Source organism: Paracidovorax cattleyae, assembly GCF_900104515.1.
GTDB lineage: Bacteria > Pseudomonadota > Gammaproteobacteria > Burkholderiales > Burkholderiaceae_C > Paracidovorax > Paracidovorax cattleyae.
This window is the reverse complement of the sequence record NZ_FNJL01000036.1, coordinates 1-50566: the sequence shown is the minus strand read 5'-3', so window position 1 is coordinate 50566 and position 50566 is coordinate 1. Positions and strand designations below refer to the sequence as shown.

Below are 50566 nucleotides of genomic sequence, written 5' to 3'. Positions count from 1 at the left end.
GGCGCAGTGGGTCAGTTTTACTTCGGCGCTAACACCCATGCCGTGATCCACGGCGATGTCCACGCACTCGCGGCTAAAGTCATCCACCAACCTCGCATTGGCCAACCACGCATCCATCGCCGCCCCAAAGGTCTTGATGGCGGTAACCCGCCGCTTGGCCCGCTGCTTCTCGATCGCGGGAGAGATGCCTGCCTGGACCGATTTGCGCGCCTCCAGTAGCAGTTCACGCGCCATCGCCAGCGAGATACCGCCAGCGCCGTAGCGCCCCAGGGTCAAGGTCTCGCGACGGCCATTGAGCCGGTAGTCGTAGCGGAAGGTGACGGTACCACTCGGCAATACCGTCACGTAAAGCCCATCGCGGTCAGAAGCCTTGTAGGGCTTGGCCTTGGGCTTCAAATTTCGTAGCGCAGCATCGGTCAGCATCGACGTTTTCTCCGGTTTTTCCGACGGCTTTTACCGTCAGGGACCTGGAGGCCTGCTGATGCCCGGAAAGCCGTATGAAATAAGCTTTTCCGAGAAAACTTTTACCGTCAAAGACGGTATAAGTCTGGATAGTGAATGAGAACGACTGAGTCCGGCCGCGTTTTTTACCGCCACCTATACCGTCAAATTTTTCTGCTAGCCGGCGATAGTCACCGATAGCATCCGCAACCTTTTTCCTTTCACATCAACAGGTTGCGGAAATTTTTCGATAGCTGGCGATAGTCCGTGAAGGACGTCAAATCACTCCCACTCAATTGTAAACAAACCAAAAAATGTCTTCATTGCCAATGACTTACGGATGACTCCGGCATCCGATGCCATGAATAATGCCATGTTCATGATGTGGAACCACTTTCACTCCTACCGAGACTGTCGCCGCCCGCTTGATCGTCAACTTGAGTCTGCGCCACGGCGGGCGTAGGCACCTCCGCGTGCTGTCGGCTATGCCTGAACTGCTCCAGGGCTCTCTGCACTGCCTCTTCTGGTACTTGAGGAATGATGTTGACGGGTATGACGACCTCGCAATCAATCGGCTCCACACCTTTGATACGCAATTCCACCATGCCGTTGCCGATGACACTATGGAAGTACCGGGTGAAGTCCTCAATGTCCTGCTCGTTTATCTCCACACCCTGTCGGAAACCACATTCATTGAGCAGCGTATGCAGCTTTCCGTTCGCCACGTCCATAGCAAACGCAAGCACGATGGTGCCGCGTGAGCTTATCGTGACGAACCGCAGGACACCATCGCCGTTGTCGATAGGCAGCAGCGTCATCTCCCGAAACTGGTCGGCTGGTGGATGAGGCCAAAGGTTCACTGAAACGGTAGCCCCTTCAAGCCGCCCGAGCCGCGCGACATCCTCGACGCAGCCACCAGCTTTGAGCGTCTCCACAGCTTCTGGTGTCATGAGCGGATACCACGGAGTGAGCCGGTCGCGGTTCGAGTACACATCCATCTCGTCGGGCACCCCGGCGTCAACCTTGATGTAGCGGTTGGCCAATGCCTCGATGATGCACAAGTCCGCTGCGATGCGCTGGCGATCAGCCGGAATATCGGGGTCCACAATGATCTTGCCGAGACTCGCATGAGCCACCGCGCAACGGCCCGAATCGAACAGATGCTTGTTGACATCGATGCCCTGGTCGCGCAGTTCCTTGATGCGCTTGACGGCTCGCTCCTCCGTCAACTGGTCCAGGTTGTTCCCAACCCATTCGACGCGCTTCTCGCTGGGCATTTGACTTTCGATGACCTTGAAGAAGCTCAGAAAGCTGTAGGCGTCATGAACGCGGCTCAAACGGCGGCCCTCGCGTAGGAACGCTAGCGCCTTGCGTACCTGGTCGTTCTCGATGATGGGCATGTGGTTGCAATCGAAGCCGTGCGCGCCTCCCTGCATGACCTCGGTATAGACGTCCCGGACGGCACCATAGCGAATGATGAAGGTCCCCCAGGTCCGGTTCGTGATGTCGACATAACCGCGCTTGTAAAAGCCAAGGATGGACGTAAAGCGGTATAGCCGCGCCATCACCTCGTCATTGTTGTCTTGCTCAGCAGGCGTGCTGATGCCCGGCGCGCTGCGCACCTCCCCTTCCTGTTCGCGCTTCACACCTTGCAGGAAGTACTCATGTCCGTCGTACTCGATCCAGACATCCTCCTGCGACCAGGCAATCGACGAAACCACACCCACAGACAGCCAGCCCCGACGGCCGTTCATACGGTCTAGGGCAGCAGCGCCGAATAAATGCGGGACGTAGGGGGTCTTCATAGCTGCACAGGCTCGGCCGGCGGCTTGGCAGCTCGCTTCAGGATTTCGGTCACAAGTTCCGGTTCGGCGCCCGCGATGAGCAGCTTGCGAGTCGGTGCGATATGAGTGAATACCTCGGCCAGTACGGTCATGTCGTGGCCCAGGCCGTTTGATAGCGAGGTCGCTTTCAGCAGGCCAAAGCGAGCGCCAGCCGTCACCTCGTCCATGCCTTGCCGAGTGACAGCCAGATTCGATCGCAAGGTCGCAATCGCGTCGATCGCTCCCTTTTCAAAGACAAGTAGCTTCGTGCCAAGGCTGTCGGTGAAAGGCATCTGACGGGGCCGATAAGGGCTCATGTCCAATGCCTCCGACACTTGGCCGCCAGCTCGCGCGCTGATGATGGCTGCATCGACAAGCTGCTTGGCGCTCATCAGGCCACACGCCACATCGACCAACTCGGCTGCGATCATGGTCTTGAGCTTTTCGATTTGGCCGGCTTGCTCCTGTGCGGCTTTGAAGCGGTCGTTGGCGCGATTGATCCAGTTGCCCAACAGGAGCGCAGCACCACCGAACAGCGCACCGGCAAGGCCGGCCGCCGCTGCTTGGTCGTGACCGATCCCCCAGGGCCTGCATGCCAGGACGTACCAGCCAAACGCGACCAGTGCTGCGAACAGCACTAGGTCGATATGGTTCATGATCCTGGTCATGAGCTTCAAATCAAGCGATCGCGAGCGTCAGATGACCGATCGGCTCGGCGGCCGGCCGCACCTTGATTTCGATGTCGTAGCCGAGACGATTCAGGCACTCCATGAGCTTGCGTTCGGAGAGGTTGGCGAAGTCGCCACGCATCATTCCCGACACCTTCGGTTGCGGGATTCCCATGCGCCGGCCAGCCTCTTCTTGGGTCAAGCCGAGACGACGCACGGCGCGGGTGATCTCGATCACTAGGCCGGACTTGATCTTGAGCTTCTCTGCGTCGGCTAGGCCGAGGTCGGCGAAGACGTTACCCGAGCCGGTTTCGATCTCGATGCCTTCAATCATGCGCTTTGCCATGTCGTAGCTCCTTTGCCAGCGCCTCGGCTACCTTCAGCCTGGCGCGAATGATGTCCATGTCCTCTTTCGGAGTGGCGATCCCGCTCTTGCTCTTCTTCTGGAAGCAGTGCAGGACGAACACCGCTTCCGCGAACTTCACCGTATAGACGGCCCGGTACGTACCGCCGACATCGTCCTCGACGATCTCAAGGACGCCGGCACCGCCGAAGCCCTTGAGCGGCTTTGCCGCACCGTGCTGATCGCCCCGCTGAGCGAAGTCGAGGGCGTGACCAAAGAACTTCCGCACATCGAGAGGAAGCGCCATCAGGTCTCGTTTACTTCCTCCGACCCAGATCAGCAGCCTGTCTTGTTCTGTCATGCCGCAAATCTATACCATTTCAGATATAGAGTCAAACGGGACACGGACCGAGTGACATATGCCGTCCATCAACGCAACGCCTGCTCTACAGGCCATTAAATATACGTCTTGCACCATCCATTCATTATGATATCATTTTGAACAATCAACGCACGGAGCCATCATGTTCAGCAAGATCGCGATTCGAAACATACCCAGCCAGATCTTTCGTGCACTGGAAACACTGGCGGACCTCCACGACCGCTCAACCGAGGCCGAAGCTCGACAGGCCCTGCGAGCATGGGTTGACCCGTTGTTGGTTCAAGACGGTCGGAACACGCGCCGCAAGGAAGTCGCAGAGCGTCTCAATCGGATGCTGACGCAGGTCAACGCCGGCCGACGCGGCCCGAAGCTCACTCCATCACACATCGCTGAGGCCATTCAGGAGGAGCGAGCGGAGGATGTCGAGGACTGGTTTCTTGGGGAAAAGGAGCCGAGCTTTTCCCAACTGTCAGCCATCGCGATCTTCCTGGGTGTCGATTCAGACTGGCTCAAACATGGCGACAAGGCGCTCTATCCCCCCGAATACGAGCGCTTGTCTGAGAACCCTTTCGAAGCCGTTGACTGGCTTCTGCGTTGGGACCTGGCCAACGGCCAGTCTGATGGCACGCTCAAGACCTTGCACCTGATCCGAGCCGCCAATCCCACTGGCGGTCTGTACATCGTGAAGGAATCCGACAAGGGGTACTTTCGGACGTTCTACACGCCGATTCATGTATCAGAGGAGATTGGTGCTGGTGGTGAAGCATCTCTGGCCGCGCTAATCGTGACGCTCGAACTTCTGTACAAGCGCTACACCGCGATGGGTAGCGGCATCATGGTCCTGGGTTACCAACTGCGGCCTGACGACATCGAGCAATTGACCAAGGGGAATACCCATCCTGGGTCCCTACTCAAGGAGGAATCTCGGTCTATGTGGTGGGAGGACATATGGGATCGCGAGATGGCACCGAAGCATCACTACTGGCCGGGTTGGAAATCGCTGTACGAGCGCATAGAGCGAGTAATCTCGGCCCGGACACATCTGAACGAACTGCGCACGCAGATTCGTCAAGGCGCAACAACGATGGCTTGCAGTGACAATTAACCCATGCCGGGTACAAGACCATCATGGGCGGCATGTGAGGTGTTCTGAGAATTTAGCAAAGGAGTGAACCATGAGGAAGGAAGCCAAGGAAGCTTGGCTAAATGCAGAAGTAGGCCCGGCCTTTGATGCACTGAAAGCCGACCCTCGCCGCGCCGTTACCGCTGAACAGGTGCGTACCCGTCTGGCTGACATCACCCAAGTCATTATGAAAGTAACAACACTTGTACTCAATACGAATGGGGAGCCGCATTTCCAAAGCGAAGACCAATTCGATGTTGAAAACCTGTTCGAGATTTCCAAGTCCCGCGAACAAAGCGCCCGCGATATGGGTTCGGAGTGGACTGCAGGAGCCGTGTCGTTCTTCGGCGGCGAAGTTGTAAAGGCCGTTAACACGGGCGAGCATGCCGATGTAAGCAAGGCGATTATCCAAATGCTGATGGCGACGTGGTTGTTCGATTCGTTGTATTGCGGCATTACCGCCAACACGTACCGCGAATCCGACATGAAATTCACGATCACACCCGATGGTGCGGTCTCGCACACTCGCATCCCGACCCAGAATAAGGCACGTGCCTGAGCGCCATTCCTGCGCCTGTGACAGTGCGACCTATCTGCCCGGTCGAATCCGATGGGCGGCTGCGCGCTCCGTCTTTCGTTTTCGACGCCGGCGACCGAGGTCGTCCACGTCGATATTGAGCCAGAGCCACCAGCCGTCACGAAAGCGCTCATCAGCCTGTAGGTCCTCAAGGCGCGAGGACTTCGGGGCGTTTCCCTCGTAGCGTTGAGCAATAGCCTCCTGAAGGCGGTCAGGTACCTCTACGACAGCGGCCGCGCTCGCCTGCAGATCGAAGTCAGGAAGGATCACGCGAAGGCCGCCCGCGTCCTGGGCCATTACGTAGGTCAGGAAGAACATCGTTACCCCTCCCCCATTAAAGCGTTTATGGTGTATGTTCGTTGGGCCATAGGTGCCTCACTCAATGGGTCGTCTTGTCCGGCGGGACGGACGCTGCAATCGTCTGCCCCGCCACCTTGCCCAACGCCCGTGCGGTGATCTCGCTGAACGACAGCACCGGCACAGGGTCATCGATTGCATCGAGCAGGTTTTCCAAGTCCCAATGCTCGATAGGTGAAACGATCATCAACCCGCTGTCCATGTCGTTCCAGACCAAGAAGATTCGGCCGTCCAGCTCCAAGGCATAGTGCACCTGGCCGCAGCTCAATTCCTCAGCGTCATCATCGAGTATGTGTTTGATGGATGTGGCGCTGGTCAGCATCGCCATTGCGGAATAGATCGTGGTTTGCATGTTCATGACTCCTGGTTGATTGAAGATGCCGCCTGGCCGTCGCTCGAATCACCAACGGGCAATTGAGGCCAACCACCGGCGTCCGGGAAAGTCGCCTCACACTTCGGCGACGCATTCCAGTTGGTGCAGTACCAAAACAGGCCCTGCCGACCTTCTTTCGGCCTGAGAATTCCGGTTGCACATATAGGGCACGGCTCGGCTTCGGTTGTCTTGGTTTCCATGTATGTCGTCACCTTGGCCTTGCTGCCCGTGGTGAAGTGCAGCGGCAATCGAGCAAGGAAATTCTTGTTCCGCTCTTTCATCAGTGCGTTTGCCGCGTCCTTGTCCGCTGGCGGCGGCAACGTGAAGGACAGCCATTCCCGCACGTAGTCGAGAACGCCGAGGACCATTTGCTGTTCGGCGCGGTCCTTCTCCACCTGGCGAGCCAGCCGGTTGATCGCGGTGGCAATGCGCGCCTCCACGTCGGCCAGGTAGTCCTTCTCTTCCTGCTGCCGCAGGAAGTCGGCAATCGCCGACCGGATGAGGTGCCCTGTTGGCAAGCCGATGGCTTCGGCTCTGGCTTCCAGCTGTTGGCGCTGCTCGTCTTCGAGCCGGACCGAATAAGTTCGTTTTGCGGCCATGTGGCCCCCTTTCATCTGTGTTGCGGGCGCGTCCTGCGAACGCAACACGTATCTACAAAGTGCAGGACGCTTCTAAGCCTTGTCCCGCAACGAAAAACACCAAAAAACACCCCTGCAGCGCAATACCCCTTTATGTTCCACTCAGCACTGTCTTCCGGGTGAGCGCATTGCATTTCCGGGTTCCTGCGCGTTGCGTCACTCTTTCGCCAGCCCTACGTCGAAAATGCGTCACAACTACGTCAGAAGTACGCCAAATGGATTGACCAGCGCTCGGCGTGGCATGTGGTTTTCTTGCAGTGGAATTGCAGTGAATATGGCGTGAACGTGCAGTGTGTTGATGTGGCACTACAGAAACACTGCATGTCCACTGCAAAAGCACTACAGGTCCACTGCGAATGCACTGCATGTTGGGGCCTTCATGCCAATCAAAAAATCTGCCCGCAGCGCAGGCTCCCGAGCTTGTTGATCGTGTCCAGAATCCGTCGATTGCCCCGCCGCCGAATCGGGCGTGGTACAGGTTCACCGGCGGACCGATAGGCAGCGACCAGCTGCTTCCACCGCTCTTCAAGTGCCTTCTTCGCGTCGGCCAGGCTGGGCGCGGATGCCCGGACATAGGGCAGATCGGACAGCCAGACAGACCATTCAATTTGCGAACCAGAGCCGACCGGCATGGCTTCAACCGAGAAGCCACCGATCTTTTGACTTTTCCTCATTCCATCTCCTTCAAATGTGCTGACTGAATCAGCGAAATCCATTTCAATTACGCTGACGTAGTCAGCAGAAATTCACCTCGACGATCACGTTTCAAATGTTCGTCGCCCGAATTACCGGCAGACCGAATAACCTCCCCCAAACATCGAGCGCCTGGCCTTGAATGGTGGGAATGCTGGTGTCTCTTGCCCACCAATCGTTCGCTGCGCCGACGATCACATCCGGGCGATTTGCCATGCTGACCAAGATGGGAAAGGTCAGTAGCTGCTCGTAGCAAATCGAGTAGGCGACACGCCGGCCAGCGACCAAGCCGATGCCACTGCCAAAGGGGTCGGCGGCGATGGAGTCAGAAGCCCAGGGCCGCCACATGCCAATGGGCACTGGCACACGCTGGACCAGCGGGCCGGCATCGACACCCACGGCGATCAAAACATTGCGTATCGGGCGACCGGGAATAGACATTTCGGCCCCCACCAGCATCGCGCTGCCCTTGGCCCTGAGCTGTGCCGACACGTCGGCCAGCATCAAGGCGTTGAAGTCATTTCCTTGGCGTACACGCGGCAGCACGGTTTCCGGTAGGACCAGCACGCGCCCAGGTTCAAGCTGGGCGGCCAGCATGAAGACCTGCGCCATGCGCTGGCCCTCTGCCATGAAATTCGGCGCGGCGGCCGTCTGCAGTCGCGCAAAAGCGGTGTCATACCCCGACCAGGTGTCCGCCCAGGCCGGCCTCGCCTGCAGCATGACGAGGTTGGCAACCACTGCCATGCTGGCCAGGGCCGCGACCGCCGACCAATACCGCAGCACGATCAAGACGAAGCCCGCCACAAGACAGAGTAAGCCGACGAATCCAAGGTCAGGGAAGAGGACGCCGGCGGCCGTCATCGGTTCACCCAGCCGATGAAGCCAATCGGTGGCACCGCCGTCAGCGCGAGCGCAGCCGGTAGTGTCCACGCCTGTCGGCGTGGGGTTTCACTCCAAAGGAGAAGCCAGGGCAACGCATTGACCACGCCGGCGACCAGCCACAGCGCCCAACTGAACCACGAGGGGGCCGACTCCGCGAAGAAGATGCCCGCCCCGAATGGCAGGCCACGACTGGCGGCCAGGTAGTAGGCCAGCGTTGTCGCGCCGGCCCACCACCGCGAACACGCCAGGCTCCAGAGAACCGGGACAAGGGCCGCGAAACCTGTCAGCCAGGTCAGGCCCTCATGGCCCCACGCGAAGCCGCATAGCGCGCCTGCAACCGCCAGGAGAAGGCTGCGCGTCATGCCGCGCTTCCCCATCGCCGCCACCCTGACCCGGCGCGAGCGCATGCCAATGCTTCTTCCAAGGTTGCGAACATGCCCCAACTGGTCGAGCGGTCCCACGCTCCGCCGTCAAGGCATCGCGTCTCGTAGCGCGTGCCACTCGGCCAGGCTTGCATCCACTTCGGTCGGGCTTCGGCCCAATTCTTGCGGCCGGCGTCGGCGTATTCGTCGGTGCGCTCCGCATACATGCGGTCCCACTCTTCAACGGTCATGGTGACGACATACGGCAGGTTCCACCACTTGGCTTGCGCCGGCGGCCTGTCTTCGTTAGGCGTCTGGTCGAAGAGCTTGGGCAAGGTCGGATTGACCAGCACGCCGTCCACGCAGTTTTCAGCGGTGAAGCTGGCCCGATTGAGTTTGAATTTCGGCATGGTCGGGGTCCTCACTCATGCCCGCCGTGGCTGATGGTGACGCTGCCGCCGGTCTGGCCGCCAGTCTTCTCCAATTCGCTGACCGCCTTTTGCGCGGCCGCCATCGCCATCGACGTTTCTGGCTTGGGCGCTTCTGGCTGCTGCTGGTCCTGGCCGGGTGCTGGGGGCTGCGAGCTGCTGGCCTCGGGAGCGCTGGCACCTGGTGCCGGTGTCGCTTCCGTAGCTGCAGACTCGGGCACTGGTGCCGGCGCTGCAGGGGTGGGCGCGGGTGAAGGAGCCGCAGGCATGCCCGCCTGGCCGGCATCGCGGGCCGCCTTGGCGGCCGCAATGTCGCCGCTTGTGTCGATGACGCTGCTGGCCGGTGCGGCAGGCTGCGCGGGAGCTGCAGCGGCCGCTGATGGCGCTGCAGGGGTTGGCCGCGTGGCTTCAGCTTGCGCTGCTGATCCCGCGCTATCGACCGGCGCTGCTGGGGCGGCCGTGCTGCCCGTGCTTTCGCTGGTGGCTGGTGACTGGCCGCCAGGTGCGGGAGGTTGGCCGCCGGCGACGGTAGGCGCGGACACGCTGGCCGCTGCATTGGATTCGCGGATGGATGCGGTCCGGTTGTCGATGCGTTCGGCCAGGCGGCCGCCGGCAGACTCAGATCCAAGTCCCTTGATCTTCTCGCCTGCAGCTTCCGCCATGGCGCTACCGACAGCACCCGTCGCGCCGGCCGCCGTTGAGACAATGCCCGTTGCGCCTTTCTCGCGGGCTTGCGTGATGGCCGATTGACCGGCGCGGATCGCACCGGCCAGGCCATTCGCAACCGTCGAGCCGCCAGCGTACAGAGCGCCGGCCGTCGCGCCGATGGCACCGCCTGCAGCCAGGGCACCGGCCGCGCCGTCACCCGCCGACAAGGATGCGCTGCCGCTCAACAGGTCGGACGCCAAGGTGGGAACCTTCATGGTCAACATGAAGAGCAGCACAGAGCCGGCCAGCACCGTCCAAATCGGCTTCAGGTTCGTCAGCGAGAGCTGGGAAATTTCGTTGCCGAAGTCAGCGGCCAAGGTGTGACCCACGGCGACGATGAAGTAAATCGCCAGGAACCGGACGCCATAGACCAGGGGAGTCGTGAAGACCTTCATCGCCAGGTCCTTGCTCCACTTGGTGACCCCAAAAGCGAGCATCATCGGATACACGGCCATGTAGAACCACAGCTGAATCCAGGCGACCGCGAACTGTGCGGCCAACATGGCATAGCAAATGATGATGACCAGCAGCGCCGTCCCGATGAGAACGGCCGCGAACGGGTTAGCCATCGCAGCGATGCCAGCAGGCACGGGCACGCCGGCGACCGTGGCGTTATCCGCGAAGCTGTTGATCATCACGTTCACCAGGTCCACGCCCTGCCAAAACACATCGCCGGGGCTGATCGCGCTGACGTTGGCCCCGGTCTTGCCAAGCTGGATGAACCCATTGACGAAGGCCATCGGCACGGACGGGTTTTGCATCACCCACAGAACCAGGCTCATCCACATGATGCGGAAGATGATCGCCACCCCGATTTCAACGGTGTCGCCGCCCTTGATGAGCTTCCCCAAGACGGTCCACAGCAGGTCAATCGTGAAGAGGGTGAAGCACACCTTCAGCGCCGCGCTGGAAATGGCTGTACCGAACTGCTGGGCTGCAGTTTGGTACTTGTCCATGATGTTGCCCACGTCATAGCCGCCGGTATCGGCGAACGCGGGAGCGGCCAGGACCATCAAGAGGCCCGCCACCAATAGCCACAGGTTGCGATGCTTCATGGTCAATACCCCTTCATGCCGGATTCGCCGGCCTTGCGCACGGTGTGCTTGCAGTCGGTGGGGGCGCTGGCTCCGCTGGCCGGCGCGTTGCCACACTGCTTGAGCATCATTTGCAGGGCTTGGTCTTGTGCCTTCTGGCGTGCAGCGGCTTCCTCGGCCGCTTTGTCGCCGCAGCCGGCCAGGCCGGCGGCCAAAGCGACCAGGACCAGCGCGCCGACGATGTTGGTCTTACGCATGGTCAGTCTCCTGATGGGTTGGCTTGTTCGCGCGGCCGCTGGTGAAAGCGACCAGGAACACGCAGGCCACAGGCAGGCCCAGCAGGGCGGCCGCGGCGACGGTTGAAGTAATCGCCTGGCGTGCAGGCTCGAAGAGCATCGAGCCGAGCATGACCACCAGGACGGCGGCGACGAAGGACGCGGCCCGCTTCTGTGCGTTATTTAGCTTCATGGTCGATGTCCCTCTCAGTAGCCACGGAAGCCGCTTTGACCGGACCGGCGCACGGTCCCGTCGCCTTGCTTCAGCATGGTTTGCAGCGCGTCGGTCTGGTCGGCCTGTACCTGCGCCTGCATGCCCAGGTAGTTCGCTTCGGCTTGGGCCTGCGTCTGCAGCAACTGGCGCATCTTCTGCAGCTGGTCCACCGTCTGGCTGGCGATCATGTTGCCGGCCTGCACTGCCTGCAGAGCACCTTCAGAGCTGCCCGACATGCCTTGAATCTGCGCGATGGCGCTGCGCTCGCTGTCGAACTGCCTGGCGTTCAATCCGGCACCCTGCAGGGCCGAATTGAGGCCGCCCATTGCCTTCGTTATCAGGTCCTTGTACTTGGCTCCGTAGGTCGTATTTCCGGCGCTCGCGGCGAAGCCGGGGAAGGCTTGGCGAAACTGCTGGTCCACGTTGGCAGCCGCGTAGCCGATGGCCTGCGTCTGGCTCACCAGCTGCGTCAGCTGGATCAGGTCCTGCTGTGCCTGGCCCCATAGCTGCTGCGGGGCTGTGAGCAAGTTCTTCAGCTGAGACTGCATCATCTGAACTTGCTGCAGCGTCTGCTGTACCTGCTGGTACATCTGGGCCGACTGCTGAACCAGCTCGACGTTGTTCAGAATCTGCGTCACTTCCGTGGCCCCACCGTTGCCGGCCACGCTGCCCGCGTTGGCGGCGGACATGACCATGCTGCCGGCGAGCGCGGCCAAGACGGCCCGACGTGCTGTTGCGTTGCGCATTGCTATTTCTCCTTTTGGCGTCATCAATGAAATTCCTCGCCGGCTTGATGACGGCACAACCGGCGAAGACGGATCGCTGACGGCACTTACCCACAGCCCTCTTCCGGTAGAAGAAAGGTAGAAAGAAGGTAGAGGGCAAAAACGAGCTGAAAAACTCAATGCCGACAATGGGTTGCGCGCGTGCTGCGCGACGTAACCCCGAAAAGTGGCGACGTAGCCCCGATAAAGCGCGACGTAACCCCGACGAGGGCGCGACGTAACCCCGATGGCGCTCATAGCTTTGTCCACACCGCTTGGGTGCGCCCCTTGGTGCTGGACTCGATGCGGCCGCCGGCGATGATTTCGAGCCGTTCAAGCTCGCGCATCGCACGGCCCATGGCGTCCACGAAGTCACGCATGCGGCCGGTGTATTCCAGCTTTTCCTTGAGCCAGTCGAGGGCGTAACGCTGGATGCTCTCGTCCGAGGTGGCGGCCAGGCGCTGCAGCGCCTTCGCCATGTCTTGGCGTGCCCCGAAGCGCTTGCGCTTCTCCCAATCAATCAGGGCGAACTCGCGATTGCCGAACATGACTCGCCAACGAGGATCGATGCGCAGCGTGTACGCTTCGGCCTCGTCGTCGTAGTCGAAGCCTTCGATCATGTGAAGCGCGCGGTTCTTTCCGACCGACAGCTTCGGCTTGCCGTCCTTGGCGCGAACCTCGATCACCAGCATCGCGAAGGTCAGCGTCTGCATGGTCCGGTTCAGCCACTTGTATTCGTAGTTGCCGGTCTGCCTCCCGATGTCGCGCAGGAACTTGGCCCGCTTGATGACCACGGGCTCGCCCAGCGGCCTGCGGCTGGCCTCGTGCATGGCCTGCATCCAAACGTCCGCCTGGCTTTCGTCCAGTTGCTCGCCCCAGAACTTGATGACGGCATCGGCGCGGCTTACAAGAATCATGTCCTTGTGGATGCGCTTGCGGCCACGCGCGACCGGCGCGAATAGGCTGGAACGGGCGATGTGATTCGGCATGGCTCGCATGAAGTCTTCAAGGCCAGGCAGGAAGAGCTGCTGCGGTGTGATGGCCTCGCACTGTGCTTCGATGCGCGATTGCGCCTCGGCCGCGCGTGCGGCCAAGGTTGGAAATCGCGAGAACAGCGGCGAAGACATGGAAGCCGCCTCACTCGCCGCTGAGGACTTTGGCGATTTCCGCCGTGCGGAAGTAAACCCGCCGACCGAGCTTCAGCTTCGCGGCATTAATCGGCCGCGCCCACTCAGAGTCCGTTCGCAGGCTGAGGCGCAAGCCCTCTGCGGATCGGTCGAGCACTTTTGCCAGCTGATTGATGCTCAACAGCGGTCCGTATTGCTTGGTCAAAGCCTCTTCTATCTGCATAACTACGATTCCATGCGTTCGATAACGGCTTGAAGAATGCCGTTACATGGAGTAGGATGTAGCTTATTAAGTTGTCTTTTTGGTTGACATGGCGGACGCGACTTCGATCACTACATGGCCTGGATGCGATCCACAGGTTGCGGAAGCGATTGCAGCCTTTTCGCGGGCGTGGGGACCGTATTCTGCGCAGTCGCGCCGCTATTCAATTTTCCGTTTGCTGAAGGAGAAAATTGATCCTGCTTGGCAAGGACTACTTGCCCGATTCCCGATGGTGACTGGCTCCGTCTTGAAGACGGCGTGGGTTCGGTACGAGCTTTTTCGGTCTCGTGCAGGAACTAGGGTTGATAGTGACGGTAATTTGATTGAAACGTCAGATAAGGCACACTCACCGGCTCTGTCAGACGGAGAATTCCCCGATTTCAAATCACTTTCCCTGATCGGTCAGCAGTATGGTTTCAATGCCCTGGATCGTTTTATTTATTTCGTGATTCGATCCACCCCCGCATATGACGGTACGACTGCCAGTGACATCATGCTCACCGCAAGCTTGGACAGCCTGCGAAACTTAGCGCTTGCGTGCAGGGCAAAGAAGCCCAAGCGGGAATATCACGGGAAAGTGAACACATTACGCGGCGCAGAGATTTGCCGACTATGTGACCAGGCGACCGAGCTTTCAGCACATCTTGCTGGCAACGCCTGGCCCGAGGAGGATATTGATGATCAACGCTTGCGGCTCAGTTCACTGTATTGCTGCAAACACAAGCCCAAGAAAGCATTCTCGGATGCAGTGCGAGCAGACTATCTGCGCGCAAAGCGCAACCAAGGGGCCTTTGACCAAGAGTTAGAAAGGCTTGACCGCCAAAGTTGGGCTGGCACCGCTGCGGCCTATGCCAAGTCGGGAAACCCGGCGGTGGATGAATATATTCGGCTGCTGTCGGCTCATCGTAGCCTAACGTATGAGCAACAACCATCAGATCGACTTGATACATTGGAAACCCGGCTTCGGTGGGAGGCGCGCATGCTCGTGGATCGCCGCATTTCCGACCGAAAAAAAGAGATCATCGCGCTCTTATCTTCGGGCATGAATCAGTCCGAGGTAGCGCGACAACTCGGTATTGAACGACAGGCAATTTCTAAAGCCCTTCACTCCGTCCCGCAAGAATATCGGTTAGACCGTCTGAGCAACGCATCATAGCGGCGACCGCACCGGAAAATTACCAAATTGAATGCGTGTACACGCCTTGCCCGGTGCTTCCCGACATCCGACTAAACCAAACGACTGCCAATTTCCTTGCGTAGTAACGCATCAGCACTTTGTCGCCGCATACCGTCCAGCAGATCGGACATCATCGCGTCGATCTGAAAAATAAAATTGGGCGCGCAAGCAGACGCCGCTATTGCTTCACTCAAAGACAGCGCATCCTCCCGAAACGCACCAACATCGTCGCCATTCGGTGCCGTGTACACGCATTGCTTTTCCATCGCCAATCTCCTGCGCGTGCAACAACGAACGCGCGACAAGCTGTCAACCATATCGATAACTTAATAAGCTGCACCTTACTCCATGCCAAGGCATTCTTGGAGCCGTTATCGAACGCATGGAATCGTAGTTATGCAGATCGAAGAGGTTTATACCAAGACACTCATCAACCGCAAGAAGCTGCTGGCGATGATCCCGCTTTCCGAGCGCACGATTTTCAATATGGAACAGCGAGGGGAATTTCCGCACCGCATCGCACTCACCAGCCGAAATGTCGCCTGGGACTTGGCCGAGGTGGAGCAATGGATTGAGGCCCGCAAGTCTTCTGGTGCTCACGCAATGCGCCCTGGCGTCAGCCCGCTTGCACCGGCCGTTTAGCGGTCCACTCGTCAATCATGTTGGCCCAATCCTGCAGCATGGCCGTGCGCTGCTCGCGGTATTCGGCCTTGTTGTAGACCGCCCGCACGCCACGTTGCTCGTGGGCAAGGCATTTCTCAATCCAGTCCGTGTTGTAGCCAGCCTCGTGCAATAGCGTGCTGGCCGTCCGCCGCAGGTCATGCGGCCCGAACTTCATAAGTGGCTTCCCCTCCTTTTGCGCAAGCCTGTACGTCAGCGTCAGCACCTGGTTGAGCGTGGCACTGCTCATTGGCGTATCCGAGTCATACCGCGACGGCAGCACATAGTCCGATCCGCCGGCAAAGGTTTTCAGGGCAATGAATATGTCGAGCGCCTGCCGGGACAGGAAAACCAGGTGCGGGTTACGCCGTTTCATCCGCTCCTTGGGAATGGTCCACAAGGCTTCGCTGAAATTGATCTCGCTCCAAGTGGCGTTCGTCAGTTCGCTCTTGCGAACCATCGTCAGCAACAACAGCTTGGCCGCCGCCCGAATGGATGGTGTAGTGCCAATGCGCTCGATGTACTGGTACATCAGCGCGATCTCATCTGGCGTCAACGCCCGGTCGCGCGGTTCGAACTTGGCGATGGTGGTCGGCCGCACCAGCTCTGCAGGGTTCTCGACCTTCTGGCCGCGCTCGATGGCCCACCGGTAGATCTGCAGGACTACCTCACGGGAGTGGACAGCTGTGGCTGGTGCGCCGCGCTCCACGATGGCATCAGTTAACGCCCGCAGGTCTTCGTGGGTGATTTCGACCAGCTTCTGGTTGCCGAATTTCGGCTTCAGCTCGCGCTCATAGACCGCTCTACGCATGTCTCGGGTGGAGTCGGCCATCTGGTAGCCGCGCAGCCACTTCTCGGCCCATGCGCCGAAGGTCTCTGCATCCTTGACGCGGGCCTTGTCTCGCGCCTTCTCCTTCGCCGGCGACTTGCCGCTGGCGATCATCTTCTTGGCGTCTGCCAGCTGCTCGCGAGCTTCGGCAAGGGTGATCCCTCCGATGCCATAGCGGCCGAAGGTGATGGTCTCTTGCCGACCATTGATCGAGTAGTTGTAGCGAAAAGAGATCGCCCCGGCCGGAGTGACGGCCACATAGAGGCCATCACGGTCGTTCACCTTGTAGAGCTTGTCCTGCGCCTTCAGGCTGCGCAGCTTGGTATCAGTCAGCATGTTCTCGGTTCCTATTGATCGCCGATACCATGCTAGAGACAGACCCCTGTGAGGCAATCTATTTCTTATAAATCAATCACTTACGCAATTTCAATACCATGCCACCCTGCAGCCTCATGGCATGGTATCGAAACAAATCATGGCATCGATGGCACATAGTACCATTCGAAATGCCATGAAAAAAGTCTGCTTGGACATGCCAGAGGTTGCCAGCCAGTGCCGCATAAAAATACAAAAAAGCCCGCAAAATCGCGGCTTAGCTGTGTTTTAGTGCCTGTCGATGCCAGCCACTGCCAGACGCGGGATCATTCCCACTCAATCGTCGCCGGCGGCTTGCTCGACACGTCGTACGTCACCCGGTTGATCCCGCGCACTTCATTGATGATCCGCCCCGACACCTTCTTGAGCAGCGCGTACGGCAACTCGGCCCAGTCGGCGGTCATGAAATCGCTGGTCTGCACGGCGCGCAAGGCGACAACGTAGTCGTACGTGCGGCCGTCGCCCATCACGCCGACGCTCTTCACGGGCAGGAAGACGGTGAAGGCCTGGCTGGTGAGGTCGTACCAGGTCTTGCCGGTCTCGGAATCCACGTGGTTGCGCAGTTCCTCGATGAAGATCGCGTCGGCGCGGCGCAGCAGGTCGGCGTATTCCTTTTTCACCTCGCCCAGGATGCGCACGCCCAGGCCCGGGCCGGGGAAGGGGTGGCGATAGACCATCTCGTGCGGCAGGCCGAGGGCCACGCCGAGTTCACGCACTTCGTCCTTGAACAGGTCGCGCAGCGGCTCCAGCAGCTTGAGGCCCAGCTGTTCGGGCAGGCCGCCGACGTTGTGGTGGCTCTTGATGGTGACGGCCTTCTTGCTCTTGGCGCCGCCGGATTCGATCACGTCCGGGTAGATGGTGCCCTGGGCCAGGAAGGTGGCGCCCTTTTCCTTCTTCGATGCGCCCGAGGCGGTGAGTTTGGCGGCCTCGGCCTTGAAGACGTCCACGAACAGGCGGCCGATGATCTTGCGCTTCTGCTCCGGGTCGCTCACGCCGGCCAGTTCGCGCAGGAAGAGTTCGCTCGCATCCACCCGCACGACCTTGGCGTGCAGCTTGCCCACGAACATGTCCATCACCATGTCGCCTTCGTTCAGGCGCAGCAGGCCGTGGTCCACGAACACGCAGGTGAGCTGGTCGCCGATGGCCCGGTGGATGAGCGCGGCGGCCACGCTGGAATCCACGCCGCCCGAGAGGCCGAGGATGACTTCCTCATCGCCCACCTGGGCGCGGATGGATTCGACGGCTTCGGCGATGTGGTCCTTCATGACCCAGTCCGGCTGCACGCCGCAGATGCCCAGCACGAAGCGGTCGAGCAGCGCGCGGCCCTGCACGGTGTGCGTCACCTCGGGGTGGAACTGCACCGCATAGAAGCGGCGCGCCTCGTCGGCCATGCCGGCGATCGGGCAGCTGGGGGTGGAGGCCATGAGCTTGAAGCCGGGCGGCATCTCGGCGACCTTGTCGCCGTGACTCATCCAGACCTTGAGCATGCCGTGGCCTTCGGCCGTGGTGAAGTCGGCGATGTCCTTCAGCAGCGCGGTGTGCCCGTGGGCGCGCACTTCGGCATAACCGAACTCGCGCTTGTGGCCGCCCTCGACCTTGCCGCCGAGCTGCTGCGCCATGGTCTGCATGCCGTAGCAGATGCCCAGCACGGGCACGCCCAGCTCGAACACGGCCTGCGGCGCGCGGTCGGTGGTCTCCTCGTACACGCTGGCGTGGCTGCCCGAGAGGATCACGCCCTTGAGCGCGCCGTCGGCGGCGTACTCGCGCACCCAGGCGTCGCTCACGTCGCAGGGATGCACCTCGCAGTACACATGGGCTTCACGCACGCGGCGCGCGATAAGCTGGGTGACCTGGGAGCCGAAGTCGAGGATGAGGATCTTCTGGTGTTGCATGGTGGTCGGGGGAGAACGGTGGGCGGAAAGGGAAAGGGTGTGAAATCGTGAAGGATCAGAACGTGGACAGGTCGAGCAGCGCCACGCCGGTGCGCGCGGCCGCCTCGGCCTGGGCCACGTCGAACGTGGCCAGCGGCAGGCGCAGCGAGCGCGCGAGCCAGAGGTAGGCAGCGTCATAGACCGGCAGGCCGGTGTCGAGTGCGACATCGAGCACGGCCTTGTGCTGTGCTGGCGCCAGTTCGTGCAATTCCACGCGGTGGCGGATGGCTTCGAGCACGGCCCAGAGCCCTTCGACGGAGCCTGCAGGAATGCGGCCGGCATGCACGCCGCTCGCGATCAGGTTGCCGCACTCCCACTGCCAGAGATTGGGCGCCTGTGGCTCGACCTCGTCGCGGCGGATGCGGGCATAAAGACGCCGCGTGTGCTCGCTGGCCGCATCGGGCACCAGCCAGGCGGCCGTCACGGAGGCATCGAGCACGAAGGCCGTGGTCATGCAGCGGTGCTCCGTCCGCTGCGGCGCAGGGCCGGCGCCGCCGTGTCCTGGGTCGCGGCGCGGATGCTGGCATGCAGCGCATCGATCTGCCCCAGCTCGCGCGCGATCTGCTCGTCGGTGATCACCGGCCGGCGCCGCACCGGCAGCATGCGCACCACCTCTTTCCCGTGCCGGGTGATGCGCACCTCCTCGCCCTGCTCGACCGCCTCGATGAGCGCGGAAAAGCGGGTCTTGGCTTCGTAAATGCCCACGGTCTGCATGCGCAAAGGCTTCCGGAAAAAAGAAAAGTCTGGCCTGAAAAAAATTCAGACCAGACTTTACCAAACCGACCAGAACCTGGCAATCAGACCAGAATAGCCACGAGCCCAAAATTCGCCATGGCACTCAAAGCCCCCACGGCCAGAATCCAGCGCAGCCTTGCAAGGGCCGCCCGCCGCACCGGCTGCGTCCCCCTTCCCGAACGGCGCAGCCGTTCGAGAGAAGGGGGAAGGCGCAAAGCGCCTCAGGGGGATGTACTCAATCAGCTCTGTAGTTAGGCGCTTCCTTCGTGATCTGCACGTCGTGCACGTGGCTTTCACGGATGCCGGCCGTGGTGATCTCGACGAACTCCGCCTTGTTGTTCATCTCTTCGATGGTGGCGCAGCCGCAGTAGCCCATGGAAGCGCGCACGCCGCCGGCCATCTGGAACACGATCGAGACCATGGAGCCCTTGTAGGGCACGCGGCCTTCGATGCCTTCGGGCACCAGCTTGTCGGCGTTCGGATTGCCGGTGCTGGACTCCTGGAAGTAGCGGTCGGCCGAGCCCTGCTGCATGGCGCCGATGGAGCCCATGCCGCGGTAGCTCTTGTAGCTGCGGCCCTGGAACAGGATGACCTCGCCCGGCGCCTCTTCGGTGCCGGCGAACATGCCACCCATCATGACGGTGCTCGCGCCCGCGGCCAGCGCCTTGGCGATGTCGCCCGAGTAGCGGATGCCGCCGTCGGCGATCAGCGGCACGCCCGTGCCCCGGAGGGCCGTGGCCACGCTGTCGATGGCCATGATCTGCGGCACGCCCACGCCCGCCACGATGCGGGTGGTGCAGATGGAGCCGGGGCCGATGCCGACCTTGACGCCGTCCGCGCCAGCCTCGACCAGCGCGAGCGCCGCCGCGCCGGTGGCGATGTTGCCGCCGATCACGTCCACCTGCGGGTAGTTCTGCTTGACCCAGCGCACGCGGTCGATCACGCCCTTGCTGTGACCGTGGGCCGTGTCCACCACGATCGCATCGACGCCGGCCCTGACCAGTGCCTCGACACGCTCCTCGGTTCCTTCGCCCACGCCGACGGCCGCGCCCACGCGCAGGCGGCCGTTGCTGTCGCGCGCCGCGTTGGGGAAGCTGGTCTGCTTGGTGATGTCCTTGACGGTGATGAGGCCCTTGAGCTCGAACGCGTCGTTGATGACCAGCAGGCGCTCGAGCTTGTGCTTGTTGAGCAGCGCCTTGGCCTCGGAAGCGGTCGCGCCCTCCTTCACCGTGATGAGCTTCTCGCGCGGCGTCATGATGTCGCGCACCTTGACGTCGTAGCGGGTCTCGAAGCGCAGGTCGCGGCCGGTGACGATGCCGACCACCTTGCCCGCATCGCACACCGGGAAGCCCGAGATGCCGAGCTGCTCTGACAGCTGCAGCACCTGCAGCACCGTATGGTCGGGGGTGATGACGACGGGGTCGCGCACCACGCCGGATTCATAGCGCTTGACCTTGGCGACATGGGCCGCCTGCTCCTGCGCCGTGAGGTTCTTGTGCACGATGCCGATGCCGCCCTCCTGCGCGATGGCGATGGCCAGGCGCGCCTCGGTGACGGTGTCCATGGCGGCGGACACGAGGGGAAGGTTCAGGGAGATATTGCGGGAAAGTCGCGTCGCGAGGGACGTGTCCTTGGGCAGGACCTGGGAGTACGCCGGCACCAGCAACACATCGTCGAAGGTGAGCGCTTTTCCTAGAAGGCGCATGAGATTCGCTCCAAAAAAACGATTGTACCCGCCGGGCCGCGTCCCTGCCGCGCCGCGCCCTGCCGGCCCGATGGCGCGGCCGGAGGGCGGGCGCTACACTGGCCGCATGAAATTCCACCGGCTTCTCGTGCTCGCCTGTGCCTGCTCCTGGGCGCTGGGGGCTTCGGCGCAATGGCAATGGATCGACAAGGACGGGCGCAAGGTGTTCAGCGACCGCCCGCCTCCGACCGACGTGCCCGCCAGGAACATCCTGAAGCAGCCGGGGGGTGCCCCGCCTCCTCCCCGCACGCAGGCGGCCAATGCCGCTGCCGACGCGCCCGGCACACCGGCGTCCGCCGCGGGCGCGCCGCGGCTGGCGGCTTCCGACCCGGAGCTGCAGCAGCGCAAGGCGCAGGCGGACGCCGCCGAGGCCGCCCGCAAGAAGGCCGACGAGGAACGCCAGGCGAAGGCCCGTGCCGAGAACTGCCAGCGTGCGCGCCAGCAGCAGGCCATGCTGTCGTCGGGCCAGCTCGTGAGCCAGGTGAACGCCCAGGGCGAGCGGGCCTTCATGGACGACGCGACCCGCGCCGCGGAAATGCGCCGCGCGGAAGCGGCGATCGCCTCCGACTGCGCGCGCTGAAGCAGGCCGCTGCGTTCGCGGCGGCTCCGGACCCTCAGTAACCGGCCTTCGCACCGGGGCGCCGCGCTGCGAACAGCCCCGTGGCCCGCGCCCCCTGGCGCGCGAAGCGCTCGCGCCGCGCCTTCTTGGGATCGACCCGCAGCGGGCGGTACCACTCCACGCGGTCGCCGTCCTGCAGCACACGGTCCAGCGCCACGGGGCGGCCCCAGATGCCGCAGGTGGCCGATCCATCCTCGGGGCCGCCGCAGGCCGCGAGCGCATCGCGCACCGTGGCGCCGGCAGGCAATTCCATCGCTGTTTCGCGCACCTCGCGCGGCCCGGGAGACCATGCGATGGTCACCGCCACACGGCCCGCGCCGGTGGCGGCAGCGGCGCCGGCCTCAGCCATAGACCTGCTCCGCGCGCTGGATGAACGCATCCACCATGCTGCCTGCGATGCGGTCGAACACCGGGCCCACCAGGGCGGCGAGCGCGATGTTGTCGAAACCGTAGTTGAGCTGCAGTTCCACCTTGCAGGCCCGCTGGCTGCCATCGCCCACGGGATGGAATCGCCAGTCGCCGTCGAGCTGCGAGAAAGGCCCCTTCACGAGCCGCATCTGCACGCGCCGGCCGGGCTCGTGCTGGTTGCGCGTGACGAAGGACTTGCGCAGGCCGCTGAAGGCGATGCCGACCTCGGCGGTCATGCCGTGCTCGTCCTGCTCCAGCACCCGCGCGCTGTCGCACCAGGGCAGGAACTCCGGGTACTTCGCCACGTCGGTGACGAGGGCGAACATCTCTTCGGGGCTGTACCAGATCAGGACGGACTTGTTGACGTTTTTCATGGGAGGACGGGCATGGCGGGCCGCGGCGGAACGGGGCACTAGAATCCCCGGATAGCGCAAGGCCGATCGTCCGATTGTAGGGAGGGCTTTCAAACGCCTCCATGTGCCGCATCTGATTCCCCATGGCCAAGAAACCCGAGACCCTGTCCCGCATCGCCGACAACAAGAAGGCGGCCTTCAACTATTTCTTCGAGGAACGCCACGAGGCGGGCATGGTGCTGCACGGCTGGGAGGTCAAGGCCCTGCGCGAAGGCAAGGTGCAGCTCACCGACGGCTACGTGGTGATCCGCGAAGGCGAGCTCTACCTGATCGGCTGCCAGATCAATCCCCTGAAGACGGCCTCCACCCACGTGAGCCCGGACGCGGTCCGCACCAAGAAGCTGCTGCTCCACAAGGAAGAGATCAAGCGCCTTACGGCCAAGGTCGAGCAGAAGGGCTATACGCTGGTGCCGCTGAACCTGCACTGGACCAACGGCCGCGCCAAGTGCGAGATCGCACTCGCCAAGGGCAAGGCCGAGCACGACAAGCGCGACACCATCAAGGAGCGCGAGGGCAAGCGCGAGGTGGAGCGCGCAATGAAGAGCCGCCACCGCTGAGGCGGCGGAATTTTTTTCGGGCAGCGCGGAATAAATCCGTCGCGTCCGGTGTTTACTCCGTTGCGGGCCGGCATGTCGCCGGCCGTGCCTACAGGAGCAACACCGATGACCCGAATCTCCACCCTCTTGGCCGCTTCCGCCCTGGCCCTGGCACTCGCCGGCTGCGCCTCCATGTCGTCGTCCCGCATGCCCGGCGGCGTCGCCGAGAAGAACGGCGCCCTCGTGGGCCCGAACGGCATGACGCTCTACACCTTCGACCGCGACCCGTCCGGTGGCGGCAAGTCGGTCTGCAATGGTCCCTGCGCGAAGAACTGGCCGCCGCTGCTGGCCGGCAGCGACACGCCCACGGGCGAGTTCAGCGTGGTGGAGCGCGACGACGGCGCCCGCCAGCTGGCCTACAAGGGCAAGCCGCTGTACTACTGGGTGAAGGACACCCAGCCCGGCGAACGCACCGGCGACGGCGTGAACCAGGTCTGGCGCACCGCCAAGCCCTGACCGGCCTTCGACGCCGCCCGCATGGACGACATCGCTCCGCATCTGCCCGGCCTGCGGCGCTATGCGCGGGCGCTGACGGGCAATGCCTGGGCGGCGGACGACCTGGTGCAGGACACGCTCGAACGTGCCTGCCGGAAGTGGCTGCTGTGGCGTCCGGGCAGCGACCTGCGCGCCTGGCTGTTCACGCTCATGCACCGCGTGTACCTGAACCAGCTGCGCGCCGTGCCGGCCCGGCCGCCGCTCGACCTGGAGTCGGTGCAGGACCACCTGCAGGCGCCGGCCACGCGCACGGACGACGCGCTGGACCTGGACCGCTGCCTGCAGCGGCTGCCCGCCGAGCAGCGCGCGGTGCTGCTGCTGGTGACCCTAGAAGACATGGATTACGCCGCCGCCGCGAAGGTGCTGGACGTGCCGGTGGGTACGGTGATGTCGCGCCTCTCGCGCGCCCGGCAGCGGCTGCGCGAACTGATGGAACCGCAGGCCCACGCGCCCGGCGTGTGGCCAGAAACCACTGCAGCACGGACGCCCTCGCCGCCCGCAGCGCCGCGGCTGCGGCGCCTGAAATGACGATGGACCGCAGGCCATGACCACCCCGCCCACCCCCACCCCCGACGGCACCCTGCATGGCGTACCGTCCGGTGCCCCGAAAACCGGGCTGGACGACGAACGCCTGAATGCGCTGGTGGACGGCCGGCTGTCCGACGCAGAAGCGCAGCCGCTGCGCCAGCGGCTAGCGGGCGACCCGGCGACGCAGGACCGGGTGCAGGCTTGGCAAGCCCAGCGCGAACAACTGCGCGGGCTGCATGCGGATTGGGAAGTGGCGCCGGTGCCGCCACCGCTCATCCAGGCGGCACGCGACTTCCAGAACCGCCGCATGCGATCGGCACAGGCGTGGCGCATGGCCGGGCTCGCGGCATCGATCGCGTTCGCCTTCGGGCTGGGATGGACGCTGCACGGCACGGTCGGCCCCGCCAATCCGAACACAGCGACGCTGGCGCGCTCAACGCCCCCGCCCCTGGCGCCCACCCAGCGTTTCGCCCTGCAGGCCGCCGCAGCACATGCGGTCTACCAGCCCGAGCAGCGCCATCCGGTGGAAGTGGGCGCGGCCCAGCAGGAACACCTCGTGCAGTGGCTTTCCAGGCGCCTGGGGCGGCCACTGCATATTCCGGATCTGCAGCCCCAGGGCTATGAACTGGTGGGCGGGCGCCTGCTGCCGGGCGATGCCAGTCCGGGCGGCGCCAGCGGCGCACGAGCACAGTTCATGTACCAGAACGCCGCAGGGCAGCGCGTGACGCTGTACCTCGGCGCGATGCCTGCGGCGGGCGCGCCCCATGGCGAAGCGGGCCGCACGCCTGCAGCGGAAACCGCGTTCCGCTATGAAGGCGGCGGGCCCGTGCCCAGCTTCTACTGGGTGGAGGACGGTTTCGGCTACGCCTTGAGCGGCCCGCTGCCCCGCGAGGCGCTGCTGGCCATCGCGACGGCCATCCATCCGCAGCTGTGATTCACCGCAAGCCGGCCAGCGGATGGGAATGCGCGGGCCAGGGGCTGTCGAAGAACGGCTGCCACATCGCGGGCGTGACGTCCTCGATGCGTGCCGGGTTCCAGCGCGGGGCATGGTCCTTGTCCACCGCGAGCGCGCGGATGCCTTCCACCGTCTCGCTCTGGCCGGGCCGCAGGTAGAAGCAGTGCCGCACCATGTCGCGCTCCATGCGCAGGTCGGCAGCCAAATCCATCTCCCGCGCACGCCGGATCTGCTCCAGCACCACGTGCAGCATCAGCGGCGAGCGCTTGCGCAGCGTGGCCGCCGTGGTGCGCGCCCAGTCGCTGCCGTCGGCCTCCAGCGCTGCGACAATGGCCGGCACGCTCTCCTGGCCGAAGGCCGCTTCGATGCGCGCGCGGTCGGCCGCGGCGGCGGGCTCGGCAGGAGCGAAATGTGTGGCCACCCAGCGTTCGATGGCCGCGCCATCCTCGAAGCCCTGCGTGGCCAGGCTCTCCCACACACCGTGCTGGGCCTCGGCGGGCATGCAGCCATCGGCCAGGCCCAGCGCGACCGCATCGCCCGCGCCGATGGTGTCACCCGTCAGCGCCAGCCATTCGCCCGTGCGGCCGGGGCAGCGCGACAGGAAGTAGCCGCCGCCCACGTCCGGGAACAGGCCGATGGCCGTCTCGGGCATCGCCATCTTCGTGCGCTCCGTGACGATGCGCAGGCTGCCGCCCTGGCTGATGCCCATGCCACCGCCCATGACGATGCCGTCCATGAAGGCGATGTAAGGCTTGCCGAAGGTGTGGATCAGGTGGTTGAGCGCGTATTCCTCGGTAAAGAAGTCTTCCAGCTGCGGGTTGCCGGTGCTGCCGGCCTGGTGCAGGAAGCGGATGTCCCCGCCCGCGCAGAACGCACCGAAGGCGCCCTCCTTGTTCGTGCCGCGGATCGCCACGGCGAGCACGGCCGGGTCCGACTGCCAGCGCAGCAGCGCCTCCATGAGGTCGCGCACCATGCCCAGCGACAGGGCATTGAGCGCGCGCGGGCGGTTCAGCGTGATGAAGCCCACCTGTCCTCGCACCTCGGCCAGCACGTCGCGTTGCGTTGCATCCATTCGATCGTCTCCTTGGAATCCTGTGTTGGAACGTGCCGGAAATTGTGCCGCAGGCCAAGCGGTGTGCCCGGTCTCCTACAGGACCTGGCCGAAGCGCTGCCTAGAATGCCCCGGCATGCCCCACCCCGCCGCAGCAGCGCGGCCCCCCTCTTCCTCTTGCGAAACGCCGCCCCGCATGCTGCCTTCTGAGGGCGGCTCCGCGGCATTGCAGGCGGCGCTGCACGCCCGCCCACACGGAGCCTGGCCATGGAATGGCTGAGCGATCCTTCGGCCTGGGCCGGCCTGGCGACGCTGGTGGTGCTCGAGATCGTCCTCGGCATCGACAACCTCGTCTTCATCGCCATCCTGGCCGACAAGTTGCCGCCGGAGCAGCGCGACCGCGCCCGTCTGGTCGGCCTGTCCCTCGCACTGGTGCTGCGGCTGTGCCTGCTGGCCGCCATCGCGCACCTGGTGCGCCTCACCACGCCGGTCCTGGAATGGGGCTGGCTGTCGCTGTCGTGGCGGGACATCATCCTGCTGGCCGGAGGCATCTTCCTGCTGTGGAAGGCCACGACCGAACTCCATGAGCGCCTGGAAGGCGTGGACGCGACCGGGCCCGAGCGCCGCGAGCATGCGGCTTTCGGGGTCGTGCTGGTGCAGATCGTGGCGCTGGACGCGGTGTTCTCGCTCGACTCCATCATCACCGCCGTGGGCATGGTGCAGCACCTGCCGGTGATGATGGCCGCCGTGGTCATCGCCATGGGCGTGATGATGGTGGCGTCGCGCGCGCTCACCGCCTTCGTCAACCGCCATCCCACGGTGGTGGTGCTGTGCCTGAGCTTCCTGCTCATGATCGGGTTCAGCCTGGTGTCCGAAGGCATGGGCTTCCACCTGCCCAAGGGCTACCTCTACGCGGCGATAGGCTTCTCCATCCTCATCGAGTTTTTCAACCAGTGGCGGCTGCGCAATATCGCGCGCCATGCCGCACGGCTGCCGCTGCGCGAGCGCACGGCGCGGACGGTGCTGCGGCTGCTGGGCGGGCAGGATGCGGGCGCATCCGGAGGGGGTCCGGCCGCCGCCGGCGCGGAATCGGCGCTGAGGGGCGGCTTTCGCCAGGAAGAGCGCAGCATGGTGCGGGGTGTGCTTTCGCTGGCCGAGCGCTCCGTGCTCTCCATCATGACCCCGCGCGCGGATGTGGACTGGATCGACATCAGCCAGGACAAGCCGTCGCTGTACCGCCAGCTGCAGGCGCAGCCGCACGGGCTGTTTCCGGTCTGCGACCGGGGCGGGCTGGACGCGGTGCTCGGCGTGGGCCGCGCCAAGGACCTCATGGCCGACCTCGTCGAGCGCGGCACCATCGACCGCCAGCGCAGCCTGCAGCCGCCGCTGGTGGTGCCGGAAACGGTCAGCATCCTGCGCCTCATGGAAAACCTGCGCCGCACGCGCAACCACCTGGCGCTGGTGAGCGATGAGTACGGTACGATCCTCGGCCTCGTCACGCCGATGGACGTGCTGGAGGCCATCGCGGGCGAGTTCCCGGATGCAGGGGAAGACCTGCTGGTGCAGCCCGTGGGACCGGACCACTGGCTGGCGGACGGCCTGGTGGATCTGCACACGCTCGCGCGTGCGGTGCGGGTGGAACGGCTCGCGCACAGCGCGCACGATGCCAGCACGCTGGCAGGCCTGCTGCTGGAGACGTTCGGGGAACTGCCTGCGCCCGGCCGCGCCATGGTGCTGCACGGCCTGCGCTTCGAAGTGGTGGCCGTGCAGGGCCGGCGCATCGCTCGCGTGGACGTGTGCCGCGACGACAGTGCCGGTCCGGCCGCTGCCGGCGCGGCATCGCCGTCCGCAGGCACCTGAAGCCCCGCAATCGCAGCAGGCCCCCTCCCGCGCCCTGCCAGCGCATTGCAGCGGTGGCACTGCACTCCCACAACGGCCCCGGAAACGAAAAACGCGCCCCAGCGGGCGCGTCGTTTCATGCGTGGCGGGAAGCCCCGACCGGGGCCCCGGTCACATGCCGCGGCTGGCGCGCTTGCGCTCGTTTTCCGTCAGGTGGCGCTTGCGCAGCCGCACGCTCTTGGGGGTGATTTCGACCAACTCGTCGTCCTCGATGAATTCCACGCCGTATTCCAGCGTCAGGTCGATCGGGGGCGTGATCTTGATCGCGTCTTCCTTGCCGGAGACGCGGAAGTTGGTCAGCTGCTTGGTGCGCGTGGCGTTCACGACGAGGTCGTTGTCGCGGCTGTGGATGCCGACGATCATGCCTTCGTACACCGGGTCGTTCGCCTTCACGAACATGCGGCCGCGGTCGTCGAGCTTGCCCAGGGCGTAGGTGAAGATTTCACCGTCGTCCATCGAGATCAGCACGCCGTTCTTGCGGCCACCGATGTCGCCCTTGTGCGGCTCGTAGCTGTCGAAGATGTTGGAGATCAGGCCCGAGCCGCGCGTCAGGTTCAAGAACTCGTTGGTGAAGCCGATCAGGCCCCGTGCCGGAATGCGGTATTCCAGGCGCACGCGGCCGCGGCCGTCGGATTCCATGTTGACCAGCTCGCCCTTGCGCTCGCCCAGCGCCTGCATCACACCGCCCTGGTGGCCTTCCTCGATGTCGGCCGTGACCAGTTCGATCGGCTCGTGCTTCACGCCGTCGATGTCCTTGAACACCACGCGCGGCTTGGAGACGGCCAGCTCGTAGCCTTCGCGGCGCATGTTCTCCAGCAGGATGGTCAGGTGCAGTTCGCCCCGGCCCATCACTTCGAAGATGCCTTCCTCGTCGGTTTCCTTCACGCGCAAGGCCACGTTGTGCTGCAGTTCCTTCTGCAGGCGGTCCCAGAGCTGGCGGCTGGTCACGAACTTGCCTTCACGGCCTGCCAGCGGCGAGGTGTTCACGCAGAAGTTCATGGTCAGCGTGGGCTCGTCCACCTTCAGCATGGGCAGCGGCGCGGGGTTGGCCGGGTCGGTCACGGTCACGCCGATGCCGATGTCCTCGATGCCGTTGATGAGCACGATGTCGCCGGGGCCGGCCAGCGGGGTCTGCATGCGGTCCAGGCCCTGGAAGGTCAGCACCTGGTTCACACGGCCCTTGACGCTCTTGCCGTCCGGACCTTCCATGACCAGCACGTCCTGGCCGGGCTTGAGCGTGCCCTGGCTGATGCGGCCCACGCCGATGCGGCCCACGAAGGTGGAGAAGTCCAGCGCCGAGATCTGCAGCTGCAGCGGCGCTTCCGGGTCACCCGAGTTCGGGGGCACGTGCTTCAGGATGGTGTTGAACAGGGCCGACATGTCGGGGCCCCACTGTTCGCCCGGCGCGCCTTCTTCCAGCGACGACCAGCCATTGATGCCCGAGGCGTACACGACGGGGAAATCGAGCTGCTCGTCGGTCGCGCCCAGCTTGTCGAACAGGTCGAACGCGGCGTTCACGACCTTGTCGGGGTTGGCGCCCGGCTTGTCCACCTTGTTCACCACCAGGATCGGGCGCAGGCCGAGGGCCAGGGCCTTCTTGGTCACGAAGCGCGTCTGGGGCATGGGGCCTTCCTGCGCGTCGATCAGCAGCACCACGCTGTCCACCATCGACAGGGCGCGTTCCACTTCGCCGCCGAAGTCCGCGTGGCCCGGGGTGTCGACGATGTTGATGTGCGTGCCTTCCCAGCTCACGGCGCAGTTCTTGGCCAGGATGGTGATGCCGCGTTCCTTTTCGATCGCGTTGTTGTCCATCACGGTATCGACGACCTTTTCGTGGTCGGCGAAGGTACCGGACTGGCGCAGCAGCTGGTCCACCATGGTGGTCTTGCCGTGGTCGACGTGCGCGATGATGGCGATGTTGCGGATTTGTTTGCTCATAGAGTGGGTTCCAATGTGCCGCGCTCTGCCCGCGGCGTGCTTTCCAGAATCTGTGCGATCTCCCGGGGGCTCAGGAGGCGCTCGGGGATGAGTTCACCGGCCGCCACGCGGCCGACGCCCAGCAGGGCGCGGGGTTCGTCACCGAACACCGCCGCGGCGGGCGCATCGGGCCAGGGCCCGCGGCGGCGCACGCCGGAGAGGAATCGCGCCGTATTGTCGCGGTCCAGCGTGACAGCCGCATGCCCGGCGAGCAGCGTTTCCACCGGCTGCACGCAGGCCATCCGCCCGGCCTCGTCCAGCGCTTCGAGCGCTTCGAGGGTGATGCAGCGCTCCACGCCCAGCCCGCCGGTATCGATGCGGCGCAGGAAGACGAGGTGCGCACCGCAGCCCAGCGCGGCACCGACGTCCTCGCCCAGCGTGCGGATATAGGTACCCTTGCTGCAGGTCACGACCATGCGCACGGCGGGCTCGCCGCCCTGGTCTTCGGCCAGCGACAGCTCCAGCGCATGGATCACCACGTCGCGCGCCTCGCGCTCGACGGCGATGCCCGCGCGGGCGTATTCGTAGAGCGCCTTGCCATCCTTCTTGAGGGCGCTGTGCATCGGCGGCACCTGGCGGATGGGGCCGGTGAACTGCCGCTGCACCTCGGCCAAGCGCGCGGCAGCGAGTCGAGAGGCATCCACGTCGCGGCGCTCCACCACCTCGCCCTCGGCATCGCCGGTGGTGGTCGTCACGCCCAGCCGGGCCACGGCCTCGTAGGTCTTGGGCGCGTCGAGCTGCAGCTGGCTGAATTTGGTGGCCGCGCCGAAGCACAACGGCAATACGCCGCTGGCGAGCGGGTCGAGCGTGCCCGTGTGGCCGGCCTTTTCAGCGCGCAGCAGCCACTTGGCCTTCTGCAACGCGTCGTTGCTGGAAAGGCCCAGGGGCTTGTCGAGCAGCAGCACTCCGTGCACCGGGCGCCGCTGCACCCGGATGCGGGGAGCGCGTGCGGTCATGCTTCGTCGTCGTCTTTGGAACGGGAAGCCACGGCGCGCGCGATGAGCGCATTCATGTCCGAAGCGCGCTCGGTGGTGCGGTCGAACATGAAGTGCAGCGTGGGCACGGTGTGGATGTGCAGGCGCTTGAACAGGCCGTTGCGCAGGAAGCCCGCAGCCTGGTTCAGCGCTTCCTGCGTCGCGTCGGCGTCGCCCACGAGCACGCTGAAGAACACCTTCGCGTGCGCGTAGTCGGGCGTCACTTCCACGGCCTGCAGCGTGACCATGCCGATGCGCGGGTCCTTCAACTCGCGGATCAGCTCGGTCAGATCGCGCTGGATCTGGTCCGCGACCTTGAAGCCGCGGTTGGGCGTGGATGATTTTTTAGCAGCCATGTCGTTACCCCTGTCGCGTCGCGCACTGCTCGCGGCTTTCGCTCAAGCACGGTGTGTGCCCGATCGAAACGCCGCGGAGCAGGCGATGCCAGCGGACCCCGTGGAACTGGCTTTTCCAGGCCAACGGCATCGTCTCCCTCAAGGGGGAAGGCGCGAAGCAACTCAGGAGGTGCATCACAAGGTCCGTGCAATTTCCTTGATCTCGAAGAACTCCAGCTGATCACCTTCCTTGATGTCACTGTAGTTCTTGAGCTTGATACCGCACTCGAAGCCTTCCTTGACTTCCTTGACGTCGTCCTTGAGGCGGCGCACCGACTCGACTTCGCCCGTGTAGATGACCACGTTGTCGCGCAGCAGGCGGAAGCGGCAGTTGCGCGTGACCTGGCCCGACGTGACGTAGGAGCCTGCCACGGTGCCGATCTTGGAAGCCACGAACACGGTGCGGATCTCGGCAGTGCCGATCTCTTCCTCGCGCTGCTCGGGTGCCAGCATGCCGGACATGGCGGCCTTCAACTCGTCCACGGCGTCGTAGATGATGTTGTAGTAGTGCAGATCGACGTCGTTGGCCTCGGCCGTCTTGCGCGCGCCGGCATCGGCACGCACGTTGAAGCCGATCACGATCGCCTTGGAGGCGATGGCCAGGTTGACGTCGGACTCGCTGATGCCGCCCACGCCCGCATACACGAGCTGCACGCGGATCTCGTCGGTCGAGAGCTTGAGCAGCGAGGTGGCCAGTGCTTCCTGGGAGCCCTGCACGTCGGCCTTGATGATGATGGGCAGGTTCTTCACCTCGCCCGCCGTCATGTCGGCGAACACGTTCTCCAGCTTCGCGGCCTGCTGCTTGGCGAGCTTGGTGTTGCGGAACTTGCCGGCGCGGTAGGTCGCGATCTCGCGGGCACGGCGCTCGTCGGAGAGCACCATGAACTCGTCGCCGGCCTGCGGCACGTCGGACAGGCCCTGGATCTCCACCGGAATGGAAGGACCTGCGGACTTGGTCGCCTTGCCGTTCTCGTCCAGCATGGCGCGCACGCGGCCGGAGGTCTGGCCTGCCAGCACCACGTCGCCCACCTTCAGCGTGCCGGACTGCACCAGCACCGTGGCCACGGGGCCGCGGCCCTTGTCCAGCTGCGCCTCGATGACCAGGCCCTTGGCCATGGCTTCGACAGGCGCCTTGAGTTCCAGCACTTCGGCCTGCAGCAGCACCTGCTCGAGCAGGTCGTCGATGCCCATGCCGGTCTTGGACGACACGGGCACGAACGGCGACTCGCCGCCGTACTCTTCGGGCACGACTTCCTGGGCCACCAGTTCCTGCTTGACGCGGTCCGGGTTGGCATCGGGCTTGTCGGCCTTGGTGATGGCCACGACGATCGGCACCTTCGCCGCCTTCGCGTGCTTGATGGCCTCCCTGGTCTGCGGCATGACGCCGTCGTCGGCGGCCACCACCAGGATGACGATATCGGTCGCCTGGGCGCCGCGGGCACGCATGGCCGTGAAGGCCTCGTGGCCGGGGGTGTCCAGGAACGTGACGATGCCGCGCGGCGTCTCGACGTGGTAGGCGCCGATGTGCTGCGTGATGCCGCCGGCCTCGCCCGCAGCCACCTTGGCGCGGCGGATGTAGTCCAGCAGCGAGGTCTTGCCGTGGTCCACGTGGCCCATGACGGTGACCACGGGAGCGCGGGGCAGCGCCTCGGCCTGCTGGCCGGACACGTCCTCGTCGGGGAATGCTTCCGGATCGTCCAGGGCGGCCACGACGGCCTTGTGGCCCATTTCCTCGACCACGATCATGGCCGTGTCCTGGTCCAGTGGCTGGTTGATGGTGACCATCTGGCCCATCTTCATCAGCGACTTGATGACCTCGGACGCCTTGATCGACATCTTGTGCGCCAGCTCGGCCACGGTGATGGTCTCGGGCACGTGCACTTCGATGATGCGCGCCTCGACGGGCGCGGAGGCCTGGTGCGAATGCTCGTCGCGGTCGCCGCGCCGGCCGCGCGGACCGCTGCGCCAGTTGTTGCGGCCCACGCCGCCGCTGGCGTCGCCGCGGGTCTTGATTTCCTTCTTCTTGGCAGGATCGCCCGCCCAGCTCGAGGACAGCTTGGCGGATTTCACTTCCTTGCCGCCGCCGGCCGGCGCACCGGCCGCCGGACGCGCGCCGGGCGTGGCCGCGGGCTTGTGCAGCGTGCCCTTCTTGGCATCGGCCGCAGCCGCGGGCTTCGGAGCCGGCTTCGGCTCTTCGGGCTTCTTGGCGACCAGCACCTTCTTGGGCGCGGCCATCATGGCGCGGATCGCCTCGGCTTCGGCCAGGGCCTTGCGGCGGCGCTCGTCCAGGTCGGCGGCGCGCGCGGTCTCCTCGGCCGCACGGGCCTTGGATTCGGCCTCGGCCTTGGCACGTGCCTCGGCCTGCGCGGCATTGCGCGCAGCGGCTTCGGCAGCGGCCTCGCGCGAGGCCTCCTCGCGCACGGCGGACTCCTGGGCCTTCCTTTCGGCCTGCTGGGCGGCGTAGGCGGCTGCGCGCTCTTCGGCTTCGCGCTCGCGGCGCTCACGCTCCTCGCGCTCTCGGCGTGCAGTGCTCAGCTCTTCCTCCTGCCGGCTGATGAGGTCGGCCTGGCGGCGGGCCTCTTCCTCGCGGCGTGCGAGATCCTGCTCCTCGGCGGACGGCGCGGCGGTGTCTTCGGACATGGTGTCCTGGCCCTCGGCAGCGCCTTCGGCCACGTCGTCGCGCTTGATGAAGGTGCGCTTCTTGCGCACTTCCACCTGGATCGTGCGCGCCTTGCCCGTGGCATCGGCCTGCTTGATCTCGCTGGTGGACTTCTTGGTCAGCGTGATCTTCTTGCGGTCGGCCGTGGCGGTACCGTGGCTGGCCTGCAGGAAAGCGAGCAGCTTCTGCTTGTCGGATTCGGTCAGGGCATCGGACGGGGCAGCCTTGGACACGCCAGCGGACTTGAGCTGGTCGAGCAGGGTTTCCGGCGATTTCTTGAGTTCGCTGGCGAACTCGGCGACAGTGTTACTGGACATATTCAGTTCGTACCTCCCCTGACCCTTACTCTTGCCCCGCGAACCAATGTTCGCGCGCCTTCATGATCAAGGCCTTGGCTTCTTCCTCAGACTGGCCGGTCAGGGCGGTCAGTTCGTCGATGGCCAGGTCGGCCAGGTCATCACGGGTGTGGACGCCGCCCTCGGCCAGCTTGCCGATGAGCTCGGACGTCATCCCGTCCAGGTCCCGCAGGTTCTGCGAGACACCTTCCACGCTTTCCTCGCGGGCGATCTCCATGGTCAGGAGGGCGTCCTTGGCGCGGGCGCGCAGTTCGTTCACCGTGTCCTCGTCGAAGCTCTCGATCTCGAGCATCTCCTGCAGCGGCACGTAGGCCACTTCCTCGAGGCTGGCGAAGCCTTCCTCGATGAGGATGTTGGCGATTTCCTCGTCCACGTCGAGCTTCTCCATGAACAGGCGGCGGGACGCATCGGTCTCGTTGGCCTGCTTCTGGGCGGACTCGGCCGCGTCCATGATGTTGATCTTCCAGCCCGTCAGGTCGGAAGCGAGGCGCACGTTCTGGCCGCCGCGGCCGATGGCGATCGCAAGGTTCTCCTCGTCCACCACCACGTCCATGGCGTGCTTTTCCTCATCGACCACGATGGAGGACACGTTGGCCGGCGCCAGCGCGCCGATCACGAACTGCGCCGGATCCTCGGACCACAGCACGATGTCCACGCGCTCGCCGGCCAGCTCGTTGGTCACGGCATTGACGCGCGTGCCGCGCACGCCGACGCAGGTGCCGATGGGATCGACGCGCTTGTCGTGCGACAGCACGGCGATCTTGGCACGGCTGCCGGGGTCGCGGGCGCAGCTCTTGATCTCCAGCAGGCCCTGCTCGATCTCTGGCACCTCGTTGCGGAACAGCTCGATCATGAACTCGGGCGCGGAGCGCGAGAGGATGATGGGCGCGCCGCGCAGCGTGAGGTCCACCTCCATGATCATCGCCCGCACGCGGTCGCCGTTGCGCAGGTTTTCCTTGGGAATCATCTCGCTGCGGCGCAGGCGGCCTTCCACGCGGCCGGACTCGACGATGATGTCGCCCTTGTCCATGCGCTTGACGGTGCCGGTGAAGATCTTCTCGCCGCGCGACATGAAGTCGTTCAGCAGCATCTCGCGCTCGGCATCGCGGATCTTCTGCAGGATGACCTGCTTGGCGGCCATGGCACCGATGCGGCCGATGGGCACGGACTCGATGCCTTCCTCGATGTACTCGCCGACCTCGATGTCGGCAATGCGCTCCTGCGCATCCATCAGCAGTTCCTCGGCGTCCGGGTTCTGCAGGCCGGCGTCGTCGGGCACGACCAGCCAGCGGCGGAAAGTCTCGTAGTTGCCGCTGTCGCGGTCGATCGCCACGCGGATGTCCACCTCGCCCGGATAGAGCTTCTTGGTGGCCTGGGCCAGCGCCAGCTCCACGGCGCCGAACACCACGTCGCGCTCCACGTTCTTCTCGCGCGAAATGGCTTCAACCAACATCAACAGTTCGCGATTCATCGACGACTCTCCTATTTTTCAATCCCTTGAAGGCCCGCGCCCTGCGCGGCAACCCTTGCTTCGAATCCGCTGCGGCCCGTTTCAGTCCGGAGCCGGCCCGCCTTTCGGGCCGCGCCCCTTGAAGTCCACGATCGGCGCCAGCCGGGCGTCGCGCAGCTCGTCGAGCGTGAAGCCCAGGGCCTGCAGCGGCGCGGGCACCCGCTTCCTGCTGACCTTCTGGCCCGGCTTCGGGGGAGGCTCGTCGCTCCAGACGATCTGCCAGCCACCGGACTCGGTGCGCTCGAGCGTGCCGCGGAATTTCTTGCGGTTGGCGTTCACCTGGCCGGCGGCGGCCTCGCCGATGGGGGCCTTGAGCGTGATGTCGATCACCTCGCCGGCGAAGCGCTGGAAATCCTGTTCATGGCGCAGCGGGCGGTCGATGCCCGGCGAGGAGACCTCCAGGCGCTTGTAGTCCACGCCATCGACCTCCAGCGCGAACTGCAGCTGGCGCGTGACCTTCTCGCAGTCCTCGACCGTCACGAACGCCTCGGGGCCGGCCGGCGCAGCGGCATCGGGGGCGGTGCCTTCCGCAGGCGGCTGCCAGGGCAGATCGATGGTGATGCGCAGCAGCCCGCCGGCGGAGCGCTCGATCTCCACCAGGTCGTAACCCAGGCCCGCGACGGTTTGTTCGACGATCTGCTGCAATGCCACGTGTCGTTCAGCTCTGTTCCAGAAGTACAAAAAACCCGATAACCACCGGAGGAATCTCCCCGGCAGCTTCGAGCTCGAAGAAAAGCGAACGGCCAAAAAAAACGGGCGGTGGGGACCCGCCCGTTTGGCCGTGAAGCACTTATTGTAGCCTGCGGCGCACCGCTTTGCCAAGCTGGCGGCATGCAATTTGCATTGCAGGTGCGCAACAAACGTGGCGGCGCAGCGTCAGTTTCAGGCCGCTGCGCGCGCCTGGCGGATGTGCTCGAACACCGCCTGCGCCCGGGCATCCACGGGAGATGCGTCCCCCTCCTTCCGCAGTGCGGCGAGCATGCGCGCGAGCACGCCGGACTGCGGCAGCACGGGACCGAGGAAACGCGCATGGGTGCCATCGGCCACGAGCACGGTGGGGAAAGTCTCCACATCGAGTTCGCCGGCCAGGTCTTCCTCGTCCTCCACGTCCACCCACTCGAAGCGGACATCCGGATGGGCGGCACGCAGCGCCTCGAAGACGGCACCGTACTCGCGGCAGACGCCACACCAGGCGGCGCACAGGCAGACCACCCACCAGCCCGGGGCGGCGGGAGGGCCGCCGGCGGAAAGCGGTACTGGTGGAGAGATGGTGTCCGGCATGGTTTTTTCAACAGGCGTGGAAGAAGGGGCGGCGGACGGGAAAGAAGCAGGGGCCCGCTTTCACCGGCCCCGGCGCTCCCGTGCGTGGTACACGTCGATGGTACCCACCCCGGGCGCCTGGTTGCCCCAGGCGTTGCGCACGAAGGTGGCCACGGCGGCCACGTCGTCGTCGCCCAGCACCTGGGTGAAGGGCGGCATGCCGTGCGGCCGTGGATTGCCGGGCGTCACCGGAGGATAGCCGCCCTGGAGGATGGTGCGCACCACATTCACCGGCGATTCGAGCTGCACCGCGCGGTTGCCCGCCAGGGGAGGGAAGGCACCCGGGCGGCCCTGCCCTCCATCGCCGTGGCACTGCGTGCAATGGCGGTCATAGACCGCCCCGCCCCGCTCCATCGCGGTCCGGGACGGCGGCGGCAATGCCGCGGGCGCGGGACCTTCGGGCGCGGGACCTTCGGGCGCGGGCAGCGCGCGCAGGTAGGTCGCGATGGCGCGCAGGTCCGCGTCGTCCAGGTACTGCGTGCTGCGGAAGACCACCTCGGCCATCGGCCCGGTCACGGTGCCGCGCGGCGTGATCCCGTCGCGCAGCAGGGCCACCACCTCGTGCACCGGCCAGTCGGCGACGCCGGCCTCGCGCACCGTGTCCAGGGCCGGTGCATACCAGTTCTGCACGGGGATGAGCCCGCCGCGCAGGGCGCCGGCATCGCGCGTGGCGCCCAGGGCATTGCGCGGACTGTGACAGGCCGCGCAATGCCCCAGGCCCTGCACGAGGTAGCGGCCGCGGTTCCAGTCGGCTGGCCGGCCGGGTTCGGGCGCGAGGCCACCCGGGCGGAAGAACAGCGCCCGCCACACGGCCAGCGCGGCCTGGGTGCCATAGGGGAAGCCGAGTGCGTGCGGCCGCGGGGCCTGGCGCACCGGCGGCAGGCTGCGCAGGTAGGCGTGGACGGCGTCGGCATCCTCCCGCGCCACATGCGTGTAGCTGGGATATGGGAATGCCGGGTAGAGCAGCCGCCCGTCCCGCGAGCGGCCATGGTGCAGGGCGCGCCAGAAGGCCGCATCCGACCAGCGGCCCAGGCCGGTGTCGGGGTCGGGGGTGAGGTTGGTGCTGTACACCGTGCCGAACGGCGTCTCGATGCCGCGGCCACCCGCGAACGGCGCGCCGCCCGGCGCGGTATGGCAGGCCATGCAGTTGCCGGCCCGGGCCAGGTATTCGCCCCGGGCGATGGCCTGGGTCGTGGCGGACGCGGGCGGGCCGTCGTCCAGCGGCAGCGGGGCTTCGCCCCAGCGGTTGAGCACGGCCACGAGCACGGCGCAGGCCGCCAGCCCGCCCAGCAGGGCCATGCCCGCACGCGCAGGCCAGCGCCGCCAGAAGCCCGGTGTATGCGGTGGCGGCCCGTTCATGGCGTGCTCCCCCGGGCGGACATGTCCACGCCGCCGCAGGGCATGGGCAGCGGGCCGGCGGGTGCGTCGGCGGGCTTGCCGCTGCCGGCTACCGGCTGGGCGGCGAGCCAGGCCGAGATGGCGCTCACGTCCTCGGCCGTGAGCTGCCGCGCCACGTGGGCCATGCAATCGGGCGCCTGCGAGCGGCGCTGGCCGGTCTGCCAGGCGCCGATCTGGCTGTTGAGGTAGTCGCGCGGCAGGCCGACGAGCGCCGGGATGGCCGGCTGCACGCCGGTCATGGCGCCGCCGTGGCACTGCACACAGGCGGGAATGCCGCGGGCGGCATCGCCCTCGCGCACCAGCCGGCGGCCCCGCTCCAGCGTCGCCGGAAGGGCCTGGGGCGGAGGCGGCGCGGCATAGGGAAGCTCCAGCGTGGAGAAATGCTGGGCGATCTCGCGCAGATAGCCGTCCGTCATGTGCTCGAGCAGGTAGGACATCTGCGGGTAGCTGCGGCGCCCGTCGCGGAAGTTCAGGAGCTGGTGGTACAGGTAGCCCGCCGGCTTGCCGGCGATGCGCGGAAAGTAGCCCTGCTGGGTAGCCCGCCCCTCCCGGCCGTGGCAGGCCGTGCAGGCGATGACCCGGTCGGCCATGCCGGAAGCCGGCGCCGGCGTGGCGGGCACCGGGGCGCTGGCGGGTGCCTGTGCCGCGGCAGGGCCGGCGCCGCCCACCATCGCAGCCATCGCCATGGCCGCTACCCACCGCTCCGCCCTGCCCGCCTGCCTGTCCCGGTGGATAACTGCGGCCTCACTGGCCCGGAGCCGGGCGGTGCAACGGTGCAGCAGGCAAGAAAGGAATGCAGGCCAGGGCGAGCCTGGGGGCATGGACGGCATGGGGGGTTGTCTCTTTGTTCGTCGTATGGGCGGAGCGCCCTGCCCCGCCACTCTACGCACCCCCGGCCGGCACGTACAGCCCGCCGCATCACACCGCTGCACTCCACGCCTGCATCCGCCCTGGAACGCACAGGCGTCCAGGGCGCCGGTGGCGGTTCAGGGCAGGATGCTGGCCGCCCGGGCCCTGGCCACGATCGCATCGGCGTCGCGGCGCAGCAGCAGGCGCTGCGCCACCAGCCCGTCGGCGGCGCGGGACACGGTGGCCACGTATCCCGCCTGCGAGCCGTACAGCTCCTCCAGCGACGGCCGACCGTCGCCCGCGGCCAGGCGCGCCGCGCGCGTCTTGTGGAACGGGATGAAGCTGCCCGTGAGGTTCGAGAGATCGACGATGCCGGGCGTGGCCACTTCATTGAACTCGATGCTCGTGCCCAGCGGCGCCTGGGCCTCCACGCTCTGGATGCCGGCCCGCGCCAACCCGGTCGCCGGATCCACCTGCGGCACCAGGATGGCGTAGTCGCGCCCCACCACCCGCGGAGGCAGCACCGTGGCGATGCCCGATTCGTCCTGCGGCACGTACTGCGGCCCGAAATCCAGCAGCGTGAAGCCGTTGTAGCGCGCCTGGTAGCGGAACTCCGGAATGGGTGCCTGCAGGCCACCCGCGCTCCAGGTCAGCCCCTTCATGGCCGGATAGGCGACCAGGGCCGGGCGCACCAGCGTGCCGTCCGCGATACGGGGCACCTGGCTGGCTGGCGGCTCGGTGCCGCGCACCACCCAGTCCTCCAGCGCGAGAAACAGTGCCCGGAAGGTGTCGTTGAAATGCACCACGGTGCCCGCGGGATAGACGGTGCGCGAGGGCGCGTAGCTGATGCTTTCCACGCCACCCGCCCCCCCGTGCTGCGTGCTCGCGTAGTTAGTAATAGATGCGCGCGTTGGCGGGCTGGGCGATGTCGCGCTGGCCCTGCGCATCGGTGAGCACGGGCGAGCCCTGCAGTTGCCAGAACTCGGTGCCCGACAGGCCCAGGAAGAAGCGGGGGCAGGTGCCGGTCGCGCTGCAGCGGCGCATCACCCCGCCCTCGCGGCCGCTGACCGCATCCACGTAGTCCGCCGCCAGGCCGCGCGGCGCCATCTGCCCGAAGGCCGTGTGGTCGGTGCGCAGGCCGCCACCGCCGCCGGGCACGGCGAAGCGGGTGTTGACGTTGGTCTGCCGCGCCGCCACGTGGGCATAGATGCCGTCGAACACCATGCCACCGTCCAGCCGCTGGTTGAAGCCCAGGTGCAGGAAGGTCTTCATGGCATTGCCCGACTGGGACGTGCCCTGCCCGATCACGTGCGTGATGCGGCCCGCCAGCGGATTGGCCCGGCCATCCGCATCGGCGGCCCGGCCGCGGAAGAATCCCACGGTATCGCGCAGCGCGGCAAGCCCCACGCCCATGACCTTCGGGTCCTTGGCCACATAGACCAGCTCGTACAGGTACTGCGGATCGAACCCGCCGCGCAGGCAGACGCTGGCGGGGCTGGGCGTGCCCGGGAACGGGTTGGCCCCGGTATCGCAGGCGGCGAACTTCCAGTCCGCGGCCGGTATGGCCTCGCGCGCATCCGTCTCGTTGCGGCGGCGTGTGAGCGAATAGCCCGGCTGCGTGTTGTCCAGGCCCGCGGGCTCATAGGGAGTCATGGTGCCGTCGAAGACGCCTCCGGGCAGCGCCATGGCCGGGGCCGCGGCGGTGGGCACCAGTTCCGTGCGGTAGGGGCCGGTGATGCTGCTGCCGTCGGCATTGCGGGCCACGGGCACGGTGGCCGTGAGCCGCGCGGGCGAACTCTTGGGCACGTCGCCCTGCCAGGCCGAATAGAGGAAGGTGTAGCCGCGTTCGAAATACACCGCATCGCCCGGAACGGCCGCCGGATTGGGCAGCGTGAGGATGTTGCCGCGGTTGGGCGCGTCGTAGCGCAGCACGCCGCCGGCCTTGGACATGTCCTTGGGCTTGAGCAGCACGAAGTCGGCGCTGTACTCCACCATGCCGCGGCTGTTGCGTGGCGCGAGTTGCAGGTCCTGGATGACCGCGTTGCGCGGATCCGCCGGATCCAGTTCGCCCTGCACCGTGCCCGACACCTTTTCATAGGCGCCCACGCTGCCGAAGCTGCCGGGAAAGTCTTCGGTGGCACCGATGGTGATGCGCAGCTTCGGCGCACCGCCGGGCAGCGACGATGAACCGCCGCCTCCGCCGCAGGCAGCCAGCAGCGCGGCGGCTGCGAGCGCCGCGGCGGCGGCGGGGAATGGGCGCCGCGGGCGGGCGCGCCGGGAAATGGCTCCGGGAAAGTGCATGGCAATGTCTCCAGTGTTGTCGTTGTGGAATGCGCAAGCCGCCGCCAGGAACGCCGGAATCCGGAGCGCAACCGCCCCTGGCGATGCGCGATGCCATGCGTTCCGGGCGCAAAGTGCCCTGTGCGGACTGCCGGGCTGCACGCCCGGTACGGAAGGTGTGGGTAGGGGCCTATTCCGGATCGATGCCCGCGGCCTTGATCACCTTGCCCCACTTCTGCGTCTCGGCCGCCTGGAAGCGGGCCAGCTCGGCCGACGTGGTGGTCCAGGGCTCGGAGCCGGCGGTGTCGTAGAACGACTTCGCCGCGGCGCTCTGCGTGGCCGCGGCCAGCAGCTCGTTCAGCCGCGACACCACGGGTGCCGGCGTACCGCTGGGCACGTAGGCGGCGAACCAGTAGCCCATGTCGTAACCCTTGACGCCCGCCTCCTCCAGCGTAGGCACGTCCGGCAGCTGCGCGCTGCGCTTTTGCGTGGAATAGCCCAGCGCGCGCAGCTTGCCCGACTTGATCTGCGGCACACCGGTGGAGGTGTCGGTGATCATCATGTCGATCTGCCCGCCGAGCAGGTCGGTGATGGCGAGCGGGTTGCTCTTGTAGGGCACGTGCAGGATGTCCACGCCGGCCAGCTGCTTGAGCATTTCACCGGCCATGCGGCTGGAGGAGCTGCCGCTGCCGAAGCTCAGCTTGCCGGGGTTCTTCTTCGCGGCGGCCAGCAGGTCGGCCACGCTGCGGTAGGGCGCGCCGGCATTCACCACCAGCACCTGCCCGCCCTTGCCCAGGCCCGTGACGGGCACGAAATCCTTCACCGGGTCGTACGGCAGCTTCCGGTACAGGTGCTCGTTGGCGGCGTGGGTGGTGTTCGTCGTGATGAGCACCGTATAGCCGTCCGGCGGCGCCTTGGCCACCGCCTGCGCGGCGATCATGCCGCTCGCGCCGGCCTTGTTGTCCACGACCACGGGCTGCTTCGTGTCGGTGGTGATCGCCTGCCCCAGGGCGCGTGCGAGCTGGTCGGTGGCGCTGCCTGCCGCGAAGGGCACCACGAAGGTGAGCGGTTTGGACGGATAGGCGGCCGGCTGGGCCGTGACGGATGCGGCCGTGCCGAACAGGGCGAAGGCGGCGGCTGCCAGGGCCATGCGGCGGCGCGACAGGCTGAAGGCGGGATGGTTCATGGTGGCGTTGTCTCCTTGTGGATTTATGTAGGAATGTGCATGCACTCCGCCGTCAGGGCGGGCCGGCCAGGTGCTGCGCGAGCACGGCGGGCACCTGCAGGGGCAGGTCCAGCAGCAGGTAGGCGAGCGCCTTGCCGTGGCTGTCGAGATTGAGGGAATCGTTCACGCCGCCGTCGAGCACGTCGTCGATCACGAAATTCATCGCGTGCAGTTGCGGCAGCAGGTAGCGGCGCACGCGGCTCGGCCGGCGCTGGCCGAACCGGCGCGCCACGGCATCCTCGGTCACCTGCTCCACCAGCACGTCCCAGAGTGCCGGATGCCAGGCGATCACGCTGATGTTCGAGCGGTTGCCCTTGTCGCCGGTGCGCCCGTGCGCCAGCCGGTAGAGCGGCACGGCGACCGGGTCGCCGGAGGCCGCTGCAGCGGCCGAATGCGGAATATCCATCGCGTCCGTCCTTTCAATCCAGGAACCGGTGCCCGGTCGGCACCGACTCTCGCGGCACCAGGCACGACACCATGCCCAGGCGCGGCCGCATGGCGGTGCGCACGCCGCCGCCGCCCGCCGGGCCGCAGCAATACAGGGCCGTAACCTCCCGCACCAGCCGCCGGGCCGCCGCATGGTCGCGGTGCTGCAGCGCTGCGCGCAGGCGCACGTCGCGGGCGTCGCCCTGGGGTGCCTCGTCCAGCCAGCGGCTGGCGTCGTCGCCGAACACACTGGTCACGCCGATCAGGTCCAGGCGCAGCGGCGCCACGCCGGCCAGGCGCTCGCGCAGCGTCTCTCCCGCCAGCCGCGCCCGCGCCTCGGCCCTGGGCCCTGCATAGGAGATCTCGCCCTCGGCAAACCAGCCAGCCTCGAAGCACACATTCACCTTCAGGGCCGCGGGCCGCGGATGCCCGCGCACGCCCTCGAGCCGCACGCGGCCCGGCGCGATCTCGCGCACCGTGGCGGCGGTGATGTCCGCGACCACGTCGGGGGTGAGGTAGGCCGCCGGATTGTGCAACTCGTAGAGCAGTTGCTCCTTCACCGTGCGTTCGTCGATGCGCCCGCCCGTGCCCGCCGGCTTGGACAGCGTGCAGTGGCCGTCGGCATCGATCTCGGCGATGGGATAGCCCAGCTGCGCCATGCCGGGCACGTCCTTGTAGCCCGGATCGGCGAAATACCCGCCGGTGACCTGCGCGCCGCACTCCAGCAGATGGCCGGCCATGGTGGCGCGGGCCAGGCGGTCCCAGTCGTCCAGGCTCCAGCCGAAATGCGCCAGCGCGGGCCCGACCACGAGCGAAGGATCCGCCACCCGCCCGCACACCACGATATCGGCCCCCTCGCGCAGCGCCCCGGCGATCGGCTCCGCGCCGATGTAGGCATTGGCGCTCACCACCGGCTCGGCAGGCAGCGCGGCACCCAGGGCGCCGGACAGCAGCGGCTGGTGGCCGGGGCTGCTCAGGTCGTCGCCATGCACCACGGCAACACGCGGGCGCCGCAGGCCGAGTTCCGCGGCCAGCTGGTGGATGTGGCGCGCAGCGCCGTCCGGATTCGCGGCGCCGAAATTGCTCACGATGCGGATGCCGTGTTCCAGGCAGAGAGCGAGTACCGGGCGCAGCAGTTCGTCGAGCAAAGGCTCGAAACCGGCCTGCGGATCCGACCGGCGGGCCAGTTGCGCGAGGGCCAGGGTGCGCTCAGCGAGCGTCTCGAAGATGAGCACGGCCGGGCCGCCACTGCCGATCAGTTTCCGCACCACGGGCAGCGCGGCATCGGTGCGGTCGCCCGAAAAGCCGGCTGCGCAGCCGATGCGCAAGATGTCTCCATTCGCCATGCGTTGTGGTCTCCTGGGCCCAATGTAGGCGCCGTGGCTTGTTTCGTGAAATAGATTGTTAAGATGGATTCATCCGTTTTTCCGATCAATCCACCGACTCCATCCGCCACGCCGCTCTGCCCCGGGTCCATGCATCTTTCCAGCCGCCACATCGACGCATTCCTTGCCCTGGCGCAGGAGCGCAGCTTCACGCGCGCGGCCGGCCTGTGCCACCTCTCGCAGCCGGCGTTCAGCGCCCTCGTGCGCTCGCTGGAAGAAGGCCTCGCGCTGCGCCTGTTCGACCGCAGCACGCGCCACGTGGAGCTGACGCAGGAAGGCCTGCAGTTCCTGGAGTCCGCACGGCGCCTGCGCGCGGAGATCGACAGCGCGATCGGCATGGCGCGCGATGCGGCGCAGCTGCGGCGCGGCCGGGTGTCCCTGGCGCTGCTGCCCTCGCTGGCCGCAGGCTGGCTGCCAGGCATCCTGGCCGGCTTCCGGGCCGACCATCCCCGGATCGAACTCGACATCGCCGACGTGCTGTCCGAGCCCTGCATCGAACGCGTGGCGTCGGGCCGCGCGGACTTCGCGCTGGCGGCCATCCGCGCCGATACACCGTCCCTGCAGGCCGAACCGTTCTGCAGCGATGGATTCCATCTCGTGTGCCGCGCCGACCATCCGCTGGCGAAACGCCGCCCCCGCGGCGGCCTGCAGATGCAGGACCTCGCACCCTGGCCATTCGTGCACCTCGCGCGCACCAGCAGCGTGCGGCAATATCTGGAGGCCGCCATCCATCCCCACGCCATGAACACGCTGATGGAGGTCGAGCAGCTGGCCACGGTCATGGGCATGGTGCGCGCAGGCATCGGCATCAGCGTGGTGCCCACGCTCACGCTCTTTCACTTCTCGCAGCCCGGCCTCGTGACGCGGCCGCTGTCGCTGCCTGCGCTCACGCGCCAGGTCTTCCTCGTGCGCCGGCGCGGCCGCGACCTGTCCGTCGCCGCCCGGGAGCTCTACCGCCGGGTGATGGCGAGTCGTCCGCGGGTGTAAGAATAGCCAGCCGCCCAGCCCCACCCGCGCCCACCGCCCCTCCAATGTCCACCGAGCCTACGGAATCGCCATTGCCTCCCGCTGCACCGCAGGAATCCGGGCAGGACCGTTCCCTGCCCCTTGCCATCGGCTTCGTCGTCCTGGTGGCCCTGCTGCTTATCGGTTCGAACGTGTGGCTGGCGTGGCGCGCCCACCAGGCCGAATGGCAGCAGGCGCGGGTCTTCGCCCAGAACCTGTCCCGTGCCATGGCGCAGCAGATGGACGGCCTGGCCACGGAGGTGGGCCGCGAGCTGGTCTCCATCCAGTACGAACTGGAGCGCGACGAGCTGTCGCCCGCGCAGCTGGACGCACTGCAGCCCATGCTGGTCAACCAGGTGTCCCTGGCGGAGCACCTGCAGGGGCTGTTCGTATTCGGCAGGAACGGTGAATGGCTCGTGCACAGCCTGCCGGTACAGCCTCCGGCCGCCAACAACGCGGACCGCGAATACTTCATCCACCACCGCGACAATCCCAGCACGCTGACCTACGTCAGCAAACCCCTGCAGAGCCGAACGACGGGTGAATGGGTCATACCGCTGTCACGCCGCATCAACGACGCCCTGGGCGGCTTTGCGGGCGTCGTGCTCGCCACCCTCCGCGTCCGGCACGTGCAGGAGGTGCTGCAGGGCTTCGACGTGGGAAACAAGGGCGCCATCGCGCTGCTGCGCACGGACGGCACGGTGCTGACGCGCAAGCCTTTCCGCGTGGAGGACCTGGGCCGCACGCTGCCGGCTTCGCAGCTGCCGCAATTCCTCCAGTCCCGCTCGGGCCTCACCGTCGTGCCGTCACCCATCGACGGCGTGGTGCGCCTCGTCAGCTTCGAATACGCGCGCAATGTCCCGCTCGCGGCGGCCGTGGCACTGTCGGAGGACGATATCCTCGCGGAGTGGCGCAAGGCCACGGCCGCGCAGATCGCAGGCATCCTGCTGCTGCTCGCCGTGATCGGTCCTGCGGGGGCGTACCTGATCCGCACCGTGAAGATGCGGCGCGACGCAGACCTCCGGCTGCGCACGACCCACGAGGCGCTGGTCGAGGCGCACGCGCGCATGGAGCACATGGCAGAGCACGACGGGCTTACCGGATTGCGCAACCGGCGCGCCTACGACCGGCGCATCCGCGAAGTCATGGCGCAATGCCGGCGCTACCAGCGGCCCGTCTCGGTGGTGATGTTCGACGTCGATTTCTTCAAGCTCTACAACGACGCCCTGGGGCACCTGGAAGGGGACGAATGCCTGCGCCGTGTGGCGCACGCGCTGGCGGGATCGATCCGCCGGCCCGGGGACTTCATCGCCCGCTACGGCGGCGAGGAATTCGCCATCGTCCTGCAGGAAACCGACGCGCCGGGTGCCCTGCAGGTGGCCCGGGCCGCCCGCTCCGCGGTCATCGCCCTGCACCTGCCGCACCCCGGCAGCCCTTTCGGCCACGTCACCGTGAGTGGAGGCGTCGCCTGCTGCCCGGGGCGCGAATCCGAAACACCGGAAGAACTGCTGGGCCGCGCCGACACCGCCCTCTACGAAGCGAAGCAGCAGGGCCGCGACCGGATCGTGGCGGCGGACAGCCACCCATCCGGCGCCGGCCATTGACACCCGCAGGAGGCCGGCCGGGGCTCCCATGCCCTTGCGGCCGTCCGGTGCCGGGTATCCGATCTCTGCGGTGCAGCACCTTTCGCGGAGCCATCCGGCAACGGCCCGGAAACAGACCGCTGCCGGACACCGCTCAGCGGTTGGCGCAGAAGCCGAACTGCACGCTGGCGCCGGCCTGCAGCGTGCGGTTCCAGGCCGCGCCCTGGGCAAGAAGCTCATTGCCTGCCTGGGTCACCTGAGAGTCCCAGGCGTTATAGACCGTCCCCGCCACCGGGATGCGCACAGCCCAGTCCACCGGACCGGCATTGGGGTTGTTCACCATCACATTCAGGCAATAGCCCTGGCCCCAGTCGCTGTTGACACTGGTGGCGTAGGTGACCGGACCGGTGGGGGGCGCCGGTGGCGTGGAATCCGGTACGGACCAGGCCGAGCCGGGTGCGGGGAGCGCCGAGGGGAACTGCACGCCCAGCGGAAGCTCGGGCCCCACGCTCAGCGGCACGCCCGACACTTCCAGCGCCTGGCCGAACATATCGGTGATTTTCAGGTCAAACGGCCCCGGCCCCATACCGCCCGGTGCGAGGAAGTAGTTGTACATCTGCCGTTCCAGTGGCACATAGGTACCGCCCGAACCGCTCGTGCGATAGGCGAGCGAAGCGACCGCATTGCGCTGGTTGCGCACCTGCAGGGCGCTCCACGAAGCGCTGGAACCTTCCTTGAAAACGACGGTCGCCTGTGCATCGGGGCCCGACACGTAGCGCCAGCGCAGCGAGACGATGCCTGCTTCCAGCGGGGCGATCTGCGCGAAGGCCGGCATGGCCAGATCCAGCGCGCGCGGCGGGCATTCGGGGCAGCGATTGTCCACACGAACCACCACTTTGCTCGACGTTGCGGGATTCAGCACCTCGAGGTAGGCCCCGCATGCCTGCGAGCCCTGGTAGTCGGAATCGTTGATGGCCACGGTCAAGACGTGCTCCGGAAACGGCAGGCTGCAATTGCCGCCGCCGTCGTAGCCATAGTTCGTGCCGCGCCCGGTATAGGTGTCACCCGGGGTGACTTGCGCAGCCACCGGCAGCACGACTGCCAGCGCCAGCCAGCCCAAGGCCCGCGCACAGCGCCGACCGAATATGGAAGACAGAAATTTCGACATGGGTTCCTCCCGACATGGTGCGGCGCCTGGCGACCATCGCCAGCGTCCACCTTCGGCCCGGAGGACGGAACGGCCATCGCGCTCAGCCCTGCCCGGGCCTCCCACACCGGTTGTACCCAGCCGGTGCTCACCAGGGAATCATGAACACGAAGAGAATCACTGCCAAAGCGATGCCGGCCACCCAGAGGGTGCGGGCACTGGCGAACCGGTTGCGGCTCGAGGATGTGGGTACGGCGCCAGCCGAGTTGCGTGGTGCGTTCATGGGGTCTTCTCCATCGACAGGTTGAAAGCCCGACGGTAACCCCCGGCGCCCCTGCACCGCGTCGGACAAGGCCATGCCAGCGGGTCGCGCAATGCCCCGAGGCCCGGCGGAAGTGGCAGGGGTAACAGGTCTCAGACCCACTCGTCCTGTGCCGGGGCGTCCGCGGGAAAGAAGTTGAGGTAGTGGACCAGGCGGGGCCGGTCGGTACTGTTGGGACGGCTGCCATGCGGGAGGGCGTGGTGCCAGATGATGAGATCGCCCGCGCGCCCGGCGATGGGCACCGCGCCCAGCGCCTGCAGGTCCTGCGTACGGGCCGATGCCGGTCCCCCCGGGAGGCCCTCCAGCCATACGCCGAGCCGGTGGTGGAAGCCGGGCACCAGGGTGAGCGCCCCCTGCTCCGACCGGGTGTCGGTCAGGTACAGGATGCCCTGGGTACCGAAGGGTACGGGGATGCGCAGGCTGACGTCCCAGTGGAGGTGCGGGCCGGGAAACCTGTGGGACGGGGTTTCCGGCGCATTGAAACCCACGCGGTCGGTGGTGCACCACAGGTCCGCCGTCCCCCAGAGCTGGGCGAATGCCTTGTGGATGCGCAGGTTGCGCCGGTTGCGCTCCAGGGCCGCGTGCTGGAAGAGCTGCACCATGATGCCGTGGTCATTCGGGGGATACCAGGTGGAAGGATCCTCCGGCCGGGCGTGGAGGAATTCCCAGATCGCGCCCGCCGTGGCCTCGGCATCGGCCGGGAGCACGGCGTCGTGCAGCACCACGTAGCCCTGGGCGTCCCAGAAGGCCAGGTCCTCGGCGGACAGCACCGGCGCTATGCGGTCCACCTCGGCGATCAACCGCTGCGCGCCGGGGGGCGGCGGCAATCCCGACAGCGCGGCGTCGATCCGGACCACGCGGTCCGTGGGCGGCGGCCCCGCCGTTTCCTGCAGCCACCGCGCGAAGTCCTGGAAGTCGGCTCCCGGATTGCGGCCAAACCAGGCATGGAAGGGCTCGATGCCGATGCCCAGGGCATGCAGCACCCAGTGGTCTTCGCGCCACTGCGGCATGGGCACCCCGGCAGCGCGCCCCTGCCGTGCCAGCGCCATGCGGTTCCACGCGCCCTTCAGCACGGCGATACCTGCCCAATCCGCTGCACTCATCGTTTTCCTTCGCGCGTGCGCCCGCAAAATTGCCTGCACATTCTCTCCGGATGCGGAGAGTGCGGAAGGGGTGGCGCCCCGCTTGGCGGTCAGCGCGCCGGAACGGCCTCGGCCTTCGTGGGCACTTCCGCTTCGGTGCGCCGCTCGACCGCATCGGCGTGCAGCGCTTCGTTGAACTGGTCCACCACCAGCGCCCAATGTGCATCCGCCTTGAGCTGCTCTGCCAGGAACTGGCGCTGCGCATCGTTCCAGAACGGGGCATCGGCCACCTGCACCCCGGCGCCGAGCTGGTGGGTGTGGATGAAGCGGGTGATGGCATCCGGGCTCTCATCCAGGCCCAGTTGCAGGAACAGGTTGGTCATCGTCGGTTCGGTGGTGATCACGGGAAGGCTCCTGGTGTGCAATAGATGCCACCGACCTTAGAGCCTGTTTACGATCTTCGACACAGCAAAGCCAAGAATGCCAAGTGGACGAACTGCAAGCTGGTGTTGAGCAACCTCTCGCAGTTCTTCCATAAACGCCTGTTCTTGTCCAACCAGGCAAAGCTGCGCTCCACCACCCAGCGCTGAGGCATCACCTTGAACGCGTGCAACTCGCTTCGCTTGGCGATCTGAACGGTGACGTGCTCGCCCAGGATCTCTTGCACGCCCAGGGCGAACGGCTTGCCCACGTAGCCGCTGTCGCACAGCAGGCTTCGCACCCTGCCCAGCGCAGGTTGGCAGCGCTGCAGCGCCTGCAAGGCTCCTTTGCGGTCCGTCACTTC

Annotated in this window: 57 protein-coding genes and 1 pseudogene; 13 read left to right on the top strand and 45 right to left on the bottom strand. The window is 65.9% G+C overall.

Annotation, left to right across the window (positions count from 1 at the left end; genetic code table 11):
• The 5 genes from BLR05_RS22305 to BLR05_RS22285 form a co-directional block, all read right to left on the bottom strand.
• The coding region (locus BLR05_RS22305; protein ID WP_244160152.1) for an Arm DNA-binding domain-containing protein at positions 1–423 on the bottom strand (423 nt) is incomplete at its 3' end.
• A gap of 395 nt (positions 424–818) precedes the next feature.
• Positions 819–2246 carry a methylamine utilization protein MauJ gene (gene mauJ / locus BLR05_RS22300; protein WP_143015982.1) on the bottom strand — a complete coding sequence of 476 codons (1428 nt, stop codon included), beginning with the start codon at positions 2244–2246 and terminating at the stop codon, positions 819–821.
• Positions 2243–2920 (bottom strand): hypothetical protein, encoded by a 678-nt coding sequence (locus BLR05_RS22295; RefSeq protein ID WP_143015981.1) that lies wholly within the window; start codon positions 2918–2920, stop codon positions 2243–2245. Before BLR05_RS22295 ends, mauJ begins: the two co-directional genes overlap by 4 nt.
• A gap of 22 nt (positions 2921–2942) precedes the next feature.
• On the bottom strand, positions 2943–3278 hold the full coding sequence (locus BLR05_RS22290) for a helix-turn-helix domain-containing protein (RefSeq protein ID WP_092839105.1): 336 nt from the start codon (positions 3276–3278) through the stop codon (positions 2943–2945).
• Positions 3259–3636: a type II toxin-antitoxin system RelE/ParE family toxin gene (locus BLR05_RS22285; protein WP_092839102.1), complete on the bottom strand. Its 378-nt coding sequence runs from the start codon at positions 3634–3636 to the stop codon at positions 3259–3261. The genes BLR05_RS22290 and BLR05_RS22285 overlap by 20 nt, the downstream gene beginning before the upstream one ends.
• Before the next feature lie 163 nt (positions 3637–3799).
• Here BLR05_RS22285 and BLR05_RS22280 point away from each other — a divergent pair, with 163 nt between their 5' ends.
• On the top strand, positions 3800–4762 hold the full coding sequence (locus tag BLR05_RS22280) for a FitA-like ribbon-helix-helix domain-containing protein (protein WP_092839099.1): 963 nt from the start codon (positions 3800–3802) through the stop codon (positions 4760–4762).
• A gap of 70 nt (positions 4763–4832) precedes the next feature.
• A complete protein-coding gene (locus BLR05_RS27785) occupies positions 4833–5339 on the top strand; it encodes a hypothetical protein (RefSeq protein WP_092839096.1) in 507 nt (168 codons plus the stop codon).
• 30 nt (positions 5340–5369) lie between these two features.
• On the opposite strand, the gene BLR05_RS22270 is transcribed toward BLR05_RS27785, so the two are convergent.
• The 11 genes from BLR05_RS22270 to trbJ form a co-directional block, all read right to left on the bottom strand.
• Entirely contained in the window at positions 5370–5675 is a 306-nt protein-coding gene (locus BLR05_RS22270) for a type II toxin-antitoxin system HicB family antitoxin (protein ID WP_092839094.1), read from the bottom strand.
• 61 nt (positions 5676–5736) lie between these two features.
• A complete protein-coding gene (locus BLR05_RS22265) occupies positions 5737–6066 on the bottom strand; it encodes a hypothetical protein (RefSeq protein ID WP_092839091.1) in 330 nt (109 codons plus the stop codon).
• A gap of 2 nt (positions 6067–6068) precedes the next feature.
• Positions 6069–6686, bottom strand: coding sequence for a CopG family ribbon-helix-helix protein (locus BLR05_RS22260; protein ID WP_143015980.1), 618 nt, complete (start codon positions 6684–6686; stop codon positions 6069–6071).
• 425 nt (positions 6687–7111) lie between these two features.
• Entirely contained in the window at positions 7112–7441 is a 330-nt protein-coding gene (locus BLR05_RS26145; protein WP_143015979.1) for a hypothetical protein, read from the bottom strand.
• A gap of 49 nt (positions 7442–7490) precedes the next feature.
• Positions 7491–8279: a carbon-nitrogen hydrolase family protein gene (locus BLR05_RS22255; RefSeq protein ID WP_092839086.1), complete on the bottom strand. Its 789-nt coding sequence runs from the start codon at positions 8277–8279 to the stop codon at positions 7491–7493.
• Positions 8276–8662 (bottom strand): carbon-nitrogen hydrolase family protein, encoded by a 387-nt coding sequence (locus BLR05_RS22250; RefSeq protein WP_143015978.1) that lies wholly within the window; start codon positions 8660–8662, stop codon positions 8276–8278. The genes BLR05_RS22255 and BLR05_RS22250 overlap by 4 nt, the downstream gene beginning before the upstream one ends.
• On the bottom strand, positions 8659–9072 hold the full coding sequence (locus tag BLR05_RS26140) for a hypothetical protein (protein ID WP_143015977.1): 414 nt from the start codon (positions 9070–9072) through the stop codon (positions 8659–8661). The genes BLR05_RS22250 and BLR05_RS26140 overlap by 4 nt, the downstream gene beginning before the upstream one ends.
• Positions 9073–9083: 11 nt before the next feature.
• A complete protein-coding gene (locus tag BLR05_RS22245; RefSeq protein WP_092839080.1) occupies positions 9084–10853 on the bottom strand; it encodes a type IV secretion system protein in 1770 nt (589 codons plus the stop codon).
• A gap of 2 nt (positions 10854–10855) precedes the next feature.
• On the bottom strand, positions 10856–11089 hold the full coding sequence (locus BLR05_RS22240) for a hypothetical protein (protein ID WP_092839077.1): 234 nt from the start codon (positions 11087–11089) through the stop codon (positions 10856–10858).
• On the bottom strand, positions 11082–11300 hold the full coding sequence (locus tag BLR05_RS22235; protein WP_092839074.1) for a hypothetical protein: 219 nt from the start codon (positions 11298–11300) through the stop codon (positions 11082–11084). The genes BLR05_RS22240 and BLR05_RS22235 overlap by 8 nt, the downstream gene beginning before the upstream one ends.
• A gap of 14 nt (positions 11301–11314) precedes the next feature.
• Positions 11315–12010 carry a P-type conjugative transfer protein TrbJ gene (trbJ, locus tag BLR05_RS22230; RefSeq protein WP_167361325.1) on the bottom strand — a complete coding sequence of 232 codons (696 nt, stop codon included), beginning with the start codon at positions 12008–12010 and terminating at the stop codon, positions 11315–11317.
• On the opposite strand from trbJ, the gene BLR05_RS26675 reads away from it, so the two are divergent.
• Entirely contained in the window at positions 12009–12188 is a 180-nt protein-coding gene (locus BLR05_RS26675) for a hypothetical protein (RefSeq protein WP_167361324.1), read from the top strand. The genes trbJ and BLR05_RS26675 overlap by 2 nt on opposite strands.
• 151 nt (positions 12189–12339) lie before the next feature.
• Here BLR05_RS26675 and trfA read toward each other — a convergent pair whose 3' ends face one another.
• Positions 12340–13212 (bottom strand): plasmid replication initiator TrfA, encoded by an 873-nt coding sequence (gene trfA, locus BLR05_RS22225; RefSeq protein WP_092839068.1) that lies wholly within the window; start codon positions 13210–13212, stop codon positions 12340–12342.
• A 10-nt stretch (positions 13213–13222) separates the two neighbouring features.
• Complete coding sequence (locus BLR05_RS22220) at positions 13223–13435, bottom strand: plasmid-related protein (RefSeq protein ID WP_092839065.1); 213 nt, start codon at positions 13433–13435, stop codon at positions 13223–13225.
• Positions 13436–13523: 88 nt separating this feature from the next.
• Here BLR05_RS22220 and BLR05_RS26135 point away from each other — a divergent pair, with 88 nt between their 5' ends.
• Positions 13524–14630, top strand: coding sequence for a helix-turn-helix domain-containing protein (locus tag BLR05_RS26135; RefSeq protein WP_143015975.1), 1107 nt, complete (start codon positions 13524–13526; stop codon positions 14628–14630).
• Between the two features lie 71 nt (positions 14631–14701).
• On the opposite strand, the gene BLR05_RS26130 is transcribed toward BLR05_RS26135, so the two are convergent.
• Positions 14702–14917 (bottom strand): hypothetical protein, encoded by a 216-nt coding sequence (locus tag BLR05_RS26130; protein WP_143015974.1) that lies wholly within the window; start codon positions 14915–14917, stop codon positions 14702–14704.
• A 130-nt stretch (positions 14918–15047) separates the two neighbouring features.
• Here BLR05_RS26130 and BLR05_RS22215 point away from each other — a divergent pair, with 130 nt between their 5' ends.
• Positions 15048–15293, top strand: a complete 246-nt coding sequence (locus BLR05_RS22215; RefSeq protein ID WP_377778539.1) for a helix-turn-helix transcriptional regulator — start codon at positions 15048–15050, stop codon at positions 15291–15293.
• Here the strand turns inward: BLR05_RS22215 and BLR05_RS22210 are convergent.
• The 5 genes from BLR05_RS22210 to guaB all read right to left on the bottom strand — a co-directional run bounded on the left by BLR05_RS22210 (position 15268) and on the right by guaB (position 20886).
• Entirely contained in the window at positions 15268–16476 is a 1209-nt protein-coding gene (locus tag BLR05_RS22210; RefSeq protein ID WP_092839062.1) for a tyrosine-type recombinase/integrase, read from the bottom strand. The genes BLR05_RS22215 and BLR05_RS22210 overlap by 26 nt on opposite strands.
• Positions 16477–16781: 305 nt before the next feature.
• Positions 16782–18407: a glutamine-hydrolyzing GMP synthase gene (guaA, locus tag BLR05_RS22205; RefSeq protein WP_092839059.1), complete on the bottom strand. Its 1626-nt coding sequence runs from the start codon at positions 18405–18407 to the stop codon at positions 16782–16784.
• Positions 18408–18462: 55 nt separating this feature from the next.
• Entirely contained in the window at positions 18463–18900 is a 438-nt protein-coding gene (locus BLR05_RS22200) for a type II toxin-antitoxin system VapC family toxin (RefSeq protein ID WP_092839056.1), read from the bottom strand.
• On the bottom strand, positions 18897–19160 hold the full coding sequence (locus BLR05_RS22195) for a type II toxin-antitoxin system Phd/YefM family antitoxin (protein WP_013594304.1): 264 nt from the start codon (positions 19158–19160) through the stop codon (positions 18897–18899). The genes BLR05_RS22200 and BLR05_RS22195 overlap by 4 nt, the downstream gene beginning before the upstream one ends.
• A gap of 256 nt (positions 19161–19416) precedes the next feature.
• Entirely contained in the window at positions 19417–20886 is a 1470-nt protein-coding gene (gene guaB, locus BLR05_RS22190; RefSeq protein ID WP_092839053.1) for an IMP dehydrogenase, read from the bottom strand.
• Positions 20887–20992: 106 nt separating this feature from the next.
• Between guaB and BLR05_RS22185 the strand changes: the two genes are divergently transcribed.
• Positions 20993–21505: a DUF4124 domain-containing protein gene (locus tag BLR05_RS22185; protein ID WP_092839122.1), complete on the top strand. Its 513-nt coding sequence runs from the start codon at positions 20993–20995 to the stop codon at positions 21503–21505.
• 34 nt (positions 21506–21539) lie between these two features.
• Here BLR05_RS22185 and BLR05_RS22180 read toward each other — a convergent pair whose 3' ends face one another.
• Both BLR05_RS22180 and BLR05_RS22175 read right to left on the bottom strand, forming a co-directional pair.
• Positions 21540–21893 (bottom strand): RnfH family protein, encoded by a 354-nt coding sequence (locus tag BLR05_RS22180; RefSeq protein WP_092839050.1) that lies wholly within the window; start codon positions 21891–21893, stop codon positions 21540–21542.
• A complete protein-coding gene (locus BLR05_RS22175) occupies positions 21886–22326 on the bottom strand; it encodes a type II toxin-antitoxin system RatA family toxin (protein WP_026431883.1) in 441 nt (146 codons plus the stop codon). The genes BLR05_RS22180 and BLR05_RS22175 overlap by 8 nt, the downstream gene beginning before the upstream one ends.
• 122 nt (positions 22327–22448) lie before the next feature.
• Here BLR05_RS22175 and smpB point away from each other — a divergent pair, with 122 nt between their 5' ends.
• The 4 genes from smpB to BLR05_RS22155 all read left to right on the top strand — a co-directional run bounded on the left by smpB (position 22449) and on the right by BLR05_RS22155 (position 24918).
• Positions 22449–22922, top strand: a complete 474-nt coding sequence (gene smpB / locus BLR05_RS22170) for an SsrA-binding protein SmpB (RefSeq protein ID WP_092839048.1) — start codon at positions 22449–22451, stop codon at positions 22920–22922.
• 105 nt (positions 22923–23027) lie between these two features.
• Entirely contained in the window at positions 23028–23417 is a 390-nt protein-coding gene (locus BLR05_RS22165) for a COG4315 family predicted lipoprotein (RefSeq protein ID WP_092839045.1), read from the top strand.
• Positions 23418–23438: 21 nt separating this feature from the next.
• Positions 23439–23984: an RNA polymerase sigma factor gene (locus tag BLR05_RS22160; protein ID WP_092839042.1), complete on the top strand. Its 546-nt coding sequence runs from the start codon at positions 23439–23441 to the stop codon at positions 23982–23984.
• Positions 23985–24000: 16 nt separating this feature from the next.
• Entirely contained in the window at positions 24001–24918 is a 918-nt protein-coding gene (locus BLR05_RS22155) for an anti-sigma factor family protein (RefSeq protein WP_192883898.1), read from the top strand.
• A gap of 1 nt (position 24919) precedes the next feature.
• Here the strand turns inward: BLR05_RS22155 and BLR05_RS22150 are convergent, their stop codons facing one another.
• Positions 24920–26011, bottom strand: coding sequence for an enoyl-CoA hydratase/isomerase family protein (locus BLR05_RS22150; RefSeq protein ID WP_092839039.1), 1092 nt, complete (start codon positions 26009–26011; stop codon positions 24920–24922).
• A 246-nt stretch (positions 26012–26257) separates the two neighbouring features.
• On the opposite strand from BLR05_RS22150, the gene BLR05_RS22145 reads away from it, so the two are divergent.
• On the top strand, positions 26258–27850 hold the full coding sequence (locus tag BLR05_RS22145) for a TerC family protein (protein ID WP_092839036.1): 1593 nt from the start codon (positions 26258–26260) through the stop codon (positions 27848–27850).
• 150 nt (positions 27851–28000) lie between these two features.
• Here the strand turns inward: BLR05_RS22145 and typA are convergent, their stop codons facing one another.
• The 13 genes and pseudogenes from typA to BLR05_RS22080 all read right to left on the bottom strand — a co-directional run bounded on the left by typA (position 28001) and on the right by BLR05_RS22080 (position 44604).
• Entirely contained in the window at positions 28001–29827 is a 1827-nt protein-coding gene (gene typA, locus BLR05_RS22140; RefSeq protein WP_092839033.1) for a translational GTPase TypA, read from the bottom strand.
• Positions 29824–30822, bottom strand: coding sequence for a tRNA pseudouridine(55) synthase TruB (truB, locus tag BLR05_RS22135; protein WP_092839030.1), 999 nt, complete (start codon positions 30820–30822; stop codon positions 29824–29826). Before truB ends, typA begins: the two co-directional genes overlap by 4 nt.
• Positions 30819–31196 (bottom strand): 30S ribosome-binding factor RbfA, encoded by a 378-nt coding sequence (rbfA, locus tag BLR05_RS22130; protein ID WP_092839027.1) that lies wholly within the window; start codon positions 31194–31196, stop codon positions 30819–30821. The genes truB and rbfA overlap by 4 nt, the downstream gene beginning before the upstream one ends.
• Positions 31197–31370: 174 nt before the next feature.
• Positions 31371–34211, bottom strand: coding sequence for a translation initiation factor IF-2 (gene infB, locus BLR05_RS22125; RefSeq protein ID WP_092839024.1), 2841 nt, complete (start codon positions 34209–34211; stop codon positions 31371–31373).
• Between the two features lie 25 nt (positions 34212–34236).
• Entirely contained in the window at positions 34237–35721 is a 1485-nt protein-coding gene (nusA, locus tag BLR05_RS22120) for a transcription termination factor NusA (protein WP_013594288.1), read from the bottom strand.
• A gap of 81 nt (positions 35722–35802) precedes the next feature.
• A complete protein-coding gene (rimP, locus tag BLR05_RS22115; protein WP_092839021.1) occupies positions 35803–36411 on the bottom strand; it encodes a ribosome maturation factor RimP in 609 nt (202 codons plus the stop codon).
• 231 nt (positions 36412–36642) lie between these two features.
• Complete coding sequence (locus tag BLR05_RS22110) at positions 36643–37041, bottom strand: thioredoxin family protein (protein WP_092839018.1); 399 nt, start codon at positions 37039–37041, stop codon at positions 36643–36645.
• Positions 37042–37101: 60 nt separating this feature from the next.
• On the bottom strand, positions 37102–38439 hold the full coding sequence (locus BLR05_RS22105; protein WP_092839015.1) for a c-type cytochrome: 1338 nt from the start codon (positions 38437–38439) through the stop codon (positions 37102–37104).
• Positions 38436–39164 (bottom strand): c-type cytochrome, encoded by a 729-nt coding sequence (locus BLR05_RS22100; RefSeq protein WP_377778532.1) that lies wholly within the window; start codon positions 39162–39164, stop codon positions 38436–38438. The genes BLR05_RS22105 and BLR05_RS22100 overlap by 4 nt, the downstream gene beginning before the upstream one ends.
• Before the next feature lie 300 nt (positions 39165–39464).
• Positions 39465–41628, bottom strand: a pseudogene (locus BLR05_RS22095) (alpha/beta hydrolase domain-containing protein).
• Between the two features lie 169 nt (positions 41629–41797).
• Entirely contained in the window at positions 41798–42793 is a 996-nt protein-coding gene (locus BLR05_RS22090) for a Bug family tripartite tricarboxylate transporter substrate binding protein (protein ID WP_092839012.1), read from the bottom strand.
• A gap of 52 nt (positions 42794–42845) precedes the next feature.
• Positions 42846–43238: an AtuA-related protein gene (locus tag BLR05_RS22085; protein ID WP_092839009.1), complete on the bottom strand. Its 393-nt coding sequence runs from the start codon at positions 43236–43238 to the stop codon at positions 42846–42848.
• A gap of 13 nt (positions 43239–43251) precedes the next feature.
• A complete protein-coding gene (locus BLR05_RS22080) occupies positions 43252–44604 on the bottom strand; it encodes an acyclic terpene utilization AtuA family protein (RefSeq protein WP_092839006.1) in 1353 nt (450 codons plus the stop codon).
• Between the two features lie 129 nt (positions 44605–44733).
• On the opposite strand from BLR05_RS22080, the gene BLR05_RS22075 reads away from it, so the two are divergent.
• Positions 44734–45630: a LysR family transcriptional regulator gene (locus tag BLR05_RS22075; RefSeq protein ID WP_092839003.1), complete on the top strand. Its 897-nt coding sequence runs from the start codon at positions 44734–44736 to the stop codon at positions 45628–45630.
• Between the two features lie 44 nt (positions 45631–45674).
• On the top strand, positions 45675–47252 hold the full coding sequence (locus BLR05_RS22070) for a sensor domain-containing diguanylate cyclase (protein ID WP_092839000.1): 1578 nt from the start codon (positions 45675–45677) through the stop codon (positions 47250–47252).
• 133 nt (positions 47253–47385) lie between these two features.
• On the opposite strand, the gene BLR05_RS22065 is transcribed toward BLR05_RS22070, so the two are convergent.
• From BLR05_RS22065 to BLR05_RS22050, 5 genes are all read right to left on the bottom strand, one after another.
• Positions 47386–48399 (bottom strand): expansin EXLX1 family cellulose-binding protein, encoded by a 1014-nt coding sequence (locus BLR05_RS22065; protein WP_092838997.1) that lies wholly within the window; start codon positions 48397–48399, stop codon positions 47386–47388.
• A gap of 127 nt (positions 48400–48526) precedes the next feature.
• Complete coding sequence (locus BLR05_RS27540; RefSeq protein WP_019700501.1) at positions 48527–48661, bottom strand: hypothetical protein; 135 nt, start codon at positions 48659–48661, stop codon at positions 48527–48529.
• Positions 48662–48792: 131 nt separating this feature from the next.
• On the bottom strand, positions 48793–49803 hold the full coding sequence (locus tag BLR05_RS22060; RefSeq protein WP_225979255.1) for a phytanoyl-CoA dioxygenase family protein: 1011 nt from the start codon (positions 49801–49803) through the stop codon (positions 48793–48795).
• Between the two features lie 89 nt (positions 49804–49892).
• Positions 49893–50186 carry a DUF2789 domain-containing protein gene (locus BLR05_RS22055; protein ID WP_092838994.1) on the bottom strand — a complete coding sequence of 98 codons (294 nt, stop codon included), beginning with the start codon at positions 50184–50186 and terminating at the stop codon, positions 49893–49895.
• A gap of 47 nt (positions 50187–50233) precedes the next feature.
• A partial coding sequence (locus tag BLR05_RS22050; RefSeq protein WP_143015873.1) for a transposase occupies positions 50234–50566 on the bottom strand: 333 nt, incomplete at its 5' end.

Bases quoted from the DNA above. Each gene is read 5' to 3' on its own strand.
- BLR05_RS22210 (WP_092839062.1), bottom strand. From the start codon at position 16,476: ATGCTGACTGATACCAAGCTGCGCAGCCTGAAGGCGCAGGACAAGCTC.
- BLR05_RS22270 (WP_092839094.1), bottom strand. From the start codon at position 5,675: ATGTTCTTCCTGACCTACGTAATGGCCCAGGACGCGGGCGGCCTTCGC.
- BLR05_RS22280 (WP_092839099.1), top strand. From the start codon at position 3,800: ATGTTCAGCAAGATCGCGATTCGAAACATACCCAGCCAGATCTTTCGT.
- BLR05_RS22060 (WP_225979255.1), bottom strand. From the start codon at position 49,803: ATGAGTGCAGCGGATTGGGCAGGTATCGCCGTGCTGAAGGGCGCGTGG.
- BLR05_RS22080 (WP_092839006.1), bottom strand. From the start codon at position 44,604: ATGGCGAATGGAGACATCTTGCGCATCGGCTGCGCAGCCGGCTTTTCG.
- BLR05_RS22255 (WP_092839086.1), bottom strand. From the start codon at position 8,279: ATGACGGCCGCCGGCGTCCTCTTCCCTGACCTTGGATTCGTCGGCTTA.
- BLR05_RS22285 (WP_092839102.1), bottom strand. From the start codon at position 3,636: ATGACAGAACAAGACAGGCTGCTGATCTGGGTCGGAGGAAGTAAACGA.
- BLR05_RS22185 (WP_092839122.1), top strand. From the start codon at position 20,993: ATGAAATTCCACCGGCTTCTCGTGCTCGCCTGTGCCTGCTCCTGGGCG.
- nusA (WP_013594288.1), bottom strand. From the start codon at position 35,721: ATGAATCGCGAACTGTTGATGTTGGTTGAAGCCATTTCGCGCGAGAAG.
- typA (WP_092839033.1), bottom strand. From the start codon at position 29,827: ATGAGCAAACAAATCCGCAACATCGCCATCATCGCGCACGTCGACCAC.
- BLR05_RS22200 (WP_092839056.1), bottom strand. From the start codon at position 18,900: ATGACCACGGCCTTCGTGCTCGATGCCTCCGTGACGGCCGCCTGGCTG.
- BLR05_RS26675 (WP_167361324.1), top strand. From the start codon at position 12,009: ATGACCATGCTGCCGGCGAGCGCGGCCAAGACGGCCCGACGTGCTGTT.
- BLR05_RS22245 (WP_092839080.1), bottom strand. From the start codon at position 10,853: ATGAAGCATCGCAACCTGTGGCTATTGGTGGCGGGCCTCTTGATGGTC.
- smpB (WP_092839048.1), top strand. From the start codon at position 22,449: ATGGCCAAGAAACCCGAGACCCTGTCCCGCATCGCCGACAACAAGAAG.
- rbfA (WP_092839027.1), bottom strand. From the start codon at position 31,196: ATGGCTGCTAAAAAATCATCCACGCCCAACCGCGGCTTCAAGGTCGCG.
- trbJ (WP_167361325.1), bottom strand. From the start codon at position 12,010: ATGTCCGCCGCCAACGCGGGCAGCGTGGCCGGCAACGGTGGGGCCACG.
- BLR05_RS22260 (WP_143015980.1), bottom strand. From the start codon at position 6,686: ATGGCCGCAAAACGAACTTATTCGGTCCGGCTCGAAGACGAGCAGCGC.
- BLR05_RS22145 (WP_092839036.1), top strand. From the start codon at position 26,258: ATGGAATGGCTGAGCGATCCTTCGGCCTGGGCCGGCCTGGCGACGCTG.
- BLR05_RS22155 (WP_192883898.1), top strand. From the start codon at position 24,001: ATGACCACCCCGCCCACCCCCACCCCCGACGGCACCCTGCATGGCGTA.
- guaB (WP_092839053.1), bottom strand. From the start codon at position 20,886: ATGCGCCTTCTAGGAAAAGCGCTCACCTTCGACGATGTGTTGCTGGTG.
- infB (WP_092839024.1), bottom strand. From the start codon at position 34,211: ATGTCCAGTAACACTGTCGCCGAGTTCGCCAGCGAACTCAAGAAATCG.
- BLR05_RS22065 (WP_092838997.1), bottom strand. From the start codon at position 48,399: ATGTCGAAATTTCTGTCTTCCATATTCGGTCGGCGCTGTGCGCGGGCC.
- BLR05_RS22085 (WP_092839009.1), bottom strand. From the start codon at position 43,238: ATGGATATTCCGCATTCGGCCGCTGCAGCGGCCTCCGGCGACCCGGTC.
- BLR05_RS22265 (WP_092839091.1), bottom strand. From the start codon at position 6,066: ATGCAAACCACGATCTATTCCGCAATGGCGATGCTGACCAGCGCCACA.
- BLR05_RS22195 (WP_013594304.1), bottom strand. From the start codon at position 19,160: ATGCAGACCGTGGGCATTTACGAAGCCAAGACCCGCTTTTCCGCGCTC.
- BLR05_RS22290 (WP_092839105.1), bottom strand. From the start codon at position 3,278: ATGGCAAAGCGCATGATTGAAGGCATCGAGATCGAAACCGGCTCGGGT.
- BLR05_RS26135 (WP_143015975.1), top strand. From the start codon at position 13,524: ATGGCGGACGCGACTTCGATCACTACATGGCCTGGATGCGATCCACAG.
- BLR05_RS22100 (WP_377778532.1), bottom strand. From the start codon at position 39,164: ATGGCGATGGCTGCGATGGTGGGCGGCGCCGGCCCTGCCGCGGCACAG.
- BLR05_RS22240 (WP_092839077.1), bottom strand. From the start codon at position 11,089: ATGCGTAAGACCAACATCGTCGGCGCGCTGGTCCTGGTCGCTTTGGCC.
- BLR05_RS22165 (WP_092839045.1), top strand. From the start codon at position 23,028: ATGACCCGAATCTCCACCCTCTTGGCCGCTTCCGCCCTGGCCCTGGCA.
- BLR05_RS22105 (WP_092839015.1), bottom strand. From the start codon at position 38,439: ATGAACGGGCCGCCACCGCATACACCGGGCTTCTGGCGGCGCTGGCCT.
- BLR05_RS27540 (WP_019700501.1), bottom strand. From the start codon at position 48,661: ATGAACGCACCACGCAACTCGGCTGGCGCCGTACCCACATCCTCGAGC.
- BLR05_RS22250 (WP_143015978.1), bottom strand. From the start codon at position 8,662: ATGACGCGCAGCCTTCTCCTGGCGGTTGCAGGCGCGCTATGCGGCTTC.
- BLR05_RS27785 (WP_092839096.1), top strand. From the start codon at position 4,833: ATGAGGAAGGAAGCCAAGGAAGCTTGGCTAAATGCAGAAGTAGGCCCG.
- BLR05_RS22180 (WP_092839050.1), bottom strand. From the start codon at position 21,893: ATGGCTGAGGCCGGCGCCGCTGCCGCCACCGGCGCGGGCCGTGTGGCG.
- trfA (WP_092839068.1), bottom strand. From the start codon at position 13,212: ATGTCTTCGCCGCTGTTCTCGCGATTTCCAACCTTGGCCGCACGCGCG.
- BLR05_RS22220 (WP_092839065.1), bottom strand. From the start codon at position 13,435: ATGCAGATAGAAGAGGCTTTGACCAAGCAATACGGACCGCTGTTGAGC.
- BLR05_RS22215 (WP_377778539.1), top strand. From the start codon at position 15,048: ATGCAGATCGAAGAGGTTTATACCAAGACACTCATCAACCGCAAGAAG.
- BLR05_RS22150 (WP_092839039.1), bottom strand. From the start codon at position 26,011: ATGGATGCAACGCAACGCGACGTGCTGGCCGAGGTGCGAGGACAGGTG.
- BLR05_RS22090 (WP_092839012.1), bottom strand. From the start codon at position 42,793: ATGAACCATCCCGCCTTCAGCCTGTCGCGCCGCCGCATGGCCCTGGCA.
- BLR05_RS26130 (WP_143015974.1), bottom strand. From the start codon at position 14,917: ATGGAAAAGCAATGCGTGTACACGGCACCGAATGGCGACGATGTTGGT.
- mauJ (WP_143015982.1), bottom strand. From the start codon at position 2,246: ATGAAGACCCCCTACGTCCCGCATTTATTCGGCGCTGCTGCCCTAGAC.
- BLR05_RS26140 (WP_143015977.1), bottom strand. From the start codon at position 9,072: ATGCCGAAATTCAAACTCAATCGGGCCAGCTTCACCGCTGAAAACTGC.
- BLR05_RS22235 (WP_092839074.1), bottom strand. From the start codon at position 11,300: ATGAAGCTAAATAACGCACAGAAGCGGGCCGCGTCCTTCGTCGCCGCC.
- BLR05_RS22160 (WP_092839042.1), top strand. From the start codon at position 23,439: ATGGACGACATCGCTCCGCATCTGCCCGGCCTGCGGCGCTATGCGCGG.
- BLR05_RS22075 (WP_092839003.1), top strand. From the start codon at position 44,734: ATGCATCTTTCCAGCCGCCACATCGACGCATTCCTTGCCCTGGCGCAG.
- BLR05_RS22295 (WP_143015981.1), bottom strand. From the start codon at position 2,920: ATGAACCATATCGACCTAGTGCTGTTCGCAGCACTGGTCGCGTTTGGC.
- BLR05_RS26145 (WP_143015979.1), bottom strand. From the start codon at position 7,441: ATGGATTTCGCTGATTCAGTCAGCACATTTGAAGGAGATGGAATGAGG.
- BLR05_RS22110 (WP_092839018.1), bottom strand. From the start codon at position 37,041: ATGCCGGACACCATCTCTCCACCAGTACCGCTTTCCGCCGGCGGCCCT.
- BLR05_RS22070 (WP_092839000.1), top strand. From the start codon at position 45,675: ATGTCCACCGAGCCTACGGAATCGCCATTGCCTCCCGCTGCACCGCAG.
- BLR05_RS22175 (WP_026431883.1), bottom strand. From the start codon at position 22,326: ATGAAAAACGTCAACAAGTCCGTCCTGATCTGGTACAGCCCCGAAGAG.
- truB (WP_092839030.1), bottom strand. From the start codon at position 30,822: ATGACCGCACGCGCTCCCCGCATCCGGGTGCAGCGGCGCCCGGTGCAC.
- guaA (WP_092839059.1), bottom strand. From the start codon at position 18,407: ATGCAACACCAGAAGATCCTCATCCTCGACTTCGGCTCCCAGGTCACC.